The sequence below is a fragment of the Acinetobacter sp. LipI_19 genome, from assembly GCF_058242925.1.
Window position 1 is genome coordinate 3,970,398 of sequence record NZ_JBZAYK010000001.1, and the last position, 57,671, is coordinate 4,028,068.

General features: G+C 37.0%; 54 protein-coding genes and 2 pseudogenes (2 of these 56 cut by a window edge). 32 read left to right on the forward strand and 24 right to left on the reverse strand.

What is annotated here, in order from left to right; genetic code table 11:
* The 13 genes and pseudogenes from AC4CVF_RS19045 to AC4CVF_RS19105 form a co-directional block, all read left to right on the forward strand.
* Nucleotides 1-248, forward strand: the end of a protein-coding gene (locus AC4CVF_RS19045) for a hypothetical protein (RefSeq protein WP_336953851.1). Its footprint begins 397 nt before the window's first position; only the last 248 of its 645 coding nucleotides appear in the window; its start codon lies beyond the left edge, outside the window; it ends in the stop codon at nt 246-248.
* A gap of 29 nt (nt 249-277) precedes the next feature.
* On the forward strand, nt 278-787 hold the full coding sequence (tssB, locus tag AC4CVF_RS19050; RefSeq protein WP_004723560.1) for a type VI secretion system contractile sheath small subunit: 510 nt from the start codon (nt 278-280) through the stop codon (nt 785-787).
* The gene (tssC, locus tag AC4CVF_RS19055; protein ID WP_336953850.1) at nt 780-2,261 is read left to right on the forward strand and encodes a type VI secretion system contractile sheath large subunit; all 1,482 of its coding nucleotides are present in this window, start codon (nt 780-782) and stop codon (nt 2,259-2,261) included. Before tssB ends, tssC begins: the two co-directional genes overlap by 8 nt.
* Nucleotides 2,262-2,308: 47 nt before the next feature.
* Complete coding sequence (locus tag AC4CVF_RS19060; RefSeq protein WP_004723558.1) at nt 2,309-2,812, forward strand: Hcp family type VI secretion system effector; 504 nt, start codon at nt 2,309-2,311, stop codon at nt 2,810-2,812.
* Between the two features lie 63 nt (nt 2,813-2,875).
* Nucleotides 2,876-3,349, forward strand: a complete 474-nt coding sequence (gene tssE / locus AC4CVF_RS19065; RefSeq protein WP_034617192.1) for a type VI secretion system baseplate subunit TssE — start codon at nt 2,876-2,878, stop codon at nt 3,347-3,349.
* A gap of 17 nt (nt 3,350-3,366) precedes the next feature.
* Complete coding sequence (tssF, locus tag AC4CVF_RS19070; RefSeq protein WP_490789826.1) at nt 3,367-5,175, forward strand: type VI secretion system baseplate subunit TssF; 1,809 nt, start codon at nt 3,367-3,369, stop codon at nt 5,173-5,175.
* On the forward strand, nt 5,139-6,131 hold the full coding sequence (tssG, locus tag AC4CVF_RS19075; RefSeq protein ID WP_336953848.1) for a type VI secretion system baseplate subunit TssG: 993 nt from the start codon (nt 5,139-5,141) through the stop codon (nt 6,129-6,131). The genes tssF and tssG overlap by 37 nt, the downstream gene beginning before the upstream one ends.
* Complete coding sequence (locus AC4CVF_RS19080) at nt 6,132-7,520, forward strand: hypothetical protein (protein ID WP_490789827.1); 1,389 nt, start codon at nt 6,132-6,134, stop codon at nt 7,518-7,520.
* A gap of 37 nt (nt 7,521-7,557) precedes the next feature.
* Nucleotides 7,558-11,460 carry a type VI secretion system membrane subunit TssM gene (tssM, locus tag AC4CVF_RS19085; protein WP_490789935.1) on the forward strand — a complete coding sequence of 1,301 codons (3,903 nt, stop codon included), beginning with the start codon at nt 7,558-7,560 and terminating at the stop codon, nt 11,458-11,460.
* A 34-nt stretch (nt 11,461-11,494) separates the two neighbouring features.
* Nucleotides 11,495-11,891: pseudogene (gene tagF / locus AC4CVF_RS19090) on the forward strand (type VI secretion system-associated protein TagF); the annotation flags it as partial.
* A 71-nt stretch (nt 11,892-11,962) separates the two neighbouring features.
* Nucleotides 11,963-12,454: pseudogene (locus AC4CVF_RS19095) on the forward strand (type VI secretion system-associated protein TagF); the annotation flags it as partial.
* Between the two features lie 4 nt (nt 12,455-12,458).
* A complete protein-coding gene (locus AC4CVF_RS19100; RefSeq protein ID WP_490789828.1) occupies nt 12,459-13,223 on the forward strand; it encodes an OmpA family protein in 765 nt (254 codons plus the stop codon).
* A 37-nt stretch (nt 13,224-13,260) separates the two neighbouring features.
* Entirely contained in the window at nt 13,261-13,527 is a 267-nt protein-coding gene (locus tag AC4CVF_RS19105; RefSeq protein WP_004723549.1) for a PAAR domain-containing protein, read from the forward strand.
* 226 nt (nt 13,528-13,753) lie between these two features.
* Here AC4CVF_RS19105 and AC4CVF_RS19110 read toward each other — a convergent pair whose 3' ends face one another.
* Nucleotides 13,754-14,296, reverse strand: coding sequence for an NADPH-dependent FMN reductase (locus AC4CVF_RS19110; RefSeq protein ID WP_336953843.1), 543 nt, complete (start codon nt 14,294-14,296; stop codon nt 13,754-13,756).
* Between the two features lie 159 nt (nt 14,297-14,455).
* Between AC4CVF_RS19110 and AC4CVF_RS19115 the strand changes: the two genes are divergently transcribed.
* Complete coding sequence (locus AC4CVF_RS19115; RefSeq protein ID WP_336953842.1) at nt 14,456-15,022, forward strand: 5'-methylthioadenosine/S-adenosylhomocysteine nucleosidase family protein; 567 nt, start codon at nt 14,456-14,458, stop codon at nt 15,020-15,022.
* Nucleotides 15,023-15,125: 103 nt separating this feature from the next.
* Here the strand turns inward: AC4CVF_RS19115 and AC4CVF_RS19120 are convergent, their stop codons facing one another.
* The 14 genes from AC4CVF_RS19120 to ubiG all read right to left on the reverse strand — a co-directional run bounded on the left by AC4CVF_RS19120 (nt 15,126) and on the right by ubiG (nt 27,934).
* On the reverse strand, nt 15,126-15,740 hold the full coding sequence (locus tag AC4CVF_RS19120; RefSeq protein WP_016539535.1) for a TetR/AcrR family transcriptional regulator: 615 nt from the start codon (nt 15,738-15,740) through the stop codon (nt 15,126-15,128).
* A 487-nt stretch (nt 15,741-16,227) separates the two neighbouring features.
* The gene (locus AC4CVF_RS19125; RefSeq protein WP_336953841.1) at nt 16,228-17,025 is read right to left on the reverse strand and encodes an ATP-binding cassette domain-containing protein; all 798 of its coding nucleotides are present in this window, start codon (nt 17,023-17,025) and stop codon (nt 16,228-16,230) included.
* A gap of 9 nt (nt 17,026-17,034) precedes the next feature.
* Nucleotides 17,035-17,856: an aliphatic sulfonate ABC transporter permease SsuC gene (gene ssuC, locus AC4CVF_RS19130; RefSeq protein WP_490789829.1), complete on the reverse strand. Its 822-nt coding sequence runs from the start codon at nt 17,854-17,856 to the stop codon at nt 17,035-17,037.
* Complete coding sequence (gene ssuD / locus AC4CVF_RS19135) at nt 17,853-19,022, reverse strand: FMNH2-dependent alkanesulfonate monooxygenase (RefSeq protein ID WP_490789830.1); 1,170 nt, start codon at nt 19,020-19,022, stop codon at nt 17,853-17,855. Before ssuD ends, ssuC begins: the two co-directional genes overlap by 4 nt.
* Before the next feature lie 22 nt (nt 19,023-19,044).
* Nucleotides 19,045-19,977: a sulfonate ABC transporter substrate-binding protein gene (locus tag AC4CVF_RS19140; RefSeq protein ID WP_490789936.1), complete on the reverse strand. Its 933-nt coding sequence runs from the start codon at nt 19,975-19,977 to the stop codon at nt 19,045-19,047.
* Between the two features lie 94 nt (nt 19,978-20,071).
* Nucleotides 20,072-21,031: a sulfonate ABC transporter substrate-binding protein gene (locus AC4CVF_RS19145; protein WP_336953838.1), complete on the reverse strand. Its 960-nt coding sequence runs from the start codon at nt 21,029-21,031 to the stop codon at nt 20,072-20,074.
* 335 nt (nt 21,032-21,366) lie between these two features.
* Complete coding sequence (argA, locus tag AC4CVF_RS19150) at nt 21,367-22,722, reverse strand: amino-acid N-acetyltransferase (RefSeq protein ID WP_336953837.1); 1,356 nt, start codon at nt 22,720-22,722, stop codon at nt 21,367-21,369.
* Nucleotides 22,723-23,437: 715 nt separating this feature from the next.
* Nucleotides 23,438-23,800: an RcnB family protein gene (locus AC4CVF_RS19155; protein WP_336953836.1), complete on the reverse strand. Its 363-nt coding sequence runs from the start codon at nt 23,798-23,800 to the stop codon at nt 23,438-23,440.
* 192 nt (nt 23,801-23,992) lie between these two features.
* Nucleotides 23,993-24,289: an RcnB family protein gene (locus AC4CVF_RS19160; protein WP_336953835.1), complete on the reverse strand. Its 297-nt coding sequence runs from the start codon at nt 24,287-24,289 to the stop codon at nt 23,993-23,995.
* Nucleotides 24,290-24,498: 209 nt separating this feature from the next.
* Nucleotides 24,499-24,900, reverse strand: coding sequence for an RcnB family protein (locus AC4CVF_RS19165; RefSeq protein ID WP_336953834.1), 402 nt, complete (start codon nt 24,898-24,900; stop codon nt 24,499-24,501).
* A gap of 269 nt (nt 24,901-25,169) precedes the next feature.
* Nucleotides 25,170-25,325 carry a hypothetical protein gene (locus tag AC4CVF_RS19170; RefSeq protein ID WP_336953833.1) on the reverse strand — a complete coding sequence of 52 codons (156 nt, stop codon included), beginning with the start codon at nt 25,323-25,325 and terminating at the stop codon, nt 25,170-25,172.
* A 219-nt stretch (nt 25,326-25,544) separates the two neighbouring features.
* Nucleotides 25,545-26,291, reverse strand: a complete 747-nt coding sequence (locus tag AC4CVF_RS19175; RefSeq protein ID WP_336953832.1) for a YciK family oxidoreductase — start codon at nt 26,289-26,291, stop codon at nt 25,545-25,547.
* Between the two features lie 258 nt (nt 26,292-26,549).
* Nucleotides 26,550-27,224 carry an HAD family hydrolase gene (locus AC4CVF_RS19180; RefSeq protein ID WP_336953831.1) on the reverse strand — a complete coding sequence of 225 codons (675 nt, stop codon included), beginning with the start codon at nt 27,222-27,224 and terminating at the stop codon, nt 26,550-26,552.
* The gene (ubiG, locus tag AC4CVF_RS19185) at nt 27,221-27,934 is read right to left on the reverse strand and encodes a bifunctional 2-polyprenyl-6-hydroxyphenol methylase/3-demethylubiquinol 3-O-methyltransferase UbiG (RefSeq protein WP_336953830.1); all 714 of its coding nucleotides are present in this window, start codon (nt 27,932-27,934) and stop codon (nt 27,221-27,223) included. Before ubiG ends, AC4CVF_RS19180 begins: the two co-directional genes overlap by 4 nt.
* 229 nt (nt 27,935-28,163) lie before the next feature.
* On the opposite strand from ubiG, the gene AC4CVF_RS19190 reads away from it, so the two are divergent.
* Nucleotides 28,164-28,781, forward strand: coding sequence for a thiol:disulfide interchange protein DsbA/DsbL (locus AC4CVF_RS19190; protein WP_336953829.1), 618 nt, complete (start codon nt 28,164-28,166; stop codon nt 28,779-28,781).
* Between the two features lie 74 nt (nt 28,782-28,855).
* Here the strand turns inward: AC4CVF_RS19190 and AC4CVF_RS19195 are convergent, their stop codons facing one another.
* A complete protein-coding gene (locus tag AC4CVF_RS19195) occupies nt 28,856-29,500 on the reverse strand; it encodes a TetR family transcriptional regulator (protein ID WP_336953828.1) in 645 nt (214 codons plus the stop codon).
* A 174-nt stretch (nt 29,501-29,674) separates the two neighbouring features.
* Here AC4CVF_RS19195 and AC4CVF_RS19200 point away from each other — a divergent pair, with 174 nt between their 5' ends.
* From AC4CVF_RS19200 to AC4CVF_RS19230, 7 genes are all read left to right on the forward strand, one after another.
* The gene (locus tag AC4CVF_RS19200) at nt 29,675-30,697 is read left to right on the forward strand and encodes a ferredoxin reductase (protein WP_336953827.1); all 1,023 of its coding nucleotides are present in this window, start codon (nt 29,675-29,677) and stop codon (nt 30,695-30,697) included.
* 118 nt (nt 30,698-30,815) lie between these two features.
* Nucleotides 30,816-31,955, forward strand: a complete 1,140-nt coding sequence (locus tag AC4CVF_RS19205) for a fatty acid desaturase family protein (RefSeq protein WP_442892805.1) — start codon at nt 30,816-30,818, stop codon at nt 31,953-31,955.
* A 235-nt stretch (nt 31,956-32,190) separates the two neighbouring features.
* On the forward strand, nt 32,191-32,718 hold the full coding sequence (locus AC4CVF_RS19210; RefSeq protein ID WP_239046740.1) for a hypothetical protein: 528 nt from the start codon (nt 32,191-32,193) through the stop codon (nt 32,716-32,718).
* A gap of 253 nt (nt 32,719-32,971) precedes the next feature.
* Nucleotides 32,972-33,688 carry a ribonuclease PH gene (rph, locus tag AC4CVF_RS19215; protein WP_004723527.1) on the forward strand — a complete coding sequence of 239 codons (717 nt, stop codon included), beginning with the start codon at nt 32,972-32,974 and terminating at the stop codon, nt 33,686-33,688.
* 219 nt (nt 33,689-33,907) lie between these two features.
* A complete protein-coding gene (locus AC4CVF_RS19220) occupies nt 33,908-34,036 on the forward strand; it encodes a hypothetical protein (protein ID WP_262087376.1) in 129 nt (42 codons plus the stop codon).
* 20 nt (nt 34,037-34,056) lie between these two features.
* A complete protein-coding gene (locus AC4CVF_RS19225) occupies nt 34,057-36,237 on the forward strand; it encodes a phosphocholine-specific phospholipase C (protein ID WP_336953824.1) in 2,181 nt (726 codons plus the stop codon).
* Nucleotides 36,238-36,468: 231 nt separating this feature from the next.
* The gene (locus tag AC4CVF_RS19230; protein ID WP_336953823.1) at nt 36,469-36,633 is read left to right on the forward strand and encodes an ABZJ_00068 family colistin stress protein; all 165 of its coding nucleotides are present in this window, start codon (nt 36,469-36,471) and stop codon (nt 36,631-36,633) included.
* Nucleotides 36,634-36,647: 14 nt separating this feature from the next.
* Here the strand turns inward: AC4CVF_RS19230 and AC4CVF_RS19235 are convergent, their stop codons facing one another.
* From AC4CVF_RS19235 to nadC, 3 genes are all read right to left on the reverse strand, one after another.
* On the reverse strand, nt 36,648-38,525 hold the full coding sequence (locus tag AC4CVF_RS19235) for an LTA synthase family protein (RefSeq protein ID WP_490789831.1): 1,878 nt from the start codon (nt 38,523-38,525) through the stop codon (nt 36,648-36,650).
* 171 nt (nt 38,526-38,696) lie between these two features.
* Entirely contained in the window at nt 38,697-39,860 is a 1,164-nt protein-coding gene (locus AC4CVF_RS19240; RefSeq protein ID WP_490789832.1) for a DUF2135 domain-containing protein, read from the reverse strand.
* Nucleotides 39,861-40,012: 152 nt separating this feature from the next.
* Nucleotides 40,013-40,858: a carboxylating nicotinate-nucleotide diphosphorylase gene (nadC, locus tag AC4CVF_RS19245; RefSeq protein WP_490789833.1), complete on the reverse strand. Its 846-nt coding sequence runs from the start codon at nt 40,856-40,858 to the stop codon at nt 40,013-40,015.
* Between the two features lie 488 nt (nt 40,859-41,346).
* On the opposite strand from nadC, the gene ampD reads away from it, so the two are divergent.
* On the forward strand, nt 41,347-41,919 hold the full coding sequence (ampD, locus tag AC4CVF_RS19250; protein ID WP_490789834.1) for a 1,6-anhydro-N-acetylmuramyl-L-alanine amidase AmpD: 573 nt from the start codon (nt 41,347-41,349) through the stop codon (nt 41,917-41,919).
* An 88-nt stretch (nt 41,920-42,007) separates the two neighbouring features.
* A complete protein-coding gene (murJ, locus tag AC4CVF_RS19255) occupies nt 42,008-43,558 on the forward strand; it encodes a murein biosynthesis integral membrane protein MurJ (protein ID WP_490789835.1) in 1,551 nt (516 codons plus the stop codon).
* A 693-nt stretch (nt 43,559-44,251) separates the two neighbouring features.
* Here the strand turns inward: murJ and bamJ (AC4CVF_RS19260) are convergent.
* From bamJ (AC4CVF_RS19260) to AC4CVF_RS19280, 5 genes are all read right to left on the reverse strand, one after another.
* A complete protein-coding gene (gene bamJ / locus AC4CVF_RS19260; protein ID WP_490789836.1) occupies nt 44,252-44,941 on the reverse strand; it encodes a BamJ family beta-barrel-assembly machinery protein in 690 nt (229 codons plus the stop codon).
* Nucleotides 44,942-44,987: 46 nt separating this feature from the next.
* Nucleotides 44,988-45,695, reverse strand: a complete 708-nt coding sequence (bamJ, locus tag AC4CVF_RS19265; RefSeq protein ID WP_004723516.1) for a BamJ family beta-barrel-assembly machinery protein — start codon at nt 45,693-45,695, stop codon at nt 44,988-44,990.
* Between the two features lie 192 nt (nt 45,696-45,887).
* Nucleotides 45,888-48,083: a polysaccharide biosynthesis tyrosine autokinase gene (locus AC4CVF_RS19270; protein WP_490789837.1), complete on the reverse strand. Its 2,196-nt coding sequence runs from the start codon at nt 48,081-48,083 to the stop codon at nt 45,888-45,890.
* Nucleotides 48,084-48,104: 21 nt separating this feature from the next.
* The gene (locus tag AC4CVF_RS19275; RefSeq protein WP_490789838.1) at nt 48,105-48,533 is read right to left on the reverse strand and encodes a low molecular weight protein-tyrosine-phosphatase; all 429 of its coding nucleotides are present in this window, start codon (nt 48,531-48,533) and stop codon (nt 48,105-48,107) included.
* Between the two features lies 1 nt (nt 48,534).
* On the reverse strand, nt 48,535-49,635 hold the full coding sequence (locus AC4CVF_RS19280; protein WP_490789839.1) for a polysaccharide biosynthesis/export family protein: 1,101 nt from the start codon (nt 49,633-49,635) through the stop codon (nt 48,535-48,537).
* Nucleotides 49,636-50,022: 387 nt separating this feature from the next.
* Here AC4CVF_RS19280 and rfbB point away from each other — a divergent pair, with 387 nt between their 5' ends.
* The 8 genes from rfbB to AC4CVF_RS19320 form a co-directional block, all read left to right on the forward strand.
* Nucleotides 50,023-51,093 (forward strand): dTDP-glucose 4,6-dehydratase, encoded by a 1,071-nt coding sequence (gene rfbB / locus AC4CVF_RS19285; RefSeq protein WP_490789840.1) that lies wholly within the window; start codon nt 50,023-50,025, stop codon nt 51,091-51,093.
* Between the two features lie 15 nt (nt 51,094-51,108).
* On the forward strand, nt 51,109-52,014 hold the full coding sequence (gene rfbD / locus AC4CVF_RS19290) for a dTDP-4-dehydrorhamnose reductase (protein ID WP_490789841.1): 906 nt from the start codon (nt 51,109-51,111) through the stop codon (nt 52,012-52,014).
* Nucleotides 52,014-52,916, forward strand: a complete 903-nt coding sequence (gene rfbA, locus AC4CVF_RS19295) for a glucose-1-phosphate thymidylyltransferase RfbA (protein WP_314338663.1) — start codon at nt 52,014-52,016, stop codon at nt 52,914-52,916. The genes rfbD and rfbA overlap by 1 nt, the downstream gene beginning before the upstream one ends.
* 66 nt (nt 52,917-52,982) lie before the next feature.
* Nucleotides 52,983-53,552 (forward strand): dTDP-4-dehydrorhamnose 3,5-epimerase, encoded by a 570-nt coding sequence (gene rfbC, locus AC4CVF_RS19300; protein WP_490789842.1) that lies wholly within the window; start codon nt 52,983-52,985, stop codon nt 53,550-53,552.
* A gap of 61 nt (nt 53,553-53,613) precedes the next feature.
* Nucleotides 53,614-54,876, forward strand: coding sequence for a flippase (locus AC4CVF_RS19305; RefSeq protein WP_490789843.1), 1,263 nt, complete (start codon nt 53,614-53,616; stop codon nt 54,874-54,876).
* Nucleotides 54,873-56,009 carry a non-hydrolyzing UDP-N-acetylglucosamine 2-epimerase gene (gene wecB / locus AC4CVF_RS19310; protein ID WP_490789844.1) on the forward strand — a complete coding sequence of 379 codons (1,137 nt, stop codon included), beginning with the start codon at nt 54,873-54,875 and terminating at the stop codon, nt 56,007-56,009. Before AC4CVF_RS19305 ends, wecB begins: the two co-directional genes overlap by 4 nt.
* A gap of 10 nt (nt 56,010-56,019) precedes the next feature.
* Nucleotides 56,020-57,081: a glycosyltransferase family protein gene (locus AC4CVF_RS19315; RefSeq protein ID WP_490789845.1), complete on the forward strand. Its 1,062-nt coding sequence runs from the start codon at nt 56,020-56,022 to the stop codon at nt 57,079-57,081.
* An 88-nt stretch (nt 57,082-57,169) separates the two neighbouring features.
* Nucleotides 57,170-57,671 carry the 5' portion of a hypothetical protein gene (locus AC4CVF_RS19320; RefSeq protein WP_490789846.1) on the forward strand. The gene runs 332 nt beyond the window's last position, so only the first 502 of its 834 coding nucleotides appear in the window; it begins with the start codon at nt 57,170-57,172; its stop codon lies beyond the right edge, outside the window.

The window sequence follows — 57,671 nt, forward strand, 5'->3', positions numbered from 1 at the left end:
ATCCTGTTGCAAAAAGTTTTACTGACGCAGTTAGACAAGCAATGCCAGCAGCAGTTTTGGTTGAAAAAAATCAGGAAAGTGCTCCAGTTGTAGAGCGTGCTCGTCCTCAGAAGGTAAGTCGCCCTCAGAAGAGTCGTACTACACCAACACGCTCAACGCCTGCTACAAAACCAGCTACAAAGCCTACTGCGACGCCAGCGAAACCGAAGTCTACGTCATCAGCACCAAGACCGAATTTCCCAACATAATTTATTGCTCAAATTAATGGATAACAAAAATGTCAAAACGTGAAAGTGTACAGAAGAAATTACAGCGAATCCGACCACCACGTGTTCAACTGACTTATGATGTTGAAGTCGGTGATGGTAAAGAAATTAAAGAACTACCGTTTGTTGTGGGTGTTTTAGGTGACTTTTCAGCTGCTTCTGAGTTAGAAAAAACCAAATTAAAAGATAAAAAATTTATCAATGTCGACTTAGAAAACATTGATGAAGTGATGGAATCATTGTCTCCACGAGCTGCATATCAAGTTGAAAATACGTTAACTGAAGAGGGTGGGCGTATGTCAGTCGATTTAACTTTTAAATCGATGGAAGATTTCAGACCAGAACAAGTAGTACAACAAGTAGAGCCATTGAGAAAATTAGTTGAAGCTCGTGAACGTTTAACAGATTTGAGAAACAAAATTTCAAATAGTGAGCGTTTGGAAGATTTACTGGATGAAGTCTTACAAAATACTGATCAGATTCGTAAATTAAGTGCTGAGGCGGGTCCTGAAAATGAGTAATTTACAAACCAATACTGCGCAAGATGCAGCCGTAGAAGAAGTAAGTTTACTTGATTCTATCGTGGAACGCAGCCGAATTGCACGCAATGACGAAGAGCATGACCGTGCTAAAAGCTTGATTGGTGAGTTGGCCAAAGAAGTAATGGCAGGAACAATCACTGTTTCAGAAAATATGTCTTTGTCGATTGATAAACGTATTGCTGAAATAGATGCGTTGATTTCAAAACAGCTCAGTAAAATCATGCACAATGAGCAGTTTCAAAAAATTGAATCAACTTGGCGTGGTTTGTATTACTTCTGTCAAGAGTCCCCATCAAATCCATTGATCAAAATTCGTATGTTAAATACAACGAAAAAAGAATTGGTCAAAGATTTTCAAGGTGCAACAGATTTCGATCAAAGCACCTTGTTTAAAAAAGTTTATGAAGAAGAATATGGATCATTCGGTGGTGCACCTTATGCGACATTGATCGGTGATTTTGAGTTTGACCGCACACCTTCAGATATGTATCTGTTAGAACAGATTTCACATGTTGCAGCAGCAGCACATGCTCCGTTTATTTCGGCAGCAAGCAGCAATATGTTAGGTCTTGAATCATTTACTGATATTGATCGTCCACGTGATGTTTCAAAAGTATTTGAAACAGCAGAATATGTACAGTGGCGTTCTTTCCGTGAAAGTGATGACGCTCGTTATGTTGCGTTGACAATGCCACGCGTTTTAGGCCGTTTGCCTTATGATCCAAAAGAAGGTTGGGCGACTGAAGGCTTTAACTTTGTAGAAGAAGTTTCAGGGCAAAACCATGATGAATATTTGTGGATGAATGCAGCTTATGCGTTTGGTACCCGTTTGACCAATGCATTTGATCTCCATGGTTGGTGTGCTGCGATTCGCGGTGTTGAAGGTGGTGGTATGGTCGAAGGCTTACCAGTACATACTTTTAAAACCAATGACGGTGAAGTTGTATTTAAGTGTCCAACAGAAATTGCGATCACTGACCGTCGTGAGAAAGAGCTGAGTGACTTAGGTTTTATTCCATTAGTTCATTGTAAAAATACAGATTACGCAGCATTTTTTGGTGCGCAGTCTACGCAAAAACCGAAGAAGTATGACAGTGATACAGCAAATGCGAATTCGTCGTTATCTAGCCAGATCCAATACATCATGGCTGTTTCTCGAATTGCACATTACTTAAAAGCAATGATGCGAGATAAAGTCGGAAGCTTTGCTTCAGCAGGTAATGTAGAAGCATTTTTAAATGAATGGCTATCACAATATGTATTGCTTGATGATGGTGCTTCACAAGAAGCAAAAGCGCAGTATCCATTGCGTGAAGCTTCTGTAAAAGTTGTAGAGAATCCTGCAGAGCCAGGGCACTACAAGTCTGTGGTCTTCTTAAGACCGCATTTCCAGCTAGATGAGTTGTCGGTTTCTTTGCGACTTGTCACTGAGTTACCTCAGTCCTCGAATTAAAATAGAGCGTGGCTAAATAATAACTTTAAAAAATAAGGGTAAATCCAATGAAAGATATATACGTTCAATTTCAAGGTAAGTACAAAGTTGATGGCGAGTCACGTGATTCTGAGCACAAAAATTGGCTAGAAGTTAATTCTTGGTCTCATAATATTCGTCAGCCAAAATCTGCGACTTCTTCAAGCGTTGGTGGTCATACTGCTGAACGTGTAGAACACTCAGATATGCTTTTTGTTAAAGATTTGGATGCAACTAGTCCAAAACTTTGGGAAGCATGTTCTGCGGGTTATACATTTGATGAAGTTCAAATTGACTTCTACCGCGCAAATGGTGACAAACGTATTAAGTACCTTCAAATCAAACTTAAGCATGTACTTGTTTCAAGTGTAACGCCTACCGTAAATGAAGAAGGTGTTCCAACTGAAGCATTTGGTCTAAAATATGCTGCGGTTGAGTGGACTTATAATCAACAAGATATTAACGGTTCTGCTAAAGGTGCCGTTACTAAGAAATGGTCTCTTTCTAACAATACTGCATCTTACGCTGCTTAATTGTTTGTTGAAACAGATAGGGACTTGGGTCCCTATCTGTTTCATATTATTAGAATATACATTATGAATTTAGATCAACTTTACCCCTATGGATTTCGATCTACACTATTTGATCGTTTAATTGTTGAAGATGATTATATAAAAGGGCTTTCTATTCATGAGTTAAGAGAGTCTGTTGCCCATGATTTAGAAGACTTATTAAATACACGAATTGCCAAACTGGATTTGGAAATCGATGATTTCCCTTTAGTCAAAAAGTCTATCATACAGTTTGGTATTATTGATTTTGTTGGACTTTCAACCGCAAATCCAACTGATCGGGATACTATCTGTCAATCTATAGAACAGTCGATTGCTGCTCATGAGCCACGCTTAAAACAAATTAAAGTAGAAATGCAGTTAGATGACCAAAATGTTGGTTCGTTATGTTTAAGCATTCAAGCTTATTTAAATATTCACCCACTTTATGAACCTGTAATTTTTGATGCCTTACTTAAGCCAACAACACAGCAATATGTGATTTCTGCCAGATCTTAAAATAAAGTAGGTATGTCGTGATAGAAGAACTTTTACCGTATTATGAAAAGCAATTACAAGAATTTGGACAGCAGTCTCGTGCTTTTGCAGATAAATACCCGAAAATTGCACAACGATTATCTTTAAATCAAGAACAAATTGATGATCCTCATATTGAACGCCTTATACAGGCATTTTCTTTAATTGCTGCACGTATCGATAAAAAGTTAGCTGATAGTTACGACATCTTTACCCGTTCTTTATTTGAGGTAATGTTTCCTCAATATTTACGTCATTTTCCAGCGTGTTCTGTGGTGAGTTTTGAAGACTTAAATAAGCAAAAACAATTGAGGGATGTTCACATTATTCCCAAAGGAACCACTTTAAAGTCAAGAAGTTTCAAAGGTGTCCAATGTGAGTTTAATACCAGTGCTGAAGTTAAATTATTGCCTATTCAACTGGAAAGTCTGAGTTTTCAAACCAATCCCAGTGCACATATTCATTTAAACCAAAATGCGACATTAAATTTAAAATTTGAATTATTAAACCCTGCTAAAAATTGGTTAAAAAATGAAAAGCTGCCCATTTATCTGGATGCCATTTCAAACTTTCCTTTGCAAGTTTTAGATCATATTTTCCATAAAGAAACCAGTTTTAGTCTTCGCATCAATAACAAGGTTGTGCCGATAAAAAATCCGTTTGAAGTGATGGGTTTTGATGAAAATGAAAGTTTATTGCCCGTTGATCAACATACACATCATGCTTATCGATTATTAATCGAATATTTCTGTTTTCCTGAAAAGTTTAGTTATTTAAATTTGAATTTAGATTTTTTAAAATTATTAAAAGAAGAAAATTTGAGTTTTGAAGTTCAAATCCATTTAAAACTGAATTTAAATGATCAAGCCATCATTCGCAACTATTCAGAATTGAATGTGGCAAATTTTAAGTTATTTACCAGCCCTGTCGTCAATTTATTTGAGAAACAAGCTGAGCCACAAAAAATCAATCATAAAAACTTAGAATATCCTTTAATGACAGATGCACATCATCCTGAATTCTATCAAGTGTATTCAATCGTTGAAATGAATTTAATCCGTGAAAAAAGTAATCAAGATCAAGTGGTTTACCCAATTCTACCTTTCTTTGCGATGAGTCATTATCATGGTGACGATATTCAGTTTTTTTATGCGTTAAATCCAACGGTTTTACAAAATCAATATGTAGAAACGGGCTATTCGATTATTTCTAAACAATTAGAACCACACAGTATTAAGTCTGATTTTGTTAGTTGTAAGTTGTTATGTTCCAATCGTGAATTACCGCACGAAGCTTTGGGTCAGTCAAACAACGTCTTGAACTTGAATGACAGTACCGTTGCTCGTCGTGCATTGGTGTTAAAGAGACCTACAGCACCCTTCCAATTTGAAAAAAATAAGAATGAACAATGGCGTATTATTTCGCACCTTTCATTAAATACTTTAGCCTTAATGAAAGGTGATGCTGTAAGTCATATTAAAGAATTGCTAGAGCTTTATAACTTACCTAAATCTAAAGAAAATCATTTAATTATTGATGCAATTAAAAAAATTGAATTTGAAATCACCAATAAACTCGTTGAAGCCAAACCCTTTCCAATGTTTGTACGCGGGGTTAAGGTTTTAATGGATGTCGATGTCCAAGTCTTTAGAGGGCATAGCTTATATATTTTCAGCGAATTGATCAGTCATATTTTTAACTTAAAAGTACAGATGAACAGCTTTGTTGACGTTTTTGTTCGAGATTTAAATACAAAACAGGAGTTATACCAATGCGTACAGAACGTTGGTGGCAAGAAGCTTCTGTAATTGATGAGCTTTTTAAAACCCCTACAGCTTTTGAATTTATACAAACCACACGATTATTTAGACATGCGCCCAATACCGCTTTTTTAAAGAATTGGTCTGACGATTTTCTTTTTGAAAGTTCATTAAACTTGAACTTTCCAAAACATGAAATTGAATTACTCGAACAACAAGACGAAAAAATTCATCTTACAAATTTGATTGTCGGTTTAACCGGTATGCAAGGTGCAATGCCGTATACCTATACTAATAAAGTGAAACAAACACCGCGTAAACAGCGTGTTGAAGTTCAAAAGTTTCTAGGTTTATTTAATCATAAGCTTACGGCTCAATTTGTTGAAGCAAGTTTAAGTTATAACTTGCCTGTACGTTATGAAGTTGAAAAAGAAAATAATTACTTAGAAATCTTGCATGCTTTAAATGGTTATATTAGGACACAACATCAACAGAGTGATCTAGATGACTATTTTGCTGAATTTTCTGGGCTTATGCAGGGTCAAAATAATACAGCTCATGCATTAAAGACAATGTTGACCTGTGTATTCAATCAACAAGTTGAAGTCAAAGAATATATTACTGAAAAGTTTAAACTCGGGAATGAGCAGAAAACTACTTTGGGAGGGGACCGCCCTTTCTTGTTAGGTGTAAATACATTCTGTGGAGAGACGATTCGACAAATAGATGGAAAAATCGAGATTCAAATTGGACCGTTGAGCCATGCACAGTATTTAGAATTTTTACCCAAGAAAAAATTAAGTAAGAAGTTAAAAAAAATTCTGCAAAGTTGGTGTAGTCCAACCTTATTTGTCGATTTACGTTTAGTCTTGGCAAAAGAGGAAGTCCAGCCTTTACAACTAAGTTCAACAACACAAATTGGTTTGGCACAAGGTGCTTTTGTGATGCCAAAAACTCAAAGTGACAATGATGAAACGTGTTATGCACTGATTGGAGTGTCATAAGTGATCAAAATAATTTTAGGAACTTTAATCAGTACCATATTACTAGTTTCGGTAATCGTGGTATTTTATTGGCGTGATATTAAATATGACCCAAATGGGCAAGATTTTCTGATTTTCTTTGGCGTGATTCCAGCTGCGATTACTTTGTTAATCCTGAGCCCAATGTTGATCAAAAAGATTTATCAAAGCCACCAAGAGAAGAAAGAACAACAAAGAATTGAGGCAGAGCAACGTTCAGAACAACAAATCACTGAAGCTAAAGTTGAAGAAAAAATTGAATGGGTAGACTTGAAAGTTTATTCAGCCACAAGCTTAAGTGCCTTAGGCGAAAATGAAGCACAGCTTGATCAGCTTCAAGATGTGGCAAGTCCTGAACTTGATTCGCAATTGGTCAATGGTTATGGTTTACCGATTCTTTCATTCCGTGTTCAAGATATTGAAGAACCGTTAGAGGATGAGGCATCTAGTCTTTCTAGTCGTCAAAAGCGTATAAGTGCATTAATTCAGCAGCAATTAGAACAGAATACTGAAACTTTATATCAAATAGCAGAGCACCTAAAAAACTCCGCACTCTTTTATGATGCCAAACTTGCACATGAATATCGTATGCATCCTGCTTGGATTGACCCTCATCATGACGATGAAGATGAGCCGATTGAACAACAGGTCGCAGAAGCAGTACCTCGACTTAATTATTTGAATATTCACATTATTTTGCCAGAAAATTTATTCCATAGCTGGGATGAAAGTTCAGCTTCAGAATTGGTTCACCATTATCTTACTGAACTGGGCATTCTCGATCAGCAATTTGGCACTGAATATCATTATTGGGGTGAAACAACTGCGTATAAAGACTGGATTAAGTTGCTAAAAAGAACCCAACTTTTGGATTCTGAGGTATCACTGTTTATTTCAGTAGATTCAGAAATTGATCAAGAAACCATAGATGATCGGACGTGGATGACTGAAAAATATATTCCATCTGAGTATATCAGTACTTGTTGTATGACAAATACCCAGGTCGAATTGCAAAATTTACAAGCAATAAAGTATATTCGAATTGCTTTAAATTCTGATCAGGCATCTAAAACATTAAAAGAGTTGAATTTAGACCAAGCAGAACAGTTTGATCAAGAACAGCCCTTTGTCTTGGTCTTAGACGACCCAGCAGAGATCAAGCTGTTAAAGAAACTTGAACAAAACTTTGCCGAAACAGCTATTGAAGCGCATCATTATCTTTACAGTAAAAATAGCCTAGGCCATACCCAACCCTTAGCCAAAGTTTTTGGTTTTATGTTGAGTTTGCACTTTAAAGATGAGTTGTACGGTTATGTTTATAGTGCTGAACATCAGCAAACCCAAGTGATTGTTGGGACTGAGTTTGCATAGAACTTACAGATAAATTTAGAAAGAAATAGAGAAAATGATACAAACAATTTTAAGCTATGCATGGCAGTACATCACAAATCCGAAACTGGTGATTGCGCTTTCGATTCTGGTTGCGATCGTTTCTTCATATAGTGTAGTACCGCGTCAGTACTTCTTTATGATGGTTGCAGCTTACATTCTTGGGTTGGTGATTTACGGCATCTACTGGTTGATCCAGCGTCGTAAACATGCAGAACAAGGTGAAGCATTGGCTGAAGCGATTCAACAAGACACCACTGCTGAATATGGAAAACAAAAAGATAAAGAAGAATTAAATCTGATCAATCAGCAGATGAAAGATTCGATCCAATTGATTCGTAAGTCTAAATTGGGTGATAAAAGTGGTAACGCAGCACTCTATGAGTTGCCTTGGTATATGGTGATTGGTAACCCAGCTGCGGGAAAAAGCTCGGCAATTTACCATTCTGGATTAAAATTTCCCTTTGAAGAGACCCATCAAAAAGTGGTGTCTTCAGGACTCAGTGGTACCCGAAACTGCGATTGGTTTTTCTCAACAGAAGGGGTATTGTTGGATACAGCTGGTCGATACTCTGTGTATTCAGAAGACCATTCAGAATGGTTAGGCTTTTTAAATATTCTGAAAAAGAACCGCTCTAAAGCGCCGATCAATGGCTTAATTGTGATTGTTAGTGTGGCTGAGTTGGTTAGTCAAAGCCCTGAGAAATCGATCAAATTAGCGAAAAGTTTAAGAGCGCGTATTCAAGACTTAACTGAACGTTTAGAAATTTTTGCACCTGTTTATTTGGTCTTTTCTAAAATGGATTTGATTGCAGGATTCACTGAATTTTTTGAATGTTATGAATCTGCTGAGTTTGATCAAGTTTGGGGCGCAACCTTACCTTATGACTCTGAATCATCACAGAATGCTGTGGAACATTTCGAGAAGCACTACAATATTTTATATGATGGACTAAAAGGGGTCAGTACCACCCATTTAAGTCGCCGTCATGCGCAAAATATTTCGCCAAGTGTGATGACTTTCCCACTTGAATTTAAGACTTTAAAACCTGTATTAAAAACGTTTATTGGTACTTTATTTGAAGAAAATCCGTATCAGTTTAAACCAGTCTTCCGTGGCTTTTACTTTACGAGTGCTTTACAAGAAGGCGTGATAGAAAGTCCGATGACGGAACAGATTGTTGATGATTTTCAGCTGACTAAAATCCCCAATAGTGAACATGGTATTCCACAAAATTCAATTTCTCAGAATCATGGCTATTTCTTAAAAGGGCTATTCTCAGAAGTCATTCTCAAAGATAAAAACCTAGTTAAACAACATATTAACCCGACCACAAAACGTAAACGTTATTTGGCGTTTATTGCATCATTATTAGGTGTTTCCATTATTTTGGGTTTATGGGTATGGTCTTATCGTAATAATCAACAATTGATTGCAGATGTTCAGGCCGATTTAAATAAAGTTGTGCAAATGGAGCAAACTTCAGGTCAAGAGCTTTCAACCCAAATCGATGCTTTACTGATTTTGCAACAACGCTTAGAGCAATTGGATGATTTTGATCAGCATCGTCCATTGAAATTTTCATTTGGTTTATATCAAGGCAATGACTTAAAAGAAAAATTAAAAGCTGAATATTTAAAAGGTGTGAAACAGATTGTTTTAGCACCAAGTCAGCAAAACATTGCGCAATATCTACAACGTGTAAAAGGCAATGAGCAGACGCTTAAACAAAATCATGTCAATGTTGAAATTAAGCAAGCGTCTTCGACACAAATTGCATCAGAACCTTCTGATACCAATCCGCAAGATGCTTACAATGCGTTAAAAGCCTATTTGATGATGAGCAATCCACAATATATGGATGCGAGTCATTTAAGTGACCAAGTCACTCGCTTCTGGCGTTCATGGCTAGATACCAATCGTGGGCAAATGCCACGTGGAGAAATGATTCAAAAAGCTGAAAAAATATTGAGCTATTCAATGACCTTAGCCAATGATAAAAAGTTTCCAGTGTTAGAGTCTGATGCGCAGTTGGTAGATCAAACTCGTCAAGTATTGCTTTCTGTTGTACGAGGGATGCCTGCCCGTGATCGCGTTTATAATGAAATTAAAATGCGCGCGGCGGTTCGATTCCCAGCTGTGACCGTGGCCCAAATTGTCGGTGAAACCAATCGGAATGTCATGCTGGGTGGTTATGCATTGCCTGGTATATTTACCCAAAAAGCATGGGATGAATATGTCGATAAAGCCATTGAAGAAGCTGCGAATAAACCCACGGATACCAAAGATTGGGTGTTGAATAGTACCCAGTCAGACGATTTAACTTTTAGTGGTAGCCCTGACCAAATTCGTAAACAGTTAACCCAGTTGTATAAACAAGAATATATTGCTGAATGGAAAAAGTTTATTAATGCCACTCACTATGCGAAAGGGCCTGATTTTGTTCAACAAGCTAAGGTCATGGATGTATTGGGTGAACCACAAAACTCTCCAATCCGTACCTATATTGACCGTGTTGCAAAAGAAACCAGTTGGGATAATCCAATTGTTCAAGCTGAACTTGCTGCGCCACAAACCGGATTTGTTGCTTGGTTTAAGCGTAAAGTTTTAGGACAAGGTAAAACGGATGATATCCAACGTGCATCGAATCAAGCACAAGGGCAGATTTCTCAACAATTCCAAGTATTCTACCAATTGGTTCGTAAACGTGATGATTTACAGAACAAATCACTGCTAGATGATTATTTACAGAATATGGCACAAGTCAGAAGTAAATTGAATGATCTACGTAGTGCAGGTGACTTTGGTCCAAATGCTTTGGCCCTAGCAAAACTTACTATTAATGATCAAACTTCAGTTTTCAACACCACTCAAAAAGTTGTTGATGAAAAATTGACGGTAGGTTTAGGTGAGTTGGATCAGCAAATGGTTCAGAAATTGTTGGTGAGCCCGTTAACCCAATCTTTTGATAGTTTGTTGACTCCAGCACAGGATGAAATAAATAAACTCTGGACCTTGCAAGCTTTCCAACCGTTTAGCCAAACACTTTCACAAAAAGTGCCATTTAACTCATCTGGAACGATTCAAGCGACCAGTAGTGAAATTAGTCAAATTTTTGGTGATAACGGTAGCATTGCTAAATTTGTAAAAGAAACTCTTGATCCATTTGTTATTCGTCGTGGTTATACATTGTCATCGAAGACATGGAAAAACATGGGGATTGGCTTGAATCCTGAATTCGTTATGAATTTTGAGCAATATACTACGCCAATTAATGGTACATCTGCTGGAGCAGCAGGGGGTGCGCCGGTTGCAACCAATCAGTCAAACTTCCAATTCTATCCGATCCCTAACAATAAATTATTGTCCTATACCATTGATATTGATGGACAGCGTTTGGTTTATGAAAATGGCATCCAACAATGGGTCAACTTCATGTGGCCAAATCCTGGTGCAATACCAGGAGCACGGATCACGGCAATCGATTTAGATGGACAAACCCATACTATATTTGATGAGCCGGGTGAATACGGAATCAATAAATTAATCGATAGTGCACAACGTAAGTCATTGAATGGAAGCTTTGAAATGACATGGGCAAGCAAACAAAACAGTGATTTGTTTGTGAAACTTCAATTCCGTTTAATTAGTGGTAATGCTTCAAATCCAATTGGTTCTAATCGTGGCTATGTTGGATTAAAACTGGTTGATCGAGTCACAAGTCCTAAAGCACCATTGGTTGTTGCAGCACAGGCAGCGCCTGTTACCGTAAGTGCAAACTCACCAGTGGCTTCACCATTTGGCGGTGCGACTGCACCGGTAGCAGCTGCACCTAAGCCTCAGACAACCGCACCAGCAAGCTCAACTGTAGCACCTGCTGGCAATGCGGCAAATGCTGCTGGAAAAGGAGTGGCTCAATGATTCAAGGAAACGATTTGACGCGAGGGATTAAAGTATGCAAACGATAAAGTCTACACCGTTGTATTATGGAAAATGTCCCGCACGTGGTGATTTTCTGAAAACAAAAGGGCAATATTCATTGATTCAAGTGATTGATCAATGGATTACGGAAGCTTTAGAGCTTGCAATGCGAGAAGAAAATTTTAATCAAGCTTATGAATCATTAGCGCCTTTAGACTTCTTTATCGCAAACCCTAAGGAAAGAATGTTTCTTGCGGCAAATATGGTGACCAGTGAAGACAGTTCTGGTCGTCAATTTCCAATGGTCTTAAGTCAGTTATTAGAAGTTGATCATCCTTTTCAAAACTTACTCTATGCGCCGTTTAAATATAAACCGGTATTGATTGATTTATTTCAAAAAAATCGAAGCATCCGAACCATTCGTGATCCTGAAGTATTGATCAATAAGCTGGGTGAAATTGATCATGAAATACAGGTCTTGCCTGAATTAAAAACGCAGGACTTTTTTGAAAATCATACCATGCATTCATTTGCGCAAATGATGAAGATCACGCCTTATGAGTTGGCGCAAAGTATGCTGGGCTTGGGCTTGTTACTTCAGCCTGTGCTTAAACACGGTACCAGTAAGTTATCTAAGGTACTTATTTTACCAATTAATAATCATAATTATTGCTATGAAATTGCCGCGTTTTGGGTCAACTTAATCGGACGCTTTTTAGAAAAAAGTAATACAGAGATCTTGATTGGTATTCTTCACCAAGAGTCTCCAATTTTATTATTTGGATTCCAAGGGGCAGATATCACGGCTTTAAGTAATATTTTCACTCAAAATATGCAAAATGATCATTGGGTATCTTTGGTCAAACCACTATGGATTGATGCCTATTTGGAACAGAATGCAGGTCTAGCAGCGCTTGAACAGTCTTTATGCGAACGTCAATTGAGTCTGGTTCAAGGCATGAAACTTTTTAGACAAACATTTATAGATGAATAATGATATGAAAAATAAACAAGTCAAAATATTGAAAAAATTTGCGCTTATTTCTAGCTTATTTTGTTCATTCAATGTGTTTGCTGCACCGATTGTGGTTGAAGGTGCTGTGCCGAATGACATGACCAAACAAGCAATCTTGGCGAAATTAAAAGCGGTTTATGGTGATGATCAGGTTGTAGATAAAATCCAAATTCGAGCCGTATCCGCACCAAATGGCTGGAGTGATTCGGTTACACGTGTGATTACCCCAGATCTAAAGAAGATTAGCCAAGGTAAGCTCTCTGTACGAGGTACTCAAGTTGAATTGGTTGGAAAAATGGGTGTACAAACTGATATTCAGCCAACCACCAATTTATTCCAATCCTTAGTTCAGCCACCTTATCGATTTAATTCTCAAATTTCAGTGAATGCTGCTGAGCAATCTGTGATTGATAATGCACTAAAAAATCGAATTATTGAGTTTGAATCTGGCAAAGCCGTACTTACCCCAACAGGTACACAAATCTTAGACGAGATGGTGGTTGCATTAAATAAAGTGCAAGGTAAAAATGTTAAAATTGTGGGTCATACTGACAGCCAAGGTAATCCACAGAAGAATCAGGATTTGAGTTTGCAACGTGCTGAAGCGGTGAAGCAGTATTTAACTACGAAAGGCATTGCACCGACTCGTTTAAGCACAGCAGGTCTGGGTTCAACCAAACCTGTTGCTGATAATGCAACGGATGAGGGTCGTAGAAAGAATCGCCGTATTGAGTTCGATGTTTTATAAATTTTATTCAATAACAAAACAATAAAAGGTAGGCACTATGGCACTTCCATATATCACATTAGGATCACCCACGACAGGTGGGGGAAAAATTATTTCTGCTCAGTCTTCTTTTCTGATTGATGGTAAAGCGATTGCATGTGTAGGCGATAAGGCGACTTGTCCCAAACACAAGTGTGTCGCCAGCATTGTTGCAGGTGATAATCATATGTTGGTGATGGGAAAGCCCGCTGCGCAGCATAATTCACCTTTATCTTGCGGATGTAAATGTATTGGTGATCAGTCATTAACAGTTGGGCAAAATTAAATTGTTTAAAGTATAAAAAAAGCCCCATCATCCTGACGGGGCTTTTTCATATTGGTTCGCTAGGTAAACTCCTGTTCTACCTCACTTCCTGATGTACAGACCGATTATTATTGTTTTACGTCTGGGAAACTTCCTGTTCCCTATGTCAGTAGAATAGGGTATTTGCTTAAACTTACCTAGCCGTCAATGCATGCAAGTGATGTAAGCTAAAGCGTACAATGTGATTTTAGACATTGGCATATTGGATGAGTTTGTTTACCACAGACTTGACTGCTTTATTATCAAACTCATTCCCCTCAAAGGTTTCACTCTTACCACGTTGCCCAATATCTCGCAGTTCAATAACTGCATTGGAGTCAATCATACCAATAAAAGCGCAGACTTGTTTGATTTGATCAATTGAACGTGAACCGTTGGTACCACCATAGCTGACAAAAGCCGAAGGTTTGCGCTGCCATTCTTTATAAACGAAGTCGATGGCATTTTTCAGTACAGGACTATAGCCATGATTGTACTCTGGTGTAATGAAAATAAAGGCATCGCCAGAAGCAACTTTTTTTGCCCATTCTTGCTGTTTGGGCTGATCATAGATTCCTGAGGCGGGTGAGTTTTTCCCAGCAAAGAAAGGCAAATCCCATTCTTTTAAATCTACAATTTCAACATTGAGGGTACTAAAGTCGAGTTTTTGGATTTCTTTAAGTAACCATTCTGCGACTTTGATCGCAACACGGCCATCTCGAATACTGCCCACGATAATTTGGATATTCATTTATTTTCATCTCTATTTTTCTATTAAAACATTATGAGCAATCGAAGTTATAGGTACAGTAGTGATTTGTATATGATTTTAAAATTTTGAGTTAACAATAAGATTGATCAGGATTTGAATTTCAATTTTAATAAGAAAAATTTTTAATTCTGAATATATATGAAAGACGATATTGCATTGATTATGGCTTTACCCAATGAATCTAAAGGGTTGTTTGAGCAAGCAGGTATCACCGTCCACTATAGTGGGATTGGCAAGATCAACGCGGCCTATACTGCATTTGATGTCATTCAGAAAACTGGCTGTAAAACCATATTAAACTTAGGGAGTGCCGGTAGTTCTTTCTTTAATGCTCATGAGTTGATTGAAGTAAAAACTTTTGTGCAACGCGATATGGATGTTTCTCCACTCGGTTTTGATGTGGGGGTTACACCAATGGATGAGTATTTGCCAAGCGAAATTCATTTAGAATCGTATTTTCCACATTTAGCACAGGGTGTTTGTGGTACAGGTGATAGTTTTGAAACAGGAAAACCCAAAGTGACCTGTAATCTAGTCGATATGGAAGGCTACGCATTAGCTAAAGTCTGTAAAAAACTAGATGTGCGGTTGGTTTCGATTAAATATATTACTGACGGTGCAAATGACACAGCACATTTAGATTGGGAAGATAATTTATTATTGGGTGCACAAAAGTTGTTAAAACTATATCAGTCTATTTATTAAAGACTTAGTTTGTGTGAATAATAGAAAAAGTTTAAATTTGAGTCTTGGCGACCATAGAACTCTATGGCCGTTTGCCAAAATAACCAATATGTCTATTGGATGATTAATTGCGCGGTAACACACCATATAAAGTCATATGGATGGTATGTTCAATTGCGCGTTGACACATACTTTTATTACGCAAAGTTTTACCAGTAACCATTTCGATTTGAGTGCTAAAGTCTGCATAATTTTGGGTCAGTGCCCAAATATTAATAATCAACAATTCAGCATCGATTTGATCTGATATTTTACCTTGCGCCTGCCAGTTTAAAATAACTTTGGCTTTGCGTTTAAAGAGCTTTTTAAGCGGGCCTTTTAGGATCGGTAAAATATGTGGTGCACCTTGAATCACTTCTAACGCGAAAAGCTTTGAAGCTTTTGGCTGAGTTCTAGAAATTTCGATTTTGGTCATGATGTAATGCGACAATGCTTCTGTCGGTTCCAATTCTGACTCAAGCGATTGCAACGGTGCTAACCATTTCTGCATAACTGTCGTTAGCACTTCAACATATAAGGCTTCTTTATTTTCATAGTAGTAGAAAATATTGGATTTATGCATATCTGCTAACTGAGCGATTTCATCTAGACTTGCGCCATTGAAACCATAGACAGAAAATACATCAAGTGCAGCATTGAGCAGCTGCTGGCGTTTTTGAGCACTCTTTTTTTGTTCCATCGCATCTTTAATCGAAAAACTGATTATTAAATTGTACGGTAAAATGTTTGATTTGTGCACAGAAAGCAGCATTATTTTGGTATATTTCTGATAAATAATGATGAAGTTTTATTATTAAGTCGATCGTAGATCCCTATTATATAATTTTGCACTAAACTGGAGCAAATCTTATATTAAAATTATGTCAATTATGACTTAATATTTAAATTTTGTGACATTTTTTAGTATAAGGTTAATTTAAAAATTAAATAATCTTAAATAGCATTATTTAATTTTCATTTAAGAAAATGCGCTTGCTTTAAAATATTCAAATTATTTTTAATCAATAGAAACAGTTAAAAACTTTAACATGTTTATGACAGCGAACATTTTCTATGCGATCTAAACATCCAAATCTAAAAATTTAATTATTCAAGATCAGGAACATGTCGCGCAAGGTAAATCTGCAAGGGCAAAAATATTTTGATGCAATACCTTGCGTTGTTGTTCATGTTGCAAGCACAGCGCTGAGAACTTGTTGTTCGAGTTCTGCAAATGCCACCCCTTTTTGACGCGGACGAGGCAAATCGACTTGAAACTGTTGGGCAATATGACCTTTATCCAAAAGAATAATACGATCTGCGAGTTGAACAGCTTCACTGACATCATGAGTAACAAGAATGGTGGTAAAACCTTGTTCTAACCATAATTTTTCAATCAAACTCTGCATCTCTAGTCTTGTTAATGCATCTAAAGCACCTAAAGGTTCATCCAGTAATAAGACCCGCGGTGTATGTGACAAAGCACGAGCAAGCGCCGTTCGTTGACGTTGTCCACCAGAAAGCTGTGATGGCCAAAGTCCAGATTTCTCCTTTAATCCCACCTTTTCTAATAATTGCTCAGCCTTAGAAAATTGGTTTTTGGCTAGACCCAATTGCACATTTTTTAGAATACTTTTCCATGGCAATAAGCGTGGATCTTGGAACATCACCCGAATATCATCTGCAATGATCCCTTCACGGAAATTTAATAAAGATTTAAATTTGATTTCACCATAACTGGGTTGTTCTAAATCGGCAATTAAACGCAGTAGGGTACTTTTACCACAACCACTACGTCCCACAATTGCAACAAATTCACCAGCTTCAATGTTTAAATCTAAGTCCTCAAGAACTTTAACTTCACCATAATATTTATGCAGTTGTTCTATCGAAATTTCTGCACCAATTTTTGCTTGTTCTTCCTCAACAATCTCGGTTGTTGCCACCAAGTCATTGGCATATTGGCTAATGCTTAAATCGGTCATATCAGACTCCTATTTTTGATAACCTGCGTGCCAACGCAATAGGTATTTTTCTAGAAATTGTGCAAATACATCTGCAAGTTTGCCTAAAAGGGCATACAGCAAGATACCCACCAGCACGATATCTGTTTGTAAAAATTCACGCGCATTCATGGTCATATAACCAATTCCAGATTGTGCGGAAATTGTTTCTGCCACAATCAGTAGTACCCAAACCAACCCCAGTGAAAAGCGTAAACCCACTAAAATTGAAGGCATTGCGCCCGGTAAAATAATTTCTTTATAAAGTTGCCATCTGCTTAATCCATAGCTTTTTCCCATTTCAATCAATTGAGGATCAACTGAGCGAATTCCGTGATAGGTATTGATATAAATCGGGAAAAAGACACCGACAGCCACTAAAAATAGTTTTGCAGACTCATCAATTCCAAACCATAAAATAACCAATGGAATCAGGGCCAATGCTGGAATATTTCGGATCATTTGCAAGGTGGTATCCAGTAAATTGGATGCCACTTTTGATGAACCATTAAGTAGTCCTAAAAATAAGCCGAGCCCACCACCAACGAAGAGGCCAAGTAGCGCACGACCAGCACTAACTTTGACATGTTGCCAAAGCTCACCGCTGACTAAAAGTGTCCAAAATGCAGAGACTACCGCTGTCGGTGCAGGTAAAACACGGCTTTCAAGTAGCCCCGTTTTAGAGGCAATTTGCCATATGATTATCAGTAAAATCGGCACAAACCAAGGCAGTAAACGCTGCCCGATTTGTTTAGTTCCACGTGAAACTGCGTTGCTTTTGGTTGGAGCAGCATTTTTAATTATGGCATTCATGCAGGCTCCTGTAACGGTTTTTTATTTTCTTCAGGTGTGTAGTTGTTGGCTACGATTTCACCAAATGGTCCAGTCAAATTAGGTTGTGTGAGTTTCTTACGTGTTTCCAAAGGCAGTAATGGGAATACCAGTTCAGCAAAGCGAATGGATTCTTCCAAATGTGGGTAGCCTGAGAAAATAAAGGTATTGATGCCTAAATCGGCATATTCTTGAATGCGATCTGCAATAGTCTGAGGATCACCGACTAAAGCAGTACCCGCACCACCACGAACTAGTCCGACCCCTGCCCAAAGATTTGGTGATACTTCAAGCTTACTACGATCACCATTATGTAGCTCAGCCATACGGCGTTGCCCGACAGAATCCATTTGTTTAAATTTTTTCTGTGCAGCTGCAATCGTCGCATCATCTACATATTGAATTAGTTCATTGGCAGCTTGCCATGCTTGCTCATTGGTCTCACGAACAATGACATGTAAACGAATACCATAATTAAGTTGACGACCTTTAGTCTCGGCTTTGGCTTTCACCACTGCAATTTTTTCTTTTACTGCAGCAGGTGGTTCGCCCCAAGTTAAATAAGTATCAACTTGCTCAGCAGCTAATTCAATCGCATCTTCAGAAGATCCACCAAACCAAAGTGGTGGGTAAGGCGCTTGAATGGGTGGATAAAGTAACTTAGCATCGTCTACACTTAAACGTTCGCCATGAAAGGTAAATGATTCACCCGTATGTGAGCGTTTTAAAATTTCACGCCAAATCGTGGTGTATTCAGCTGCTGTTTTATAACGTGAAGCATGGTCTTCGTATACGCCATCACCTTTCAATTCTTGCTCATCGCCGCCTGTAACGAGGTTGAGTAAAACCCGACCATTGGATAGTCGATCAAAAGTTGCAGCCATACGTGCTGCAAGCGCTGGTGTTGTTACGCCAGGACGTAACGCAACCAAGAATTTTAGATTTTTAGTCGCATCAATCAAGCTCGCAGCAGTAATCCATGGATCTTCACATGAACGTCCCGTGGGAATGAGTACACCTTCATAGCCCAGATTATCCACAGCTACAGCAATTTGTTTCATATAAGCATGGTCAACTTGGCGAGCACCTTTGCATGTACCTAAATAACGACTGTCACCGTGAGTAGGAATAAACCAGAAGATTTTCATTTCATTCATCCTTAGAAAAATATTATTTCACTGCCCAAACCGCTTGTTTGATATCTATGCTGTTTGGAATAATTTTGAGTTCGCTAAAACGATTGGCCAGCTGTTGCTGATCTGCAATTACTTTTGCTGAAAGTGGTGCTGCACCAGAAGGTCTTGGGCGTCGCTCAATAAAAGTTTGACTAACTTTTGGTTTTAAACCGGTGCTTTGTCCGATGGCTTGCGCTGTTGCGACACGATTGGCTTGTACCCATTTATCAGCAGTATTAATTTGCTGGATAATGCCTTTAACTGCTTGAGGATATTTCTTTATAAAATCTGGTGATGCCAAATAGAAGGTATAATTCGGACTTAAACCCTGTCCTGAGGCGAGGATACGCGCCTGATCTTCTACTTGTGCAGATGCAAAGAATGGATCCCAAATTGCCCAAGCATCGACAGCACCTTTTTGAAATGCAGCACGGGCATCAGCAGGGGTTAACCAAATCGGTTGAATGTCTGACCATTGCAAACCAGCTTTACGTACAGCTTGTACCAGTAAATAATGCGCACTAGATCCTTTCTGCAACGCAATGCGTTTACCTTTCAATTCATTGAGTTTGGTGATTTTTGAATCTTTAGGCACTAAAATTGCCGAAGCCAATGGCTTGGCTGCTTCATAGGCAATGTAGTACAGCGGTTTATTCGCGGCTTGGGCATATACTGGTGGGGTATCACCAGTGACACCAATATCCAGAGAACCTACAGCAAGGGCTTCTAAAATTTGAGGACCTGCAGGGAATTCATTCCAAGTGATTTTGGCATTTGGGAATTCTTTCTCATACAATTTCTGTTGTTTGGCGATTGCAAAATTAATAGAACTTTTTTGAAAGCCGATACGTAATTCTTTTACCGTTGGATCGATTGCCCACACAGAGGCTGAACCCAGCATTGCGCTACAGATCAACATAGTGGTCATGGCATGAGTCGTTGCATTGAACCATGATGATGTGTTTTGTTGCGCGATTTGCTGGGTCATATTGATGTCCTCTTTAGCGGAGCTGTTGGCGAAATTAGTTTGCTAAAACAGCTGCTTGAATATTGATTTTATTGGGAATAAGTTTTTGTTGATAAAAAGCATCTGCGACATCTTGCTGCTTCTTGACCACATCGTTAGAAATTGGAGTGACACCAAAACCCATACGAGAAATTGAGGTATTCAAAATATCAAGCGGTAAGCCTGTCGGTTTTTCTAAGAGTTTTGCCGCATCAGTTTGATGTTGAGACACCCACTGCGTTGTTGTATTCAGTTCATTGACCACAATTTTTAAAACATCGGGATGTTGTTCAGCGAACTTACGATCAGCCAAATAGAATTGATGGTTATTCACCAAGTTTTGACCTGTCGCAAGGACTTTTGCATTGAGTTGCTTTTCTGCAGCAGCAAAGAACGGATCCCAAATCACCCAAGCATCTACTGCACCTTTTTCAAAAGCGGCACGGGCATCAGCTGGTGGTAGATAGACCACTTGAATATCATCAAGTTTTAAATGATTTGCTTCCAAAACTTTGAGTAAAAGATAATGTACATTTGAACCTTTATTCAAAACTACACGCTTACCTTTTAAATCTTGGACCGATCGAATGGCTGAATCTTTCGGCACAATTAAGGCTTCAGCCAAGGGCGCAGCAGGTTGATTAGCAACATAGACCAGATTTGAGTTTGCAGCTTGGGCGAAAATAGGCGGTGCTTCCCCAGATTCACCAAAGGCGACACTACCAACATTTAAACCTTCTAGAAGTTGTGGCCCAGCAGGGAATTCAACCCATTTAACGTTTACCCCTTTCTCTTTTAAGGCTTTATCTAAGTCACCACGTGCTTTGATGATGGGCAATACCCCATATTTTTGGAAACCGATATTTAAAGTTGTGGTTTCTTGTGGTTTTGAGCATCCACTAAGCATCATGATGGTGGCAAGGCTAACACTAACAAGGGTGATTTTTTTCCAGGAAGGTTGAAATAAGCTCGCCATGAGTCACGATGCTCCTATAAAGTCTAAAAAAGGCATGAGCATCAGCTTAAAAGGCTTTGTATTTTCAAAAAAATAAATTTTTAGTGATTACTAATGAAAAAAATAGATAAACAATAAATTGCTAAGGTTATCTGTAAATGAGAAATATAAAGCTGATATTCTATAAAAATATAATATTATAAGAATTTGAAAATTATGATGTTATTTGTGTTATTCAATCGCCATATATAGATTCCATCCTCAAGAATAAGAAAATACTCTGGTGGATGGAATCTATTGAGATAAGCTTAGAAGCAAATGTGATAATTTGTTTAAAATAATCATTTTGATCAATTTTAAGCAATTGATTTTTTAAAGACCATCGAATTACGTTGATAGTTATATAGCGCTTGGCGAGCCTCAGGTAAATCATCAACATTTGCCATTTCAAAACCATGCTCTAAGAACCAGTGTGCGGTTCGCGTGGTTAAAACAAACAGTTGCTGAATACCCATTTGACGTGCATTTTCTTCTAAAAAATGCAGAATTTGGCTACCACGATTAGATTTACGATAGCTTGGATGTACGGCTACACAGGCAATTTCAGCTGATTTGACTTCATTTTCTGTTGAAGGAATCGGGTAGAGTGCAGCACATGCGAGAATGGTTCCATCTCGCTCAATGACGGCAAATTTCTCGATTTCATTTTCTAAACGTTCGCGTGAACGATACACTAAAATTCCTTCATCTTCCAAAGGGCGTAATAAATTAATCAAGCCACCGACATCACCAATATTTGCCATACGAACTTCTTCATAATGTGCATCAGTGATCATAGTGCCATGCCCATCACGGGTGAAGAGCTCTTTGATCAAGGCACCATCATCGCTGTAGGAAAGTAGATGAACGCGATTTACACCTTTTAGCGATGCTTCTTTTGCATTGTGCAAATGTAAGGCGATTTCAAAATTTGAATCTTGATATTTTTCAATATGTTTATCGAGTTGAAGTGGAGTAATTTCACGTTTCAATTGCGCATACTCATCCATTAAGCCTTGTTGATTTCCTAAAAAAATCAATTTATCAGCTTTGATATGAATGGCTGTTTTTGTCGCCACCTCTTCTGCAAGCAAGTTAAATACTTCACCTGTAGTGGAATATCCTGTGGGTCCCAGTAATACAATATTTTGATTACCTAAATGGCGTTGAATGGCTTCAGTATCAATTGTGCGTACTTCGCCAGTGAGCTGGAAATCGACACCATCACGAATACCATATGGCTTTGCTGTGACAAAATTACCTGAGACCACATCAATGCGTGCGCCAAACATGGGTGAATTAGCAAGCCCCATAGATAGTAGTGCTTCGATTTGTAGACGAATAGAACCCACAGCGCTCATGACACAAGGCAATGATTCACGTGTAGTAACACGACGATTGATATGAATAGGACTTTGAATTTTATTGTGAAGCAAATTGGCAGTAATTTGCGGGCGTGCGCCGTGGACCAAAATCAGTCGTATGCCCAATGAATGGAGCAGGGCAATATCATGAATAATATGCTGAAAATTTTCGTGTTCAACAGCTTCACCACCAAACATCAATACAAAGGTTTTACCACGATGAGCATTGATATAGGGTGCAGAGTGACGAAACCAATGCACGTATTCTTGTGTTGTGCTTTGTATTGTTTCTAAACTGTCGGTTTGCATGCCTATCTCAGTATTGATGATTGCTATACCGCGATTCTAAACAAAAATAGCGTAAGAATAATAGAGTCTGCTAACAATTCGTCTATGTTTGCGACTATGCGACTTTTTAGGTGAAACAACGCACGAAATACGAAATATAGTTATTCTAAATGATGAGAAACATCTTTCGCAATGTAACGTCGTCACGGCAAAAAAACGCTAGTCCCCATTGCTGTGCCTTGCGCGCTGCAAACAAAGCAATGCTTTGTTCTTGCTCAGGTTGTAGCTAAAATGATCTCAAGTTTCATGTTTTATGACGTTTATGTCTCATGCTCGATTATATTCGACTACACAAGCCATTTATGAAATGTCAACAGACGCTATTGAATAAAAAAAGCACTCGAACGTGGGAGGACGAGTGCGAAAGGGTATATTAATTTTACGATTCACTTTGGAATATTGAGTTAAAAGCCAGATATTTTAACGATTGCTGTTCATCGAAATTACACATTCTAATCTTTCATTTTGAACAATTTACTGATGATATTTGGCTTTTCTATTTCACTCAATAATTAATGCCTTCACATTAAATCTAATCGTAAAATATAGAGAAACTATGGAGATATAAATGAAAGTATGTGTTTTATTTATTTGTTGAATCAATTAGGTTTTAAGCAGATTCTCAAAATATGAAAAAACCCAAGCTAACTTGGGTTTGAAACTTAAAATATAGCCATTAATCAATCACGCGAATAATACGATTATTTCGCTCATTTACGAGCACATAGTCACCATTCACTTTGTACCATTGCTGATATCTTCCAGGTTTAGGTAACTGGCGGTAGTTTTTATAATTGACATGATAGCGCGAAGAATTGAATTGAGTCGGGAAGTACTGCCCTGAGCGCCAGCGTTGATTCGAATTTACGCGGTTGTCATAATGATTGTTTTTATTCCAACGATTGTCATATTTATGATCCCAATGGTTTTGTTGATAGCGCTGGTTATCATTTCGATGATAATCATGGGGTGCAGCGATCGCAGATGTTGCAATAAAAGCACTCATTGATAAAGCTAGTGTGGTTAAGATATTTTTCATTTGATACACCTGAATTGAACTTTTGTCCTTTGATGTAATCAAATTACTCAATCATTTGAGATAAACAGTGAGCATGGTTTAGGTGAATTGTGAAATGTATGAAGACTTGATGAAGAGACATATTGGCATTTTCTTTTCACAATTAAAAAAGCCCAAAAATGAATTTGGGCTGTAAATCTAGCAGTTTAGATATTATCGAATGACACGAATAATATGATGGTTGCGTTCATTGACCAGTACATAACGGCCATCTACTTTATACCAACGTTCAAATTTAGCAGGTTGATGCAGATTTTTGTATGTCCGATAATCATTCACGTAATATCGATTGTCCTGATAACGATCAGGTAAAATTACACCCTCTCGCCATTCAAATTTTTCATGTGATGTAGCAGGACGATGATCACGCCCATGATCCCAGTTGGCCATTACCGAAGTTGTAACTAAGGCACTGAGTGATAGTGTGATTGCGCTTATAACCTTTCTCATTTGATTCGACCTTTTAAGACGGATAGTTTATCCGATCATTCAAACTACAATTTAAGTTAAGATAAAAAATGGAGAAATATCATTCGATTGTCAATTTTATGGAGGTTTCTAGAGTTTTTTAAAAACAGAGTGTAAAAACTGAAATTTAGGCAAAAAAAAGCTCAAACAAAAAAGGTGTTTGAGCCTATGAAAGCAAAATATTTAAAAAACTACATCCCTCGGATATTCACAATATTATTATTATCTGAATCGACCAAGATATAGTCATTGTTAATCTTATACCACTGTTGATTACGCGAAGGCTTTGGAAGGTTTTCGTCTTTATAATCAACTTTGTAACTATTACCACGATAATGCTGTGGCATTACATAACCCATTTGCCATTTGTGCTGTTGCAAACGTTTTACGCCACGTTCTTCACGTTCACGACGTTGTTCTTGAATGTTGTCATCATCATTACCACGATCACGATGATTGCGTCCACGATCTCCACGTTCGCTTTTGCCACGATCAAAACCATTGTCATCGTCAAAATGAGGACCTGCACTGCTGATCTGAGCCGTCAACAGTGTTGATAAAGAGATGGCGATGATCGCTAAAATCTTTTTCATAATCGTCCTCGCTTATTCAATATGTTTATTTTGACCTCACTAATGTACTGCTAAATTGCAGAGAAACTGTGAAGAAAGTTCAGTTTTTCATTTAAAATGACAGACATAATAAAAACATATTTATATAAAAGTGAAAAGGATTATTGCAAAGCTTTGGCCTGTAATGCATTGCAGCAAATTTTTTTAAGCGGAATAGGTAGCTAAAAAATGTAAATATTTATGAAAATATACTTAGAGAGATGACTCCGCTATAAATTCAGCATGAAAGATTAAGACCACTGCTGATTCATCTCCTTTAAGCAATTGATTGCTTTGATAATATCTTTTGCTTGATGCGCATCATCTAAGGCCTGAATAAAATGATTTGGGAGCTGTAATTGTTCGATAGAGCGAATCATCTCCACTTTATGTTTTAAATCTTTCATAAAAAACGCCTCAAATTGATCTGTTTAACTTGAGTAACACTATAGAAGAATCCTTGTTATTTAAGAAACTGAATAAAATTATAGTTTTTATTGGGTAAAACGATTTTAATGTAAGTCTTTATAATATTTTTAGTTTGACTCTATGATCAATAGTTTAAATGAGAGGATCTCTTATGATTTTCTCCACACTTCGAAAAGCGTGGAGAAAGAAAGATGGAGCTAATCCTGTGCGTCAATACTTTCACCATTCAACGCAAGGCTATCATCTCCCATGAGGTAGAGATAAGCAGGCATGATGGCTTCAGGTGATGGTAAAACCTTTGGGTCCTCATCAGGATAAGCTTTGGCACGCATAGCGGTACGGGTCCCACCTGGGTTGATACAGTTATAACGAATATTTGGATAAGTATTTTCTTTGGCAAATATTTTACTGACCGCTTCAATCGCAATCTTTGAAACCGAGTAAGCACCCCATTGCGCACGTGCTTCACGTCCTACACCAGAGCTAGCGAAAACGACTGATGCATTTTCAGATTTTTCCAGTAAAGGCAGTAATTCTTGGGTGAGCACAAAAGGTGCACGTAAATTCACCGCCATGACATCATCCCAGATCTCTTCTGGATAATGTGCCAACTCAACACGCTCTCCTAAGATTCCAGCATTATGCAAAATACCATCTAAGCGACCAAATTGTTGCTCTAGAGTATCAACAAGCAGTTCATAGTCACGTGAAGAGGCAGTAGAAAGCTGCAAAGGAAGAATAGCAGGTTGGGGGGCACCAAGTGATTCAATTTCATCATAAATGACTTCAAGTTTATTGAGCGTGCGACCATGTAACACGACTGTTGCGCCGTGTAAGGCATAGCTGAGCGCAGCAGCACGTCCAATACCGTCTCCCGCACCCGTAATGAGGATAATTTTATCCTTCAATAAATCTGGGCGAGGTTGATATTCTGAATACTTCATGGGAGACCTCCTATAATTGTTATGATGTAATTTAGGCTTTTGACGCAATGTCCTGACCATATAAAACAATGTTTCTCATCATTTAGAATGATTAAATTTTTTACGTCTTAGCTTACACTGTTGGAAATGCACTGCTCATTATAAATAAGTGAACTGCCAACCAGCCTATGTTCTATATAAAAACATTGAAACATCATATTCAAGATGTTTCAGTGTTACTTATCATGTTGTTAGGTAAATTGTATGATTTTTTGGGATTTAAATATCTACAAGTTTTCGAATAACTTGATGTAATTCATTAACATTCCCTACGATACAGTCGGCTTGCCAAGCATTTAAATCATCTTTGTACTGTAATGGTAAATAACCATAAGCTGCGAGAATTGTATACATTTGTGCATTACGTCCTGCATCAATATCTCGCGGATGATCACCCACATAGATACATTGTTCAGGTGCAATATCAATTTGCTTTGCTGCTAGATACATTGGCTCTGGATCTGGTTTGGTCTGAGTGACATCTTCAGGGCACACCAGAACAGCGCAACGTTGTGTGAGGTTCAATGCGTTCAATAATGATTCACTTAACCAACGTGGTTTATTGGTCACAATACCCCATGGGATTTGCTGGCTTTCTAACTCTGCCAGAAGAGGATACATACCAGCAAACAGATCTGTGTCTACAGCAATGTCATCACCATACAGATCTAAAAAGCGTTGACGATGTGCTAAAAAAATCGGATCATCCACTTCAAGCTCTGGATAAACCAGTTTTACCATTGCGCGTGCACCCTCAGAAACCTGAGTACGGATCAAATCTGCATCAACCACTGCACGTCCTTCTTCTCGACACATATTTTGAATAATACGGATAAAGTCTGCAGCCGTATCAATCAGTGTCCCATCTAAATCAAAAAGAACAGCTTGCATCAAACACCTTCATTCACAGTATAAACCATGTAATTCACATCAACATTGGGCGCAAGCCAGTAATGTTTTGTGAGTGGGTTGTAGTGTAAGCCGGTCATATCTTTAAGTTTTAAACCTGAGTTACGAATGTCATCAGCAAGTTCAGACGGTTTAATAAATTTATGATAATCGTGGGTGCCTTTTTTCAATAAACGTAATACATATTCCGCACCAATAATTGCGAATAAATAAGACTTTGGATTACGATTAATTGTTGAAAAAAACACATGACCATTTGGTTTAACTAGCTTTTGACAAGCTTGGATGATAGAAGCTGGGTCAGGAACGTGTTCCAACATTTCCATACATGTAACAATATCGTATTGCCCTGCTTGTTCTTCTGCGAGTTGCTCCACAGGGACTTGGCGATATTCAATATTTTGAACATTTTCCTGTTCAGCATGTAAGCGAGCGACATTCAATGGTGCTACACCCATGTCAATACCTAAAACATTGGCGCCACGACGTGCCATACTTTCAGCCAAAATCCCACCACCACATCCTACATCAAGAATCTTTTTACCTGTAAGACCGTTGGCATGTTCATCAATCCAGTTTAAACGCAGTGGATTGATTTGATGTAAAGGTCTGAACTCAGAGTGTTGATCCCACCATAAAGCAGCAAGCGCTTCAAATTTAGCAATTTCCTGTGGATCAACATTAAGTTGCGACATGCCGGGCACCTCTAAGTAAATTGTTTTAATCAAAAATTAAGTTCAGTTATGCTAGTGTTTGTTAACACTTCGTCTATTTATGAAATATCAACAGACCCTAGTGTAACCATAAATCCAAAAAAAGCGATGAATCGTGTAAAAAACTTCACAGAAGGAAAACGATTTTCCCATATTTGTTTTATAGTGAATGCATAAGCTATACGAGATGACGACGAGGACAATAAAGTCAATGAAAAAATTTATTTTAGGTGGCATGACTGCCATGGTAATGGCATTTTCTGCAAACGCCATGGCTGCTGATTTTGTTGCAGGTAAAGATTATACCGTGGTGCAAAATCCAGGAAAAGTTTCTGTTCCTGGTAAAATTGAAGTGCGTGAGTTTTTTTGGTATGGATGCCCTCACTGCTTTACATTAGAACCGCATATGCAAGCGTGGTTAAAGAAAATCCCTAAAGATGTCAACTTTATTCGTACCCCAGCAGCGATGAATCCATTATGGGAGCAAGGTGCTCGAGCATATTATGTGAGTGAGGCATTGGGTGTACGTAAGCGTACGCATTTACCTTTATTCCATACCAATCATGCAGGTAATCAGCAAGTTCTACAAAAAGATGCTTTTGCTAAATTCTTCACTCAGTACGGTGTGCCTGAGGCGAAATTTAACAGCATGTATAGCTCTTTTGCGATTACTGCAAAAATTGCTGAATCAAATCAATTGGCACAACAGTATCAGCTTTCAGGTGTTCCTGCTGTTGTGGTAAATGGTAAATATGTGGTTCAAGGTGAAGACGGTAAAGTGACGCAAGTCCTTGACTATCTCATCAATAAAGAACGTAAAGCCAAATAAGCTTTTATGTTTTTAAAACCCGCAATTGCGGGTTTTTTATTGCGGGTGATATAGAGGCGAGTTTGGGAGATAAATTAAGCTCTATCTTGGTCCCAATTTTCGATGCCTTTAAAAATTAAGCGGATTTGCGTCACCGATTGTTTTTTAAGGACCATTTTTTGCAACTCAAGTTCTATGCCAGAGTATTGTCGAGATAAGTTGATCCATGACATTGCCCAAGTAAAAGATAAATTAATCAAAATATTGGTGATCACTTTTAAATCATTTTCATCATGAAAATTTGCGATAACTTCAAACTTTTTTAACGCGTTGGCAAGATCATCATTCAGGAAGTCAATTTCACGGGAAATGGCTTTACGCACCACTTCCGAACCGCCCCAACGTTCCGCAATCATAAAAATCCATTGTTGCGAGCTGCTGTCTACCGCCTCAAAAAACAGCACCATGCTGGTTTTGGTTTTCGCTTCAGGATGTGCTAGGCCTTTTCCCAACTGGTGTAAGACATTCTTTAAATAAAGCGCAACTTGATCTACCAGTTCTTTCCCCAATTCATCCATATCTTGGAAATGGCGATAAAACGCTGTTGGGACCAAACCGACTTCACGGGCAACTTCTCGCAAACTGATACTCGAAAATGAACGACCTGAAGTGCTTAAGGTTAAAGCAGCATCAAGTAAAGCCTGACGGCTTTGCTGTTTTCGTTCATCGCGTATCGACATTCTGGTATCCAAAGATTTTTGTTGTGATGAGTCTATCAAAAATAAAAACAAATTAAACGACGAATGTCAGTGTACAGGTGTTGACTGAATTTAAAAAATGATTATAGTGTACATATGTTCACTAAAAGAACGTTTGTTCACTCAATAAATAGCAAGCACAAAGAGGAACGTCACATGAGTAGCTATATGCAGTATCAGCCAGAATGGGTTCGTGAGGATTTTGTCGATTTTATCGCTGAAAAAATCAATCCTGTTTGGGCTTGGAAAAAGGTAAAAGCCACGATTATTAAAACTCGTGCATTAAGCCCTGATTTTTATCAAATTCAATTACGTCCAAATCGTAATTTTAAGCATCAACAGTTTAAAGCGGGACAATCTGTTCTTGTAACTGTTGAAATTGCGGGTGTACGTCAACAACGTAGTTATTCTGTGGTTAAATTTTTGAATAATGGCGATATGATCATTGCTGTAAAACAACAGGGTAAAGTCTCCAATGCGCTGAGCCAAATGGCTTTTGGTAGCATTGTTGAACTGTCACAAGCTCAGGGTGATTTTGTTTTAGCTCCCGATGCATCGCCATTGTTATTGATTGCGTCAGGCAGTGGAATTACCGCAATCCATTCATTATTGCTTGAAGCACTCAAAGATTCAAATCGTCCAATTGATTTAATTTATTTTAGTCGTGATGAGGCTTTTCATGCAGATCTAGAACAGCTTTATCAGCAACATTCATTGTTGAATTATCACTATATTCATACCGCGCAACAAAAACAGCATTTAACTATCGAGTTATTGGAAAGTTTGGTTCCTGATTTCCAACAGCGTCAAAGCTATGCGTGTGGTGCTCGTGCAATGATGCAAAGCATCAATCAAATTTTTCAAGATTTGAATATTGCAGATCGTTTGAAACAAGAATTTTTCCAGATCGCTGTAGATGAAACTTTAGAAGAACAACCCGTGGTGTTTTTGCGTTCACAACAAGAATTTGCTGCGAAATCAAATCTTCTTGAAAGCGCTGAACAAGCGGGATTAAAGCCAACTCATGGTTGCCGTATGGGGATCTGCAATACTTGTACATGTACTAAAGTGAGTGGTTCGACCAAAAATATGCTGACAGGAGAAATTGACCATGCTTCAAATACACAGATCAAATTGTGTATCAGCCAAGCAATAAGTCCTGTGGTTATTAATCTGTAAATTAAAACAATCATTTAAATAAATTTAAACAACTTCTCGGTCTGTTGAACCTAGGCTTAGGAAGTTGTACCTAAATTCAGCTAAGGCTTCTAGAAATGAAGCGCTGAGGAGCAAGACGATGAATATGTCAGTTACTTTTCCAAACAGTAAATCGAAACATTTAAACCCAGAGCAAACCGCAGAGTTTGGTCGCCGTGTTGATGAAATCCGCCGTGAAATCATGGACAGTTTAGGTGAACAAGATGCCAAGTATATTTATAAAATCCGTAATTTTGTCCGTTATAGTGAAATTGCTTCACGTGGTATGTTGATGTTTGGCGGATGGATTCCACCTGTTTGGGTGGTGGGCACAGGATTGTTGGGCATTTCCAAAATCGTGGAAAATATGGAGTTGGGTCATAATGTTATGCATGGCCAATTCGATTGGTTAAATGACCCAAGTTTGAATGGTGCAAATTACGACTGGGATACCATGGCAACAGGTGATGATTGGAAATACACACATAATTATGTGCATCACACCTATACCAATATTGTGGGTAAAGACCATGATGTGGGTTATGGTTTACTCCGTGTTAGTGAATCACAGAAATGGGAACCGCGTTTTTTGTTTAATATTCCTTTAGCGATTCAATTGATGGTGTTTTTTGAATGGTATGTTGGCTTACAAAATTTACATTTGGAAGATGCGCTGATTTATAAAACAAAAACTTGGAAGCAGGTCTGGGCAGATGCTGCAAAATTTCGTAAAAAAGCCCGTCGTCAAATTCTAAAAGATTATGTATTTTTTCCTGTGATTGCAGGACCCAATGCTTTACCTGTTTTAGCTGGGAATGCCATTGCCAATGTGATCCGCAGTTTGTGGTCTTCAGCGGTGATCTTTAATGGTCATTTCACTGAAGATGCAGAGACTTTTGAAGCTGACAATGTGGAAAATGAAACCCGTGCTGAGTGGTATTTACGTCAGATTCGTGGTTCTAGTAATTTTACTGGAACAGACTGGTTGCATATTTTAAGTGGGAATTTAAGTCATCAGATTGAACATCATTTGTTCCCTGATATGCCTGCCAATCGTTATTCAGAAGCTGCTCCAAAAATTAGAGCTTTATGTGTGGAATATGGCATCAACTATAATGAAGCAGATTTCATGAAACAGTTTGGCAGTGTATGGGTTCGTTTAGCCAAATGCTCTTTGCCAAATAGTTTAACAACCACCATTACTCAGTCTTTACAGAAGTTAAAGGGTATTTTTGCTTAAACAAAGTTTTTGCGATGTGTAAGCATTGGTGTTGCTAAGGTGTTTATCTCGCTTCATTCAACTGGTGCAATAGCTGTTGAAAATAGATCCTCAATTGTTGTTAGAAGAACCTTATTGAGTTAAATAAGGTTCTTCTATTGCTTTTAATGCATGTTTTAGATTCAGTGATTTTTAATTTTTTGTATAAGCTGTGCTATGTTGATTTTAGAATCTTTTGAAAGTACTTAATCAATATATGCACTTCATTTCAGCCATCCTTTTAAGCGAACATCCGATTAGCGGATGCGTCCATGATGCAAATGGTCACTCAAAATCATTTCCTATTCTTGCAATTGACAATATTCCGCTAAATATATGGATACACGGAAATACTAATATCATTGAACGTGCAGATAATTTAGTCCCAGCACAAGGATGGCTATATGATTATGAAGATAATAAAGCCTTAAGTAATGCTTGGAAGCTTCTTAAACCTGAATTTTCTGAATATGGTGCTGTCTCAACGGTTTTTCCTCTTTTAGTTTGTCCCGATGATTTAGATCTTGGATGTAGTGTCATCATGGTAGAGCAAGTCGTTACTCAAACTGAAGTCAAGTGGATTCGGTTTGGACTAGCATGGGGATATATACATGATGTTATAACATCTGTTATTTGGGAAAACCCTTGTTCCATCCCCATTCTGACATTCAGTTTTACTGAGTTTGAACAAGCGTATAACCACCTAAAAGACTTAGATAAAACTTGGAATCAAGATAGCCTTTAATATATGCATTTATAGAGCCTTTAAGTATCAACAAGTTGTTGTTGCCTACGCTGATAAGCATCATTTAAATGTTTAGCTAAATTTCGAAAATTTTAAAACGTGGTTTGTATATCTGTTTGTATAGAAGTTTATTTAAGTCGCCACATATAGATTTAGTGAGCAATTTCAAAAACCACCATCTTGTAACAAAACCATCGCTCTGTGATCTGTTATAATAAGTCGCAATATTTTTTGAATTCCATAAGGACAAGCTATGCGTATCGACCAACGTGCATTAGATCAATTACGTGAAGTTAAAATTACCCGTAACTACACCCGTTATGCGGAAGGTTCAGTATTGGTTGAATTTGGTCATACAAAAGTGCTGTGTACTGCAAGTATTGACAATTCAGTGCCACGTTTCCTAAAAGGTCAGGGTCAAGGCTGGGTGACTGCGGAATACGGTATGTTGCCACGTTCTACCCATACACGTAGCGACCGTGAAGCTGCTCGCGGTAAGCAATCTGGTCGTACTCAAGAAATTCAACGTTTGATTGGTCGTAGCTTACGTGCAATGGTGGATTTGAAAAAATTGGGTGAAAACACCATTACCATTGATTGCGATGTGATTCAGGCAGATGGTGGTACACGTACTGCTGCAATTACGGGTGCTGCGGTTGCATTAATTGATGCCATGAATGTACTTCTTGAGAAAAAGAAAATTAAGCACGATCCATTAAAAGGCCTCGTTGCTGCAATTTCTGTCGGCATGTATCAAGATGAAGTATTGCTTGATCTTTGTTATGAAGAAGATTCTAACTGCCAAACTGACTTGAATGTGGTGATGACTCAAGCAGGTGAATTTATTGAAATTCAAGGGACTGCAGAAGAAAAACCATTTACACGCGCTCAATCTAATGCAATGCTTGAAATGGCTGAAAAGGGTATTCAGGAATTGGTAAAAAAACAACAAGAAGCGCTTGGTTGGTAATTCTAAAATATTGATATATTTTTATAATCAAAACGCATCTTCGGATGCGTTTTTTATTCCGTAAACTTGTTTTAAACTAAGTCGCTTATTTATAAATTAAAACAAATATTTGATATTTATCATATTTTAAAAAATATTCATCAAACTGCCATAAAAACTTCACTCTAGCGTCATACCAGTTGTATTGACTATCCCTACCTTTATTTCATGGATAGGACAATGCGAAATTTTTTGCTGATTTTAGTGACCAGCCTGAGTGTCTTACTCAGTGCTTGTAATGATGATAATGAAAGCTCAACGACGAATCCACAGCCACCCGCTGCGTGTAAAGTACATTGCGCACCATAATAAAAAATAAGGAAATAGAGATGAACCGTCGTGATTTTTTAGTCAATTCAACAAAAACAATATTTGGTACAGCCGCTTTAGCCAGCTTTCCAGCCAGCATCCAAAAAGCCTTAGCCATTGACGCCAAAGTCGAAACAGGCACGATTAAAGATGTAAAACATGTCATCATTTTGACGCAAGAAAATCGCTCGTTTGATAATTATTTTGGAACATTAAAAGGTGTTCGTGGGTTTGGTGATCGTTTTACGATTCCGCTATCCGACAAGCGTAAGATTTGGGAACAATATGATAAAGATAAGAACAAAATTTTTCCCTATCATTTAGACAGCACTCGTGGCAATGCACAACGTGTTAGCGGTACGCCACACTCATGGACAGATGGGCAATTTGCTTGGAACCATGGCCGTATGGGCAATTGGGTACAATATAAGCAACCCCAATCTATGGGATATTACAAACAAAAAGAAGTTGAATTTCAGTTCTCACTTGCCAACGCCTTTACCCTGTGTGATGCATATCATTGTGCAATGCATACAGGAACCAATTCGAATCGTATGTTCTTATGGACAGGTTCAAACGGTCCTAAAGCTGCGGGTGTCGCCAGTGTCGTAAATGACTTGGACAGTATTGGTGCATCAAGCACAGGCTATGATTGGACAACCTATCCAGAGCGCCTACAACAAGCGGGTGTGACATGGAAAGTTTATCAAAACATGCCAGATAACTTTACTGACAATCCTTTAGCGGGCTTTAAACAGTATCGCCGTGCCAATGAGTTATCCGGTAAACCTGTAAACAATGACAGTACATGTCCTGCTTATGATCCAGCCATTGATGCAACACAACCATTGTATAAAGGGATTGCCAATACGATGCCTGATGGTGGATTCCTTGCTTCATTTAAAGATGATATTGCCAAAGGTCAATTACCTCAAGTCAGCTGGATGGTTGCACCTGCGGCCTATAGTGAGCATCCCGGACCATCAAGCCCTGTACAAGGTGCTTGGTACATTCAGGAAGTTTTAAATGCTTTAACGGAAAACCCAGCGATTTGGAGTCAAACGGTTTTATTGGTCAACTTTGATGAAAATGATGGCTTTTTTGATCACGTTCCGTCACCAAGTGCACCGTCAAAAGATGCTTCAGGTGTGATGCAAGGTAAAACCACCTTAAGTGATGAACAAATCTCATATGAATACGCTACACATCCCAAAGCTTCAGCAGGGCAACCTAATTTTACTGATCCTAAAGTCAGCAATGGTGTGGGTGTCTATGGTCCAGGAATACGCGTACCCATGTATGTGATTTCTCCGTGGAGCCGTGGAGGTTGGGTAAATTCACAGGTTTTTGATCATTCGTCTGTTATTCGTTTCTTAGAGCAACGTTTTGGCGTGCAAGAACCGAATATTAGTCCATATCGCCGTGCTGTATGTGGTGATTTAACCACAGCTTTTGACTTTAAAAATCCAAATACTACGGCTATTTCGGACTTGATGGGTAAAAAAACCAAAAATGATGCAGATACGATTCGTAATGCGCAAGCGCTATTGCCGCCGGTCTCTCGTCCTTTAAGTCAGGTCTATCCTGTTCAAGAATTAGGAACACGATTGTCTCGGGCATTACCTTATATTTTACATAGTAGTGCGAAAGTTGATGTGGCAACAAAAACGGTGAAGTTAATGTTCTCCAATACAGGAACACATGCCGCAGTTTTCCATGTTTACGACAAATTGAATTTAGACGCAATTCCTCGTCGTTATATGGTTGAAGCAGGCAAACAATTGGACGATGTATGGAACACTTCAAATGGACTATACGATTTATGGGTGTTGGGTCCAAATGGCTTCCATCGTGGCTTTGCAGGAGATTTAGTCAAGTCTGCACAAATAGATGCATTGCCAGAAGTGCGTGTATGTGTTGAAGAGTGTGATCCTAAACTCTATTTAAAAGTTCGTAATGACGCTGCGAAAACAGCAAAATTGACGGTGAAAGCCAATGCTTATCTACCCAATAAGACATGGAATATCGAAACTGCTTCTACAGAAAAGGAGTTGAATTGGAATATGTCTGATTTCGGTGGTTGGTATGATTTTACTGTGACAATAGACGGTGATAGCACCTTTAAACGCCGTTTTGCTGGGCGTATTGAAACGGGTAAAGACTCATTTTCTGACCCTTATATGGGATTCATAGAATCTTAATTTTAAATAGCTAAATTTTTATGATTTAAATAAGGTGCGCTTTGCACCTTATTTTTGAGTTGATAAATGCTCACATAATTTGCGCAAACTTACATGATTAAGATTCCAATCATCTATTTATCTCAATAGATACATAAATCAGCTGAAATCCCTTGTTTCGTATACAGACTCTACAAATCTTTTCATCAGCCGATATTTAGAATATTTAAAATTTTAGCAAATGGCAGGTTTATGAAAATACTCATTGTTCTATTCGCGGTGATTACCTTTGTATTGATGGCTGGAGATCCACGCCGTGAAGATTTCGAAAGCAAAGAATTTGACGCAAAAAATAATGAACCGCAACAACAGGCTGAACGACAGCATGATCAAGAAGACTCAGGAGAACCTTCTTAATCATTTGGACAGGACTAGCTTTCAGCTTTTGATTTTAACATCTGATAAGTGAAATTCTTACCATTTAACACATCCATATTCATGTCTTTATACTGTTGTAGAATCTCAGCTTGGTTAAATTCACAAGATTTTTGTGTTTGCGTACCTGTCTGATGAACGGTTGTATAACAAGCGCTCACCTTATTTACAAAAGCATAGTAAGGTGAAAGAGGAATATGTGCAGCTTCTAATACTTTGGGTGCTAAGAAATGTGCTGCCACAAAAGGCCCTTTAAATTGCTTTTGATCAATCGGGAAATTTGCCCAAACTGCAAGTGGTGTTTCAAAGAAGCGCACATCTTTTTTCTCAGCTTTTTCTTGCTCTGATTTAAAGAAGCCATACTCATCGTAAACGCTTTGTAAGTTGGGTAAATGGTCACCAAAGAAAATCACAATTGTTGGGCGATCAAGCTGTTTGACATGCTCAATCAGGGTTTTAAATTTATCATCAGCACGTTGCATACCCGTTAAATAAGTGTTCAGTGCACGTTTACTGTTTTCACTCACACCATCTTTAGTGATTTTAAAATGGTCTTTACCAAAGCGATCATCACTATACATTGGATGATTTTCAACACTGATGGCATAGATAAATTGAGGTTTGTCGGTATTATTAAGCTGATTTTCAATGCTGTTATAAATCAAATCATCAGTAGCCCAACCCGCAGCATTGATATATTTGGCGCGATCAGCCATGTTGATCATATTTTCAATTGAAGTAAAACGGTTAAAACCTAGATTTTGATAAACTGCGCTACGGTTATAAAAATACTTGCCGTTGTTATGCATTGCAGTTGTTTCATAACCCAATGTATTTAAGTACATTGGTAATGAATAGGTTGGGCGTTTTAATTTTGATACATAAGCCAATTCATTATGATTTAAATAGGTATTTAGGCTGGTTAAAACTTCAAACTCAACGTTAGCAGTTCCTCCTCCAAAGCTTGGAGACAATAAGCTAGAAACCTGATTTTTAGTAATTGTTGGGGTGATGTTACGTGGAATCCTTCTATCTAATTTTGTGGCATCCCAATGCGACTCGCTCATCACAAAAACGATATTTGGCAATAACTTTTGTTGTGACTGATCATCTGATGCTAGATTCGCTGTAGGTTCTTCATCATGCTCAACCGTCACTGGTTGATAAAAAGCAGCAACTTTTTCTTCAGGAATAACTTGTGTTTGGAAAATTTTATTGTTTAAGCCATCTACGGTTTTGGAAAAAAAGAAGGTCGAAAAACCTAAGTATTTAATGGTTAAATGATCACCGATCCAGTCACCACGAGTATTGGGTAAATATTTTGCATATTGGCAAATTGAATTTTTTGCTGCATTGGCACACGCTTCACTAAAATTATTTTTAAAGTTCGCAGTGATAAAGAAGCCAAGGATAGCAAAAGATAAAATGCTATTTGTCAGGAGGAGCGGCTTTGTCCCTAATTTCTCTTTTTTATAGAGAAATACAAATAGTCCAATAAACACAGCAATTGCTGCAAAGACCGCAATTTTGAGCATGATTGGAGAGGCGATAAAGGTTTCTTTAAATAATAAAAAATCACTAGGAACCAAACTCGCAGAAAGATATTGCTCTTTCTTGATATTGATAAAGCTCAGCAAAAAAATAATAAATTGACTGAGTAAAATAGTCGCAAAGGTTTTTCTTAAAATTAAATAAAATAAACTAATAAAGGCGTAGTTTAAGAGAATTGAAAAGCCATATTTATACAGACGTGGTTTTAGATAGATGTCACGTAATTGAAAGAAACGCGTGATATCTTCTTGGTATAAGAAAAAAGCAAATACAGATAAAAAAGCGACAAGTAAAAACAAAACTTGTTGTTTCAAAGTCTTCATTGGCCTAATTACAGGAATGTATTGGAAGCCAAAGATTATAGGCTTATTCAGACGGCTTTTCTATGTAAAAACTGGTTGTTTTGTAAGCAAAATTAAAACTAATCAATAAAAAATAGCAAACTAAAGCATCAAAGTTGCCCAAAGAATGTAGATATCCTTTGGGCAATTTTTTTACTGGCTTACACGTTGTATCGCTTCATCATAAGTCGCGCTTGGTTTGTATTGATTTGCCAATTGGTAATGTTGCTTAGCTTGGGCATAATCTTGATTATTTTCATAGATTTTACCCATATTATAGTGAGAATAAGCTTTGGTATTGTTATTGGCTGCCAAAGCAATGGCTTTTTGATTTGCCCATAAAGCTTCTGAGGAACGATTGAGCTTTTGATAAGCAACGGCAAGATTACTATAGGTCTGGCCAACATTTGGATTGTAGTCGATAGACTGTTGATAGAGCATGGCAGCTTGTTCAATCTGGTTGTTTTGATAGGCTTTATCTGCACTTAAATTAAGTGTCTTGGCTCTTTTTTGCGCATCGGCTGAGACAGGAACAATATTTACCCGAGTGGTTTGATTTTGATAATTTGATACTGTTGAACCCACTTGGCTTGCGTTAACCGTGGTTCCTGAAATACGATTGATGTCTTGAATTTCACCTTCAGGGCTAATGCGGAATACAGTCCATAAATTCCCGGTTTGACCAGTTGGAATATAATAAGAACGAATCAGTGATTCACCCGCATACACCATGACTTTGGCTTGGCTATTGGATAAATTGGTCGTAGTTGGTTGAGTGCGATCAGAAAAGTCATGTACTGAATACACATAATATTGACCTTCTAAACGTTTATCGATCGTGATGGTTTCAGGACCATAAGAGTCGGTGTCATCCACATCCAGGTTTGCAGCCAAACCTTGTTTACTGTCCCAATATACATGCTGATTTTTATAACTTAAGTGTGAATCGAGATCTAAAGGATTTTGCCCCCAATTCAGTACAATTCGCATACTGTTGAGATCTTTGAGTACCGGACTTAAGGCGTAGGTCATGCCATCACATGGACATTTTGCAACCAGTGTTGAATAACCTGATTTTTTGATAATCAGTAAATCATCTGAATTGTTTATAGTATTACTATTGACTGAGGCTCGGCCACTTGTATTGGTAGAGCTTGATGCAGAGCGTTCACCATTTTTTTGCAAAATTACTTCAGCATTAGCAATATTTTGATCTTTGACTGTTGCACTTAACACATGCACATTGACTGTGTCTGCATGGCTCAGGATCGGAATAGATAATGTGAATAGTGATGAATATAAAATATGTTTTTTCATTGTTTATCTCTTTTGTTGGTACACGTAATTTGATTGTTATTTAGAAGGTCTTTTGCATAAAATTAGCTGATTATTTATTGACTCATCGTTATATTTTGTAATAAAAAAAGCAGTATATTGATACTGCTTTATGACCGAATATGATTGAGTGATTAGCCATTAAAACGCATAGATAAATCAATCGCTTTAACATCTTTAGTCAATACACCCATCGAAATATAGTCAACACCTGTTTGTGCAACTTCACTTAAATTCTCAAGAGTTATATTTCCAGAAGCTTCTAATTTACAGCGCCCTGCAACATGTTTAACCGCATCAATCATTTGTTGTTGGCTAAAATTATCTAGCATGACGATATCGGCTTTGGCTTCAAGTGCTTGATTCAGTTCATCCCATGTTTCAACTTCGACTTCAACAGGCTTACCTGGTGCGATTTGATGCGCTTTGGAAATTGCTTGAGCAATACCACCGGCAGCCATGATGTGATTCTCTTTAATTAAGAACGCATCAAATAAACCAAGGCGGTGGTTTTGACCGCCACCTACAGCAACTGCATACTTTTGTGCAATCCGTAAACCCGGCAAAGTTTTGCGTGTATCTAATAATTTGGTTGCTGTACCTTCTAGATATTTTACATATTCAGCCGTTTTGGTTGCGACTGCAGACAGGGTTTGCACAAAGTTTAATGCAGGACGCTCAACAGTCAGCAAACTACGCGCAGAACCTGCCAATTTATAAATGGTTTCATTGGCTTTGACCCAGTCACCATCATTTTTAAGCCAAGTAATCTGTACGCTTGGATCATACGCTTTAATCAGCGCATCGACCCAAGGTTGTCCCGCCAAGACCATATCTTCACGCGAAATGATCGTGGCAGTCGCTTGCTCATCTTCTGGTGTGAGTAGGGCAGTAATATCAGCATCACCAATATCTTCTTGGAGTGCTTGTTGAATATTAATTTGAATAGATTGTTCAAGCAAAGATTCAGGTATGCTCATGGATATCCCTATTTTAGTCACCCTTAAAAACTGAGCGATATATTAGCACTGTCGTTGCAAGTTTGAAGAAGTTTTTATTTTATACAGATTAGGATCTGTTAACATTTCATAAATAGTTTGCGTTGTAGGTTCAAATTAAGCACGAGACGTATACATCGTAAAATATGAATGAGAATAGTGAGACTATTTTTAAGTTTCATAACGCAAACTGAGATGACTTTAGTCATAACTTGAACAAGAACAAAGCATTACTTTATTCGCAGTGAAAGTCGAAGCTGAGGACTAGAGTCTTTTTTGCCGCTACATGTTACCTTGCGAAACGATGTTTCTCATCATTTAGAATGACTAAATTTCGTATTTCGTGCCTTGTATCGCCTAAAAAATACTCGTCGTCGCAAACATAGACGAATTGTCAACAGACCCGAGAGTACACTAAAATATTGAAAATCAGCTTTATTGAAAATAGAAAAATTCTGTAGGAATAAGATATGCAATCTGCACCACAGTTTCAGGTCGTGAATGGTCAATTGATTGGCGCAAGACAAGTCCCATCTCCTAACTATAATCAACGCCCTGAAAATACAGAGATTCAGCTGATTGTGATTCACAATATTAGTTTGCCCCCTTCACAGTTCGGTGGAGGTTATATTGAACAGTTTTTTCAAAATCAACTGGATTGGTCAGTCCATCCTTATTTCCAAACCATCGAGGGTATGCAGGTTTCCGCACATTTATTGATTCTACGAACTGGTGAAATTATCCAGTTTGTTAATTTTAATGATCGGGCTTGGCATGCAGGACGTTCAGCTTATCTGGGTAAAGTTGAGTGTAATGACTATTCAATTGGCATTGAACTTGAAGGAAGTGATGATCGCGATTTTGAAACTATCCAATATCAACAACTGGTTGATGTGGTTGCCACTTTGCAACATGCTTATCCGAAAACTGATCATCATTTAACAGGGCACTCTGATATTGCTTCAGGACGAAAAACTGATCCTGGACCACATTTTCAATGGCAGCTTTTTAGAGAAAGTTTGAATCAGAAAAAATTAAGATAGAACAAGTGAAGTAAATAAGCGTCTGGTTATGATTTAACAACGCAATTTTAAGAATATTTAATTACAATAGCGACTTTATTTTAACTAGGTGAATACGATGGCGCTGTGGCGATCCACCTTTATTGTCAGTGCAATGACCATGTTGTCACGAGTCTTGGGCTTAGTCAGAGATATGGTTTTGCTCAATGTGTTTGGGGCAGGTAAGGATTTTGACACCTTTGTGGTTGCTTTTCGTATTCCCAATTTTTTCAGGCGTTTATTTGCAGAAGGGGCTTTTTCACAAGCCTTTATTCCTGTACTCACCGAATATAAAACCACAAAAGTGCATGCAGAAGTACAGATTCTCATTAGTCGTGTGTTTGGCTGTTTGTTAATGGTGATGTCGTTGTTAACTTTAATCAGTATGATTATTGCGCCTGTGATCTTGTATGTCTATGCACCCGGTTTTCATAATGATCCTGCAAAATTTGATCTGGCTGTAGATATGTTTCGTTTAACGATTCCCTATCTGATGTTTATGTCATTGACTGCATTTGCCAGCAGTATTTTAAATAGTTATGGGTCTTTTGCTTCTCCAGCGTTTTCGCCTGTATTACTCAACGTGGCAATGATTGCTGGTGCTTGGTGGTTAGCCCCGCATATGGCTCAACCGATCATGGCTTTAGGCTGGGCTGTGGTTGTAGCAGGGGTTTTACAACTTGCCATTCAAATCCCTGAATTATGGAATAAAAAATTACTGATTCCACCTAAAGTTGATTTTAAACATGAAGGTGTAGATCGGATTCTAAAACTGATGTTACCCGCTTTGTTTGGTGTATCAGTCACTCAGATTAACTTATTGTTAAATACAATCTGGGCATCATTCATGCAAGATGGCTCGGTGTCATGGTTATATAGTGCTGAACGCATGACCGAGTTGCCACTTGGATTGATTGGTGTTGCCATAGGTACGGTGATTCTTCCGTCTCTTTCCGTGAGTAAAGCAGAACAAGATCAGGCCAAGTTCCGTAGAATGTTGGACTGGGCTGCTCGTGTGATTGTCTTGGTGGGTGTCCCAGCTAGTATTGCTTTGTTCATGTTATCTACGCCAATTATTCAAGCACTTTTCCAGCATGGTGCTTTTGATGCACGTGATACGCAAATGACCGCTATGGCACTGCAATGTATGAGTGGTGGTGTACTGGCATTTATGTTGATTAAAGTTTTTGCACCAGGCTTTTATGCCATTCAGGACACCAAAACCCCGGTACGTGTTGGCTTAATGGCTGTTGCAGCCAATGCGATTTTAAATATTATCTTTATTGGTATTTTTAAATTGATTGATTGGCAAGCCGAGCATATGGCCTTAGCGATTGCTTCTTCAGGTTCAGCTTTGGTCAATGCTGGGATGTTATATTTTTATTTACATAAGAAAAATATTTTCCGTTTTGGTGCGCACTGGAAAAAATTATTCCTTCAATTTGCCATAGCTAATATCGTGATGATTGGTGCGCTATGGTTTGCTTTAAATTGGTATGATGGTACAGCGTCGCAATGGCTTCGAATTCTTGAAGTTGTCGGGTTGTGTGTGGTGGGTATTGTAGCTTATGGTATTGCTCTGCTTGCAGCAGGTTTTAGACCAAGACATTTAAAACACTAAATTAAGACTAAACAACAGAATATAAATGAGATAGCTTTTAGTTTGAGCATCATTCAATCATAAGTGATGTATCTAGTGCATGGTGACAAGGATGTCGCCATAGCTTGTGGGATAGAATTTAAATTCTATAGTTAACCTGTCCAAAAACTCAGACACAAGAACATAATTTCTTTTAATTAATATTTTCAATTAAATCAACTAAATGGAAAAATAAATTATTTAATTATAAAAAATCTTGCAATGCCACACCTTACATTTAATGTTTAAATACCTTTGCGCAGGCGATGCCTCACTTTTCGTAGAGGATGCCAAACCTTGCGCTGCAAACAAAGCCGTGCTTTGTTTTTGCTCATGTTAGGCGAGGGGTACGTCCTGTACCCCCGCCCAACGGCGACATCCATGTCGCCCCACGGTAGGATAATCATCTATGATTCAAAAGTAAAAAAATGAATTGATAAAAACAGTTTCTAAAAGTTCATATAAAAACATAAGCTTAGTTTATAATCAGTAACTTGATAGAAATCAATTGTGTGAATAATTAGGTGGTTTGACTATGAATATAAGATACAGTACTGTAAGTTTGACCAAGGAATGAATTTACGTCTATGAAATGCGATAAGATTTTTTATTAGAGCATAAAAAACATCGCAATTGAGCGATGCTTTTTATTTTTAAAACTATTTAGCATTGAAACTAAGGTAAAACTTTTAATAGTTCTACATCAAAAATTAATGTGCTGTTTGGGCCAATCGCATCACCCGCACCAATCTCGCCGTAGGCAAGTTTTGCTGGAATAAAGAAACGATATTTCGAGCCTTCTTTCATCAGTTGCAAACCTTCAGTCCATCCTTGAATTACTTGGCTAACTTGAAACTCAACAGCTTCATTCCGTGCAAAAGAACTGTCGAATACAGTCCCATCCAATAAACGACCTTCATAGTTTACAGAGACTTTAGATTTTGCAGAGGGCGATTTTCCAGTGCCTGGTTGTAAAACACTATACTGCAAACCACTCGGGCGAGTAATCACACCTGCTTTCTTTGCATTTTCTACAAGAAAAGCTTCACCTTGTTTGGCATTTACATCTGCAGCTTGCTTAAACTCAAGCATTTGTTTTGCTTCAGTTTGCTGTTTATATTGTGCAAGTGCTTTTGCCATTTCTTCATCAGTTAAGCTTGCTTTCTGACCCGTAGAACCTTCTTTAATCCCTTGGATAAAGGCATTTAAATTAATTTGTTTTAGGGTGTCAGCATTGGTACGGCCCATGACATAACCATAGCTATAACCCAGTTGATCTTGTTGGGAGCTTTTATTGTTAATCGGTGCTGAGAAAGCTGCTGTACTCAGCATGCTAAGACTAAGTACAATAAGTGTTTTTTTCATAATTTAAATCCAAAAAAGGAGAGTAAATCTCTCCTTTTCTTAAATGTTATTTCACTTTAACAAGTTCAACATCAAAAATTAAAGTGCTGTTTGGAGGAATCGTGCCCGGAACACCTTGTTCACCATAAGCCAATTTTGCAGGGATATATAAGGTTGCTTTTCCACCTTCTTTCATCAGTTGTAAACCTTCAGTCCAACCAGGAATCACTTGATTTAAAGGGAACTCAACGGGTTGACCACGATCATACGAACTGTCAAATACTTTGCCGTCTAACAACTGACCTTTGTAATGTACTGTGACTTGTGAAGTAGCAGCAGGCTGTTTACCTGTACCTTCTTTGGTGATTTTATATTGCAATCCTGAGGCTGTTGTTTTAACACCTTCTTTTTTCGCATTTTCTGCTAAGAATGAGTCATTTGATGAAGCTGTTTCTTTGCTTTGTTGTAATTGCTTTTGTTGCATTTCTTTTTGGAAGTCAACATACGCAGCTTGTAATTCTTCATCTGTATAGGCACGTTGTTTTTTAGCATGACCATCACGAATACCACTGATAAATGTATTCACATCGACTTCCGGTGGGGTTTGGCTCGCAACTTCATAACCAAGTGCATAACTAATTTTTTCTACAGGTTTAGCATTTTTTGACATTGAATGACTGTTTACATCAGCAGGATGTTGAGATGCATAATAAACAGGTACAAGTGCAGCACCACCTAAGATTACAGCAATTGCGATGGGTAAGGCTTTACTCATAAAAATTTCCAAATTTTAATCTTTTAAGAGGCTAATTTGATCATTAGCATAATCTGCTCAAGCATATAACTTCTTCATCGTAAACGATATAGTTATCTGATGATGACAACTAAAAATATACAGTTATATTGTTTAAAAACTCGGCACAAAAAAGCCAGATTCAATCTGGCTTTTTTTGATATTTATTAGATATCAATCATCTTTAGAAGCGGTGTAGGCATAAGCATAATTATAGCCATAATTACCTCCAGCGGTTGCTCGAACATCATTGAGAATAATACCATTCACTTTGCTTCCTGCTTGTTCAAAGCGATTGATGGTTAATTCAAGTTCTTTCATCTGAGTTTTTGCATAACGTGCAACAACAAGGTTTACACCAGCAAATTGAGAAATAATGATGCCATCCGTTACTGCCAAGATAGGCGGTGTATCGATAATAATATGATCATATTGCTGAGAAAGCTGTTCCAATAATTCGCTAAGACGATTGGAACCGAGCATTTCAGCAGCATGACTATGATTTTTACCACGTGGCAGAAAATCTAAATTGTTTACAGTGTTTGAATGAACAATACATTGTTCAATAGTGTTTTGACCTGCTAAGTACTCAGTCAAACCTGGTGAAGTGTCATGACTGAAATATTTATGTAAATAGCCTCTGCGTATATCGGCATCAATCAATAAGACTTTCTTATTGCCCTGTGCAAAAATCGCAGCGAGGTTAGTCGAAATAAATGATTTACCAATTTCTGGAGCGGGTCCTGAAATGGCAATAATATTATTTTTTGCTTTATTTAAAGCAAAGTGAATCGTAGTTCGAATGCTACGCAAGCTTTCAATAGCAATGTCTTCACTATTTTTAGCTGCAAGAATAGGAATCGACTTTTTCTTTTTCAGCAATTGTACTCGGCTTTCTTGAATCGGAGAGCGGGGTACAGTGGCATACACAGGCAGATCAAGTTCATTTTCAATACGACTTGAATCTTTAATACCCGATGAAAGCATATTACGGAGTAATGCAATCATTACTCCAATAAAGCCACCAACCAAGATTGAAAGGATTAACACAATCAACTTTTTAGGTTTAACAGGCTCAACAGGCTCAATAGCAGTATCGATAATACGCACATTACCGATTTCGCCCGCTTTTACAATTTTTAATTGTTGATAGCTGTTTAATAATGAAGTGTAAAGTTCGGTATTGACTTTAACATCACGATAGAGCTGTAAATATAGACGTTGAGTTTCAGGCAAACGTTTAATCGCTTGATTGAGTTCTGTAGACTTTTTATCAATTGCTGCGAGTTGTGCATTGATCTCCGTCATCAGTGGGTGATCAGGAGTATACTTGGCAGAATATTCAGCTTGTTTTTGCTTTAACTCGATCCGCATTTTTTCCAATTCAACATTTTGCTTTAGCATCAACTCTGATTCTTGAGTGACATCAACAGTATTGTATTGTTCGCGGAATTTATTAAATTTAATCTCTGATTCTTCAAGTTGCTGTTTCAATTCAGGCAGTTGCTGATCCAAAAAACTTAAGGTTTGTTTAGACTCTAAACTTTTACGCTCAATGTTTTGTTCGTGATAAATACTCAAAATATTATTAAGAACTTGAGTAATATGCTGTTGATCATTTCCGCTATAACTGAGACCAATAACCCCCGTCATCTTGCCTTTTTCAGCAACTGAATAATTTTCTTGCATCAGTTTAACTGCTGAAGGAAGAGCAAGTTTTGTGATGGTAAAGTCTTGTTGAAAAGGGTTTAAGCTATTAATTTGAACAGACCACAAGCCTTTATTATCTTGGGTTTGGTTGATTTGGTTGAGAATACCTTTAAATACAACTCGATCTTTATAAGTTAAACTAAACTGTTTTTGATCTATAAATTGTAAAGTAAGTTTTTTATCATAATAATATTCTGGTATATCTAACTTTAAAATAGAAAAACTAGACTGATTTTTTTGAAAATTAACTGCTTTAGTACTATAGCTGAGATTAGATTTGTCTTTGGACACTAATTTATGTAAAAAAGTATCTGCATTGTCATCTATTTGAATATCTAAATTCAAATTCTTTATCACTTTTCCAAGTACAAGCCGCGAATTTAAGATTTCTATTTCAGCATCAGCAGGAGACTTTTGCCCCAAGCCACCAGCAACATCTTTGAGTTCCCCCATAAGAGCAGCAGAGGCAGCACTTTTTCCATCTTCAACTTGAACCAGTGCATCTGTAGAATAGACAGGTGATGTTACACGTAAATAAAGTAGCGCGCAGATTAAGGATAAAATGACACAAAGCGCAATCACTTTCCATTGAGCGATTAAAGAGAAAAATAACTCTTTTAAGTCAATCGTATCATCATTAGTTTTTAAATTTTGGTTCATAGGTAAACAACTAATTAAAATTTATAGATGTGATTGCCAGTCATTGGCATAAGCTTGGATATTTTTACATGTTTCATCAAAAAAAGCTTGATCATGTTGATATGGATCTGGCACATTTTGAGCTTGCCAATGCCCTAAACGAAATATTTTTCCTTTAGCAAAAGGCCACTTTTGTTCAATATGTTGTAATTGGTTTTTACTCATCACAAGAATCAGATCGGCCTTTTTGATCAACTCCGCATTTATTTGTCGTGCAATATGAGCGCGCATATCAATATTTAGGGCATCCATACAAGCAATGGCTTTATTATCGGCTGAATGACCAACCATGGCAGCAAGCCCTGCGGATTCTATTTTTAGATTAGGATGGCTTTGCTTTAAAAAAAACTCTGCCATTGGGCTACGGCAAATATTGCCAACACAAACCACCAAGATGTTTTGAATCTGCATTCTATTTACCCAATTGATCAAAGCTATATAGAGCGCTTGAGAATGGAATCACTTGATTCATAATCCGTTGCCAACGGGTTAACCCTGTAGCATCAATATAAACAATATCATTTTTTTGCATGGCAAATTGATTGGCTAAGGCTAAATTACCTAAACTGCTTAAATTCAGATGATAAATTGTAGACTGCTTGGTGCTAAGGTCAGTACGCATTACATAAATACGTGCAGCACTTGCTGAAGTTGGGTTAATCCCTTCACTCTCACCAAGTACATCACTTAAGGTCATCCCTTGATCGCGAAGAGTCAACGCTTGGCTACGGCTTGATTCACCCATGACATAGAGTTTTTGATCTTGTTTAGTATTGACGAAGATCGTGTCATTGGGTTGGATTAATAATTGATGCAGAGACAATCCTTGTTTTTCGAGCTGAAGGGTATTCAGATTATAGGTCTGCCCATTTCTGATCAGTTGGATATTGGTGGTATCACCTGTTTTAGTATCTATACCACCTGCCTGACCCAATGCAGTATAAATACTGATTGGTTGGTCATTTAAAGTATATTGGCCACTACGCATGACTTGACCATTGACAAAATAACGACGTCCTTCATAAGAAAGCACGCGAACCACAACATCAGGATGTTTAAGGTATTTTGAAAATTGCTGATGTAAAAAGCGATTGGTCTCCGCTAAAGTTTTTCCTGCAATACGCACTGACCCTACTAAAGGTAATTGGACATTGCCATTCGGATCAATCGGGTAACCCACAGCTTTAATATTGGTTGCATCTTGGATTGGTGGGGTAATTTCAGGATATGCCCAAAGCTGAATAGAGAGTACATCCCCAGCGCTTAAACGATAAATATTTTGTGGGTTATTAAATAATGATACAAGATTATTTGAGCTTAATTGGCTAGTTGTATTTAAAATTGGAATATTATTTTGATTCAGTTGTACAACTGAAAGTTCGGCGCCCTGATCAGTTTTATATTGGCCTTGCTCAGGCAGATCATAGGTTTGAAGTCCTGACGTGATCGCACAACCAGAAAACGAAAATGAAATCGCTAAAATTGTCAACAGTGATGTGTACGGATACTTCACATTCAAAACCCTTATTTTATATTGCGTTGTTGCTTAGAATCTAATCTTGAAAGTGAATTGTAAGCTAAAAAAGGCAGGTTGGGTATCTTATTGTTGGATGGTAATTGTATTAAAACCGAAAAAGAAGTGTGTTGACTTGTATCTACACAATGATTTTTTAACATATAAAGAATAAAGTGTGTTCAATAAATTGGCGATGTTAGGTATAGCAACTAAATCGGCTGGGTTAGAAGCATTTAATATATGAATTTAGGTTGAGTTTAGATATAATATTTCAATATTTAAAGTGAATAAAAGCATTTTTTGCAACCATAATTTAGATGCTTTAGTAAACTTATATTGGAATATTTAAACTACATTGATTAAAAATGATTTGCAGGGTATGAAATGAGAATTTTGGTGACTGGTGGTGCAGGATTTATTGGATCAGCAGTGGTACGATATATTATAAAAAATACAAAAGACGAAGTATTAAATATTGATAAGCTGACTTATGCTGGTAATCTAGAATCCTTAAAAGAAGTCGATTCAGACTCGCGTTACCAATTTAGGCAAATTGATATTTGTGATGCAGAAAAGTTAACTCAAGCTTTTGCGGAATTTAAACCTGATGTTGTGATGCATTTAGCTGCGGAATCACATGTGGATCGCTCAATCGATGGACCTGCAGAGTTTATTACTACTAATATTGTGGGCACTTATAACCTCTTGGAAGTTACTCGAAAGTATTGGTTAGGTCTCAGTGAGCAGCAACAACAACAATTTAGATTACATCATATTTCAACTGATGAAGTGTATGGTGATTTAGAGGGGACTACAGATCTTTTTACTGAAACCACAGCTTATGCGCCAAGTTCCCCTTATTCGGCAAGTAAAGCAAGTTCAGATCATTTAGTTCGTGCATGGCAAAGAACCTATGGTTTACCGACTATTGTGACCAATTGTTCAAATAATTATGGTCCTTATCATTTTCCTGAAAAACTAATTCCTTTAGTGATTCTAAATGCTTTAGATGGTAAACCTTTACCAATTTATGGCAAAGGTAATCAAATTCGTGATTGGTTGTTTGTTGAAGATCATGCGCGTGCGCTCTATAAAGTTGTTACAGAAGGCGCAATTGGTGAGACTTATAATATTGGTGGACATAACGAAAAACAAAATATTGAAGTGGTAAAAACCATCTGTAAAATTTTGGATGAATTAAAACCGCGGATAAATAATCAATCATATGAAACATTGATTACTTTTGTAAAAGATCGTCCAGGGCATGATTTACGCTATGCAATTGATGCAAGTAAGATCAAGAAAGATTTAGGATGGGTACCTGAGGAAACTTTTGAAACGGGTATTCGTAAAACTGTGGAATGGTATTTGAATAACCAAGGGTGGGTTGAAAAGATTCAAAGTGGTGAATACCAAAATTGGATTCAACAACAATATAAATCTAAAAAAGCCTAAGTTCTGAACTAAACTATGAAAATATTATTGCTCGGAAAAAACGGACAAGTCGGCTGGGAATTACAACGTGCTTTACAACCACTTGGAGACGTTATAGCGCTTGATCGTACTATAAATGAAAATAATTTGAGTGGTGATTTAGCCGATTTTGACCATATTCAGTATCTCATCGAAACTGTTAAGCCGAATGTTGTTATAAATGCCGCTGCATATACAGCAGTTGATAAGGCCGAATCTGATCAACAAAATGCAGATTTAATTAATCACTTAGCCGTAAAGAATTTAGCAGAAATTTGTTATGATCAGAATTGTTTGCTTATTCATTATTCAACAGATTATGTATTCAATGGTGAAGGTGAGATAGCTTGGTCTGAAAGTGATCAGACTGATCCAGTAAATTTTTATGGTTACACTAAACGACTAGGTGAAGTTGCAATAGAGCAAAGTGGTTGTGCCTATATAAACTTTAGAACATGTTGGGTCTATGGGTCACATGGTAATAATTTTATAAAAACTATGCTGAAATTAGCATGGAATCGTGAAGAATTAAGTATTATCAATGATCAAATTGGTGCGCCAACAGGGGCTGCATTGATTGCAGATATTACTTCTCAGGCTTTAAGATTTTATTCACTTAGCTCTTTAGAACAACAAAAAGAACTATGGGGGCATTATCACCTTGCCGCTTTAGGTGAGTGCTCATGGTATGAGTATGCGCAGTTTATTTTCGAGTTAGCAAAGCAAAAAGATCAAAACTTAGCAATTCAAAAAGTTAATGCGATTGAGACGACAGCATATCCTACACCCGCAAAACGCCCATTAAATTCACGATTGAATACCGATAAATTACAAACAAATTTTAAAATACATCTGCCAGATTGGAAGTTAGGTGTAGCACAAGTTTTAGAGGAAATAATCTAATGAGCCAATTAAAACGTAAAGGTATTATCCTAGCTGGTGGATCAGGAACGCGTTTATATCCTATTACTATGGGGACATCAAAACAACTCCTCCCAATTTATGATAAACCGATGATTTATTATCCTTTATCAGTATTAATGTTGGCTGGAATTAATGAAATTTTGATTATTTCAACACCTGAAGATTTGCCAAATTATGAAAAGATGTTAGGTTCAGGTGAAGAAATTGGTTTAAAAATTTCTTATAAAGTACAACCATCGCCAGATGGCCTTGCTCAAGCATTTATTTTAGGTGAAGAATTTATTGCTGATGATAATGTATGCCTCATTTTAGGGGATAATATTTTTTATGGTCAAAGTTTTGGGGCACAATTAAAGCGTGCTTCTGAAAAAGAAAGTGGTGCAACAGTGTTTGGCTATTATGTCAATGATCCTGAACGTTTTGGTGTGGTAGATTTTGATGTAACGGGCAAAGCATTAAGTATCGAAGAAAAGCCTGAACAACCGAAATCAAATTATGCAGTTACTGGTCTTTATTTTTATGATAATAAAGTAGTTGATATTGCCAAAAATATTAAACCTTCACATCGTGGCGAGTTAGAGATCACTGATGTAAATAATTTGTATTTAAATCAAGCACAGCTTAATGTGGAGTTACTTGGTCGAGGGTTTGCTTGGTTAGATACAGGTACACACGACTCATTATTAGAAGCAAGCCAATTTGTTCAAACAGTTGAACATCGTCAAGGTTTAAAAATTGCATGTCTAGAGGAAATAGCGTTTAACAATGGTTGGATTGATGCTGATCAGCTACTAAATAGAGCAACTTTCTTCAAGAAAACTGGGTATGGTCAATATTTATTAAAATTGCACCAAGAGCAGCAAAAGAAATCAAAAGTTTGAAGCATGTTGTGCTTAAAGCATAATTTCTTGCATTAAGCTTAGCAATCTAAAAAAGAGATATAAACAATGAATGTAATTGAAACAAAGATCGAAGGGCTTTTAATATTTGAACCTAAAGTGTTTGGTGATGATCGCGGTTGGTTTATGGAGAGTTTTAATCAAAAAGCTTTCGAACAAGCGCTTCGAGAACGCGGTTTAGATGTTCCTCAATTTGTTCAGGATAATCATTCATTATCTCAAAAAGGAGTTTTAAGGGGTTTACATTATCAATTAAATCCTTATGCACAAGGTAAGTTGGTACGCGTTGTGCAAGGGGCAGCTTGGGATATCGCAGTTGATATTCGCAAAGGGTCGCCTACTTTTGGACAGTGGGTTGGTATAAAGCTTTCAGCTGAAAATCATAAGCAATTTTGGATACCTGAAGGGTTTGCTCATGGTTTTGTTGCACTAGAAGATAATACTCAATTTTTATATAAAACAACCAATTATTATAATAAGGAAAGTGAAGGTTCAATTTTATGGAATGACCCTATGCTTGGTATAGAGTGGCCATTAAATGATATTCAAAATGTTTTGGTAAGTGAAAAGGATGTTATAGCACCTAGATTTAATGATGCGAAAATATTTAAAAGTTAAAACTAAGTTTTTACTCGTTAAAGTATTCTAAATGTAAAAGAGTTTAATGTGAGTAGTAGAGTTGTTAGCAAAATTTAATAGACTAATAGATAACGAAGAGAAAAGAAGATTTTTGGGAAACTTTTTTTCTTTAGCTACGTTGCAGGGGATGAATTATATATTACCACTCCTTAGCCTACCTTATCTTGTACGAGTTTTAGGTGCAGATAAGTTTGGATTATTGGCTTTTGCGACAGCTATTATAGGCTATTTTATTGTTTTAACAGATTATGGTTTCAACTTTACTGCAACAAGAGAAGTTACACTTCATCGTGATGATAAGGATAAGTTAAGCGAAATTTTTAGTTCAGTAATGATCATTAAATTTTTACTTTTTGTCATTTCATTTTTTATACTTACTCTTTTAATTATACTATTTAAAAAGTTTAGTAGTGATCCTTGGTTATACTATTTGACATTTGGAACAGTGCTTGGACAAATTCTATTCCCTGTATGGTTTTTTCAGGGTGTAGAGCAAATGCGCTATATTACTATTATTAATATAGTTTCTAAAATTTTATTTACAATTGCGATTTTTGTATTAGTTAAACAAAGTTCTGATTATTTATTGGTCCCATTGTTGACTTCGTTGGGAGCAATAGTTGCAGGAATTTATTCTTTATTTTTAGTTTATACAAGGTTTGATATAAAATTCAAGATTCAAAAGATACATATTTTGATTAGTTATTTGAAAGGCGGCTCAAATTTATTTTATACATCAGTACTTGGAAATTTACTGACTTCATCTGGAACGGTGATTCTATCTTTTGTATCAACAAATACAGTGGTTGGATATTATTCGGCAGCAGAAAGATTATTTAGAGCGGTAGTAGGTTTATTTGCACCGATTACACAAGCACTTTACCCCATAAGTTGTAGAAAGGTTATGTATGAAGAAACAGCAAGATCATATATAAGAAAAATAGCACTTATTATTGGGGGAGTGGCATTTTTTATAGGAACAACAGTTGCTATTTTTTCCGAAAAAATAATCGCTATTGTTTATGGTGGCGCCTTTCTGTCTTATAGTTACATCTTGGCAGTTATGATGATATGGTTGTTTTTTGGTGTTATCAATAACATTATTGGCATACAATATTTATCAGCTTCAAGAAAAGATAAATTTTATACATTTTCATTCGTTGTGGCTGGACTGGTTACAGTGTTGTTAAATTTAGTATTAATTCCGCATTTATTGATCAATGGTGTGCTTGTTGCAATGATTGTTGGGGAAATACTTCTAACTATTTGTATGTTAGCACTGATTTTTAGGTTTAAATTATGAAAAAGATTCTCATTGTTTTTGGTACCCGTCCAGAAGCAATTAAAATGGCTCCATTAGTTAAAGAGTTCAAAAAAAATAATAATTTTGAAACGAAGGTCTGTGTAACTGCTCAGCATAGACAAATGCTAGATCAAGTCTTAGATATTTTTGATATCGTTCCAGAGTACGATCTCAATATTATGAAAGCAGGGCAGGATCTATATGATATTACAGCAAATGCTTTAGTAGGGTTAAGAGGAGTTTTGGTTGAGTTTAAACCTGATATAGTATTTGTGCATGGCGATACTTCTACCACATTTTCTGCTAGCTTGGCAGCTTTTTACTCTAAGATTAAAGTTGGCCATATTGAGGCTGGTTTAAGAACTTTTGATATTTATTCTCCATGGCCTGAGGAAGGAAATCGTCAACTTACAGGTGTTTTATCAAATTACCATTTTGCACCCACACAACAAAGTAAAGATAATTTATTAGGAGAAGGCAAAAAAATTGAAAACATTTATGTGACAGGAAACACTGTTATTGATGCTTTGAAATATGTTTTGCGAAGAATTGAGGACCAACCAACTTTAAAGGAGAAAATTAAATCAAATATTTGTAGTCAATACAGACTAGATGAAACACGAAAGATTATTTTAGTCACAGGACATAGACGTGAAAATTTTGGTCAAGGGTTTATTGATATATGCGAAGGTTTAAAGGAAATAGCTCAGAAAAACCCTAATGTTGATATTGTATATCCTGTACATTTAAATCCAAATGTGCAAAAACCTGTCAACAAAATTTTATCTGATATTGAAAATATTTATTTGATAGAACCATTGCAGTATGAAGAGTTCGTTTTTCTAATGAATCAAGCATATTTTATTATTACTGATAGCGGTGGCATTCAAGAGGAAGCTCCATCACTTGGAAAACCAGTGCTGGTAATGCGTGATACAACTGAACGTCCAGAAGCAGTCGAAGCTGGTACAGTTAAATTGGTGGGCTGTGATAAAGTCACTTTAGTGAATGAAGCACAAAAACTTCTTCATGATAATGAAGAATATGGAAAAATGGCTCGTGCTCATAATCCATATGGCGATGGTAATTCATGTTCTAGAATCGTTGAAATCTATACTGATTTAAGTAAATGAGATTAGCACAATGATTTTATTTTTAAGTAAATTTCCACAAACTGAAGCAGAATATCGTGATGGCTTTTTTCAGAGAGTAGCAAGTATTGATCAGTTTTATCAAAGAGATGAGAGAATTTATTTAGATATAAGTTTTTTTCATAATTGGAAAAAAGAAGTTTCGAAGAACGACTTAAGGATGGAAGTTTCTTGTAATATACTGTTGCACTTTTTTTTTGTACTAAATTGTTTTAATAAGTGTTCATTTGTGTATATACAATCAATTTATAATGCAATATATACTATTCTTTTTATTTTAATATCTAATAAATTTTTTGTTTTAGATCTTCATGGTGTTGTTCCTGAAGAGTTAATGATGAAGAATAAGAAGATTCATACATTAGTCGCTGAATTTATAGAACGTATGTTGTTTAAAAAGGTAAACGTGTGTATTGCTGTGACCAATAAAATGGTGATACATTATAAGAAAAAGTATCCATCGAGTGGGTGTCAATATATTGTATATGCAATTCTTCCTAGCCATTTAAAGAAAAAAGTAATTTATGATAATGATTCCTTATCTGACAAAGTAGAAATTATATATAGTGGAAATGCGCAAATTTGGCAGAATATAGATCTTATGCTAGAAGCAATAAAGAATAATTTAGATAATAAATTTAGGTTTACAATATTAACAGGTGAGCCAGAACAAATTTTAAATAAAGTAAAATATTTTCAGATAGATGCTAGTCAATTGTTGATAAAATCAGTAAAGCCTAACGAATTGGAAGATTATTATCGAAAAAGCCATTATGGGTTTGTTTTAAGAGATGATATTTTAGTGAACCAAGTTGCCTGTCCGACAAAAATTATTGAATATTTGACCTACGGCATCATTCCTATTGTGCTTTCAGAAAAAATAGGTGATTTTGAGGATTATGGCTATGAATATATCAAGCTAAATGAGTTAAATAATCAATTATCTTTACGAAAAAGTATGAGAAATCTAGAAGTGATTCAAAAAATATTTGATAATAATGATTACGATCTAAAAGTAGAGATTGATAAATATTTAAAGTTTTTTAAATATTAATTGTATGAGAACGATTTCATGTGGTTTTTTATCATGATATAATTTAAATTCATCTTTTGAAATTAAAAGTTGATGTTAGGTGGGTTTTATGAGTTTGTTGATAAGATTGTTTAATAAAATACATCATTTTATTTTAGGTTTGAATAGGATTAATAAACAAAAAATATTCTTGATAAATGAGGTTCCTAAAAAGTTTGTGATAGACTCATCTATCGGGAAAAAGAAAATTTTACTCATAGGCATTTATTTAACAGATTATCCAAACCAAGCTATTCATTTGATGGAGCAATTTTCTAAATCAAATGAGCATGCTGTTGATCAAAAATGGATCGCAATTGGTGGGAACCCAGTTCCAGAAGAGTTGAAATCATCAACAATTTTACATTTAAAAGAAAAAACACCGAAATTTAAACTTTTAAATCAAATATTTTCAGATATTAAGCTAAATGCTTATGATTATTTGATAGTTACGGATGATGATATTGTTATTCATGATCAGTTTTTAGATGTGTATATTGATATAGTGGATAGATATAACCTAAAAATTGCTCAACCTTCTAGGACAAGGCATAGCTTTAATATTCATAAAA

Excerpts from the sequence above, each read along its gene's own strand:
- nadC (WP_490789833.1), bottom strand. The coding sequence starts at position 40,858 with ATGAGCATACCTGAATCTTTGCTTGAACAATCTATTCAAATTAATATT.
- AC4CVF_RS19125 (WP_336953841.1), bottom strand. The coding sequence starts at position 17,025 with ATGACCGATTTAAGCATTAGCCAATATGCCAATGACTTGGTGGCAACA.
- AC4CVF_RS19200 (WP_336953827.1), top strand. The coding sequence starts at position 29,675 with ATGAGTAGCTATATGCAGTATCAGCCAGAATGGGTTCGTGAGGATTTT.
- AC4CVF_RS19175 (WP_336953832.1), bottom strand. The coding sequence starts at position 26,291 with ATGAAGTATTCAGAATATCAACCTCGCCCAGATTTATTGAAGGATAAA.
- AC4CVF_RS19315 (WP_490789845.1), top strand. The coding sequence starts at position 56,020 with ATGATTTTATTTTTAAGTAAATTTCCACAAACTGAAGCAGAATATCGT.
- AC4CVF_RS19145 (WP_336953838.1), bottom strand. The coding sequence starts at position 21,031 with ATGGCGAGCTTATTTCAACCTTCCTGGAAAAAAATCACCCTTGTTAGT.
- AC4CVF_RS19210 (WP_239046740.1), top strand. The coding sequence starts at position 32,191 with ATGCACTTCATTTCAGCCATCCTTTTAAGCGAACATCCGATTAGCGGA.
- AC4CVF_RS19110 (WP_336953843.1), bottom strand. The coding sequence starts at position 14,296 with ATGAATATCCAAATTATCGTGGGCAGTATTCGAGATGGCCGTGTTGCG.
- AC4CVF_RS19100 (WP_490789828.1), top strand. The coding sequence starts at position 12,459 with ATGAAAAATAAACAAGTCAAAATATTGAAAAAATTTGCGCTTATTTCT.
- ssuD (WP_490789830.1), bottom strand. The coding sequence starts at position 19,022 with ATGAAAATCTTCTGGTTTATTCCTACTCACGGTGACAGTCGTTATTTA.
- AC4CVF_RS19275 (WP_490789838.1), bottom strand. The coding sequence starts at position 48,533 with ATGCAGATTCAAAACATCTTGGTGGTTTGTGTTGGCAATATTTGCCGT.
- AC4CVF_RS19195 (WP_336953828.1), bottom strand. The coding sequence starts at position 29,500 with ATGTCGATACGCGATGAACGAAAACAGCAAAGCCGTCAGGCTTTACTT.
- tssC (WP_336953850.1), top strand. The coding sequence starts at position 780 with ATGAGTAATTTACAAACCAATACTGCGCAAGATGCAGCCGTAGAAGAA.
- AC4CVF_RS19115 (WP_336953842.1), top strand. The coding sequence starts at position 14,456 with ATGAAAGACGATATTGCATTGATTATGGCTTTACCCAATGAATCTAAA.
- tssG (WP_336953848.1), top strand. The coding sequence starts at position 5,139 with ATGCGTACAGAACGTTGGTGGCAAGAAGCTTCTGTAATTGATGAGCTT.
- rfbC (WP_490789842.1), top strand. The coding sequence starts at position 52,983 with ATGAATGTAATTGAAACAAAGATCGAAGGGCTTTTAATATTTGAACCT.
- AC4CVF_RS19190 (WP_336953829.1), top strand. The coding sequence starts at position 28,164 with ATGAAAAAATTTATTTTAGGTGGCATGACTGCCATGGTAATGGCATTT.
- AC4CVF_RS19060 (WP_004723558.1), top strand. The coding sequence starts at position 2,309 with ATGAAAGATATATACGTTCAATTTCAAGGTAAGTACAAAGTTGATGGC.
- AC4CVF_RS19160 (WP_336953835.1), bottom strand. The coding sequence starts at position 24,289 with ATGAGAAAGGTTATAAGCGCAATCACACTATCACTCAGTGCCTTAGTT.
- bamJ (WP_490789836.1), bottom strand. The coding sequence starts at position 44,941 with ATGAAAAAAACACTTATTGTACTTAGTCTTAGCATGCTGAGTACAGCA.
- AC4CVF_RS19155 (WP_336953836.1), bottom strand. The coding sequence starts at position 23,800 with ATGAAAAATATCTTAACCACACTAGCTTTATCAATGAGTGCTTTTATT.
- AC4CVF_RS19225 (WP_336953824.1), top strand. The coding sequence starts at position 34,057 with ATGAACCGTCGTGATTTTTTAGTCAATTCAACAAAAACAATATTTGGT.
- AC4CVF_RS19105 (WP_004723549.1), top strand. The coding sequence starts at position 13,261 with ATGGCACTTCCATATATCACATTAGGATCACCCACGACAGGTGGGGGA.
- AC4CVF_RS19240 (WP_490789832.1), bottom strand. The coding sequence starts at position 39,860 with ATGAAAAAACATATTTTATATTCATCACTATTCACATTATCTATTCCG.
- AC4CVF_RS19235 (WP_490789831.1), bottom strand. The coding sequence starts at position 38,525 with ATGAAGACTTTGAAACAACAAGTTTTGTTTTTACTTGTCGCTTTTTTA.
- tssB (WP_004723560.1), top strand. The coding sequence starts at position 278 with ATGTCAAAACGTGAAAGTGTACAGAAGAAATTACAGCGAATCCGACCA.
- AC4CVF_RS19230 (WP_336953823.1), top strand. The coding sequence starts at position 36,469 with ATGAAAATACTCATTGTTCTATTCGCGGTGATTACCTTTGTATTGATG.
- wecB (WP_490789844.1), top strand. The coding sequence starts at position 54,873 with ATGAAAAAGATTCTCATTGTTTTTGGTACCCGTCCAGAAGCAATTAAA.
- rfbB (WP_490789840.1), top strand. The coding sequence starts at position 50,023 with ATGAGAATTTTGGTGACTGGTGGTGCAGGATTTATTGGATCAGCAGTG.
- rfbD (WP_490789841.1), top strand. The coding sequence starts at position 51,109 with ATGAAAATATTATTGCTCGGAAAAAACGGACAAGTCGGCTGGGAATTA.
- AC4CVF_RS19140 (WP_490789936.1), bottom strand. The coding sequence starts at position 19,977 with ATGACCACTATGTTGATCTGTAGCGCAATGCTGGGTTCAGCCTCTGTG.
- ampD (WP_490789834.1), top strand. The coding sequence starts at position 41,347 with ATGCAATCTGCACCACAGTTTCAGGTCGTGAATGGTCAATTGATTGGC.
- AC4CVF_RS19220 (WP_262087376.1), top strand. The coding sequence starts at position 33,908 with ATGCGAAATTTTTTGCTGATTTTAGTGACCAGCCTGAGTGTCTTACTC.
- rfbA (WP_314338663.1), top strand. The coding sequence starts at position 52,014 with ATGAGCCAATTAAAACGTAAAGGTATTATCCTAGCTGGTGGATCAGGA.
- AC4CVF_RS19205 (WP_442892805.1), top strand. The coding sequence starts at position 30,816 with ATGAATATGTCAGTTACTTTTCCAAACAGTAAATCGAAACATTTAAAC.
- AC4CVF_RS19170 (WP_336953833.1), bottom strand. The coding sequence starts at position 25,325 with ATGAAAGATTTAAAACATAAAGTGGAGATGATTCGCTCTATCGAACAA.
- tssE (WP_034617192.1), top strand. The coding sequence starts at position 2,876 with ATGAATTTAGATCAACTTTACCCCTATGGATTTCGATCTACACTATTT.
- bamJ (WP_004723516.1), bottom strand. The coding sequence starts at position 45,695 with ATGAGTAAAGCCTTACCCATCGCAATTGCTGTAATCTTAGGTGGTGCT.
- ubiG (WP_336953830.1), bottom strand. The coding sequence starts at position 27,934 with ATGTCGCAACTTAATGTTGATCCACAGGAAATTGCTAAATTTGAAGCG.
- rph (WP_004723527.1), top strand. The coding sequence starts at position 32,972 with ATGCGTATCGACCAACGTGCATTAGATCAATTACGTGAAGTTAAAATT.
- ssuC (WP_490789829.1), bottom strand. The coding sequence starts at position 17,856 with ATGAATGCCATAATTAAAAATGCTGCTCCAACCAAAAGCAACGCAGTT.
- AC4CVF_RS19270 (WP_490789837.1), bottom strand. The coding sequence starts at position 48,083 with ATGAACCAAAATTTAAAAACTAATGATGATACGATTGACTTAAAAGAG.
- argA (WP_336953837.1), bottom strand. The coding sequence starts at position 22,722 with ATGCAAACCGACAGTTTAGAAACAATACAAAGCACAACACAAGAATAC.
- AC4CVF_RS19120 (WP_016539535.1), bottom strand. The coding sequence starts at position 15,740 with ATGGAACAAAAAAAGAGTGCTCAAAAACGCCAGCAGCTGCTCAATGCT.
- AC4CVF_RS19165 (WP_336953834.1), bottom strand. The coding sequence starts at position 24,900 with ATGAAAAAGATTTTAGCGATCATCGCCATCTCTTTATCAACACTGTTG.